Annotated in this window: 51 protein-coding genes and 1 pseudogene (1 of these 52 running past the window's edge); 29 read left to right on the top strand and 23 right to left on the bottom strand. The window is 69.5% G+C overall.

The annotated features are described in order from the left end of the window. The 3 genes from UK23_RS09885 to UK23_RS09895 form a co-directional block, all read left to right on the top strand. Positions 1-720: alpha/beta hydrolase (locus tag UK23_RS09885; RefSeq protein WP_045311118.1), on the top strand; the 720-nt coding region annotated here is incomplete at its 5' end. Positions 721-754: 34 nt separating this feature from the next. After that, a complete protein-coding gene (dinB, locus tag UK23_RS09890) occupies positions 755-1945 on the top strand; it encodes a DNA polymerase IV (RefSeq protein ID WP_045311119.1) in 1191 nt (396 codons plus the stop codon). A 13-nt stretch (positions 1946-1958) separates the two neighbouring features. Beyond that, the gene (locus tag UK23_RS09895; protein ID WP_045311172.1) at positions 1959-2546 is read left to right on the top strand and encodes a histidine phosphatase family protein; all 588 of its coding nucleotides are present in this window, start codon (positions 1959-1961) and stop codon (positions 2544-2546) included. On the opposite strand, the gene UK23_RS09900 is transcribed toward UK23_RS09895, so the two are convergent. Genes UK23_RS09900 through UK23_RS09910 form a run of 3 tightly spaced genes read right to left on the bottom strand, consistent with a single transcriptional unit; the run spans position 2543 to position 5411 of the window. Further along, a complete protein-coding gene (locus UK23_RS09900; RefSeq protein WP_045311120.1) occupies positions 2543-3820 on the bottom strand; it encodes a PEP/pyruvate-binding domain-containing protein in 1278 nt (425 codons plus the stop codon). The genes UK23_RS09895 and UK23_RS09900 overlap by 4 nt on opposite strands. After that, on the bottom strand, positions 3817-4404 hold the full coding sequence (locus UK23_RS09905) for a hypothetical protein (protein WP_045311121.1): 588 nt from the start codon (positions 4402-4404) through the stop codon (positions 3817-3819). Before UK23_RS09905 ends, UK23_RS09900 begins: the two co-directional genes overlap by 4 nt. Continuing rightward, complete coding sequence (locus UK23_RS09910) at positions 4401-5411, bottom strand: TetR/AcrR family transcriptional regulator (RefSeq protein ID WP_045311173.1); 1011 nt, start codon at positions 5409-5411, stop codon at positions 4401-4403. Before UK23_RS09910 ends, UK23_RS09905 begins: the two co-directional genes overlap by 4 nt. Positions 5412-5563: 152 nt before the next feature. On the opposite strand from UK23_RS09910, the gene UK23_RS09915 reads away from it, so the two are divergent. Next, positions 5564-8515 (top strand): TIM-barrel domain-containing protein, encoded by a 2952-nt coding sequence (locus UK23_RS09915; RefSeq protein WP_082114536.1) that lies wholly within the window; start codon positions 5564-5566, stop codon positions 8513-8515. Here the strand turns inward: UK23_RS09915 and UK23_RS09920 are convergent, their stop codons facing one another. After that, positions 8516-9217, bottom strand: a complete 702-nt coding sequence (locus UK23_RS09920; protein WP_045311122.1) for a FadR/GntR family transcriptional regulator — start codon at positions 9215-9217, stop codon at positions 8516-8518. Positions 9218-9361: 144 nt separating this feature from the next. Between UK23_RS09920 and UK23_RS09925 the strand changes: the two genes are divergently transcribed. From UK23_RS09925 to UK23_RS09935, 3 genes are read left to right on the top strand one after another with little or no spacing between them, the layout of a single operon-like run. After that, positions 9362-10900: an SLC13 family permease gene (locus tag UK23_RS09925; protein WP_045311123.1), complete on the top strand. Its 1539-nt coding sequence runs from the start codon at positions 9362-9364 to the stop codon at positions 10898-10900. Between the two features lie 7 nt (positions 10901-10907). Continuing rightward, positions 10908-12314 (top strand): acyl-CoA synthetase, encoded by a 1407-nt coding sequence (locus UK23_RS09930; RefSeq protein WP_045311124.1) that lies wholly within the window; start codon positions 10908-10910, stop codon positions 12312-12314. Further along, positions 12298-13626, top strand: a complete 1329-nt coding sequence (locus tag UK23_RS09935) for a carboxyl transferase domain-containing protein (RefSeq protein WP_045311125.1) — start codon at positions 12298-12300, stop codon at positions 13624-13626. Before UK23_RS09930 ends, UK23_RS09935 begins: the two co-directional genes overlap by 17 nt. Here the strand turns inward: UK23_RS09935 and UK23_RS51370 are convergent. The 7 genes from UK23_RS51370 to UK23_RS09960 form a co-directional block, all read right to left on the bottom strand. Continuing rightward, complete coding sequence (locus UK23_RS51370; RefSeq protein ID WP_156212993.1) at positions 13608-13772, bottom strand: hypothetical protein; 165 nt, start codon at positions 13770-13772, stop codon at positions 13608-13610. The two genes, UK23_RS09935 and UK23_RS51370, sit on opposite strands and share 19 nt — an antisense overlap. A 17-nt stretch (positions 13773-13789) precedes the next feature. After that, positions 13790-14095 (bottom strand): hypothetical protein, encoded by a 306-nt coding sequence (locus tag UK23_RS51375; RefSeq protein WP_156212994.1) that lies wholly within the window; start codon positions 14093-14095, stop codon positions 13790-13792. After that, a complete protein-coding gene (locus UK23_RS09940; RefSeq protein WP_045311126.1) occupies positions 14092-15267 on the bottom strand; it encodes a cation:proton antiporter in 1176 nt (391 codons plus the stop codon). Before UK23_RS09940 ends, UK23_RS51375 begins: the two co-directional genes overlap by 4 nt. A gap of 4 nt (positions 15268-15271) precedes the next feature. Beyond that, positions 15272-15745 (bottom strand): cation:proton antiporter regulatory subunit, encoded by a 474-nt coding sequence (locus UK23_RS09945; RefSeq protein ID WP_045311127.1) that lies wholly within the window; start codon positions 15743-15745, stop codon positions 15272-15274. Positions 15746-15755: 10 nt separating this feature from the next. Continuing rightward, positions 15756-16385, bottom strand: a complete 630-nt coding sequence (locus UK23_RS09950) for a response regulator (protein WP_045311128.1) — start codon at positions 16383-16385, stop codon at positions 15756-15758. Next, the gene (locus UK23_RS09955) at positions 16382-17326 is read right to left on the bottom strand and encodes a sensor histidine kinase (RefSeq protein WP_045311129.1); all 945 of its coding nucleotides are present in this window, start codon (positions 17324-17326) and stop codon (positions 16382-16384) included. Before UK23_RS09955 ends, UK23_RS09950 begins: the two co-directional genes overlap by 4 nt. A gap of 86 nt (positions 17327-17412) precedes the next feature. After that, positions 17413-18000 (bottom strand): XRE family transcriptional regulator, encoded by a 588-nt coding sequence (locus tag UK23_RS09960; protein WP_045311130.1) that lies wholly within the window; start codon positions 17998-18000, stop codon positions 17413-17415. A gap of 68 nt (positions 18001-18068) precedes the next feature. On the opposite strand from UK23_RS09960, the gene UK23_RS09965 reads away from it, so the two are divergent. Further along, positions 18069-18986 (top strand): alpha/beta fold hydrolase, encoded by a 918-nt coding sequence (locus UK23_RS09965; RefSeq protein ID WP_045311131.1) that lies wholly within the window; start codon positions 18069-18071, stop codon positions 18984-18986. On the opposite strand, the gene UK23_RS09970 is transcribed toward UK23_RS09965, so the two are convergent. Genes UK23_RS09970 through UK23_RS10000 form a run of 7 tightly spaced genes read right to left on the bottom strand, consistent with a single transcriptional unit; the run spans position 18976 to position 25904 of the window. After that, entirely contained in the window at positions 18976-20448 is a 1473-nt protein-coding gene (locus UK23_RS09970) for an amidase (protein ID WP_045311132.1), read from the bottom strand. The two genes, UK23_RS09965 and UK23_RS09970, sit on opposite strands and share 11 nt — an antisense overlap. A gap of 4 nt (positions 20449-20452) precedes the next feature. Beyond that, entirely contained in the window at positions 20453-21304 is an 852-nt protein-coding gene (locus UK23_RS48445; protein ID WP_052684523.1) for an alpha/beta fold hydrolase, read from the bottom strand. Position 21305: 1 nt separating this feature from the next. After that, on the bottom strand, positions 21306-22712 hold the full coding sequence (locus UK23_RS09980; RefSeq protein ID WP_045311133.1) for an amidase: 1407 nt from the start codon (positions 22710-22712) through the stop codon (positions 21306-21308). Continuing rightward, positions 22709-23284, bottom strand: a complete 576-nt coding sequence (locus tag UK23_RS48450; protein ID WP_052684524.1) for a TetR/AcrR family transcriptional regulator — start codon at positions 23282-23284, stop codon at positions 22709-22711. Before UK23_RS48450 ends, UK23_RS09980 begins: the two co-directional genes overlap by 4 nt. A gap of 32 nt (positions 23285-23316) precedes the next feature. Then, entirely contained in the window at positions 23317-24243 is a 927-nt protein-coding gene (locus UK23_RS09990; protein ID WP_045311134.1) for a patatin-like phospholipase family protein, read from the bottom strand. 20 nt (positions 24244-24263) lie between these two features. Then, positions 24264-25268 carry a cytochrome P450 gene (locus tag UK23_RS09995; RefSeq protein ID WP_156212995.1) on the bottom strand — a complete coding sequence of 335 codons (1005 nt, stop codon included), beginning with the start codon at positions 25266-25268 and terminating at the stop codon, positions 24264-24266. Positions 25269-25280: 12 nt separating this feature from the next. Continuing rightward, on the bottom strand, positions 25281-25904 hold the full coding sequence (locus UK23_RS10000) for a helix-turn-helix transcriptional regulator (RefSeq protein ID WP_045311135.1): 624 nt from the start codon (positions 25902-25904) through the stop codon (positions 25281-25283). Between the two features lie 212 nt (positions 25905-26116). Between UK23_RS10000 and UK23_RS10005 the strand changes: the two genes are divergently transcribed. Further along, complete coding sequence (locus UK23_RS10005; protein WP_045311136.1) at positions 26117-27718, top strand: ABC-F family ATP-binding cassette domain-containing protein; 1602 nt, start codon at positions 26117-26119, stop codon at positions 27716-27718. Next, positions 27711-29300, top strand: coding sequence for an ABC-F family ATP-binding cassette domain-containing protein (locus tag UK23_RS10010; RefSeq protein ID WP_045311137.1), 1590 nt, complete (start codon positions 27711-27713; stop codon positions 29298-29300). Before UK23_RS10005 ends, UK23_RS10010 begins: the two co-directional genes overlap by 8 nt. Here UK23_RS10010 and UK23_RS48455 read toward each other — a convergent pair whose 3' ends face one another. After that, positions 29301-30053 carry a class I SAM-dependent methyltransferase gene (locus UK23_RS48455; protein ID WP_052684526.1) on the bottom strand — a complete coding sequence of 251 codons (753 nt, stop codon included), beginning with the start codon at positions 30051-30053 and terminating at the stop codon, positions 29301-29303. It lies immediately after the preceding gene. Between the two features lie 185 nt (positions 30054-30238). Here UK23_RS48455 and UK23_RS10020 point away from each other — a divergent pair, with 185 nt between their 5' ends. Further along, entirely contained in the window at positions 30239-31513 is a 1275-nt protein-coding gene (locus UK23_RS10020) for a cytochrome P450 (protein ID WP_231114445.1), read from the top strand. 135 nt (positions 31514-31648) lie between these two features. Beyond that, a complete protein-coding gene (locus tag UK23_RS10025) occupies positions 31649-32575 on the top strand; it encodes a hypothetical protein (RefSeq protein ID WP_045311138.1) in 927 nt (308 codons plus the stop codon). On the opposite strand, the gene UK23_RS10030 is transcribed toward UK23_RS10025, so the two are convergent. Together UK23_RS10030 and UK23_RS10035 are read right to left on the bottom strand one after the other, a co-directional pair. Beyond that, positions 32576-35053 (bottom strand): FtsX-like permease family protein, encoded by a 2478-nt coding sequence (locus UK23_RS10030; protein WP_045311139.1) that lies wholly within the window; start codon positions 35051-35053, stop codon positions 32576-32578. It abuts the gene before it with no gap. A 172-nt stretch (positions 35054-35225) separates the two neighbouring features. Continuing rightward, on the bottom strand, positions 35226-35957 hold the full coding sequence (locus tag UK23_RS10035; protein WP_045311180.1) for an ABC transporter ATP-binding protein: 732 nt from the start codon (positions 35955-35957) through the stop codon (positions 35226-35228). 219 nt (positions 35958-36176) lie between these two features. Between UK23_RS10035 and UK23_RS10040 the strand changes: the two genes are divergently transcribed. From UK23_RS10040 to UK23_RS10095, 12 genes are all read left to right on the top strand, one after another. Beyond that, positions 36177-37553: a serine hydrolase domain-containing protein gene (locus UK23_RS10040; RefSeq protein ID WP_045311140.1), complete on the top strand. Its 1377-nt coding sequence runs from the start codon at positions 36177-36179 to the stop codon at positions 37551-37553. Beyond that, entirely contained in the window at positions 37550-38416 is an 867-nt protein-coding gene (locus tag UK23_RS10045; RefSeq protein ID WP_045311141.1) for a serine hydrolase, read from the top strand. The genes UK23_RS10040 and UK23_RS10045 overlap by 4 nt, the downstream gene beginning before the upstream one ends. Next, entirely contained in the window at positions 38413-39936 is a 1524-nt protein-coding gene (locus UK23_RS10050) for an ABC transporter substrate-binding protein (RefSeq protein ID WP_045311142.1), read from the top strand. The genes UK23_RS10045 and UK23_RS10050 overlap by 4 nt, the downstream gene beginning before the upstream one ends. After that, complete coding sequence (locus UK23_RS10055; RefSeq protein ID WP_045311143.1) at positions 39933-40907, top strand: ABC transporter permease; 975 nt, start codon at positions 39933-39935, stop codon at positions 40905-40907. Before UK23_RS10050 ends, UK23_RS10055 begins: the two co-directional genes overlap by 4 nt. Beyond that, positions 40907-42796, top strand: coding sequence for a dipeptide/oligopeptide/nickel ABC transporter permease/ATP-binding protein (locus tag UK23_RS10060; RefSeq protein WP_045311144.1), 1890 nt, complete (start codon positions 40907-40909; stop codon positions 42794-42796). The genes UK23_RS10055 and UK23_RS10060 overlap by 1 nt, the downstream gene beginning before the upstream one ends. After that, the gene (locus UK23_RS10065) at positions 42789-43529 is read left to right on the top strand and encodes an ABC transporter ATP-binding protein (RefSeq protein WP_045311145.1); all 741 of its coding nucleotides are present in this window, start codon (positions 42789-42791) and stop codon (positions 43527-43529) included. The genes UK23_RS10060 and UK23_RS10065 overlap by 8 nt, the downstream gene beginning before the upstream one ends. Further along, on the top strand, positions 43526-44539 hold the full coding sequence (locus UK23_RS10070) for a dipeptidase (protein WP_196777678.1): 1014 nt from the start codon (positions 43526-43528) through the stop codon (positions 44537-44539). The genes UK23_RS10065 and UK23_RS10070 overlap by 4 nt, the downstream gene beginning before the upstream one ends. Continuing rightward, the gene (locus tag UK23_RS10075) at positions 44536-47778 is read left to right on the top strand and encodes a serine hydrolase (protein ID WP_231114446.1); all 3243 of its coding nucleotides are present in this window, start codon (positions 44536-44538) and stop codon (positions 47776-47778) included. Before UK23_RS10070 ends, UK23_RS10075 begins: the two co-directional genes overlap by 4 nt. Then, positions 47778-48830, top strand: a complete 1053-nt coding sequence (locus UK23_RS10080; RefSeq protein WP_156212996.1) for a M20 family metallopeptidase — start codon at positions 47778-47780, stop codon at positions 48828-48830. Before UK23_RS10075 ends, UK23_RS10080 begins: the two co-directional genes overlap by 1 nt. Next, on the top strand, positions 48827-49576 hold the full coding sequence (locus UK23_RS10085; RefSeq protein ID WP_196777679.1) for a GNAT family N-acetyltransferase: 750 nt from the start codon (positions 48827-48829) through the stop codon (positions 49574-49576). Before UK23_RS10080 ends, UK23_RS10085 begins: the two co-directional genes overlap by 4 nt. Next, on the top strand, positions 49573-50682 hold the full coding sequence (menC, locus tag UK23_RS10090; RefSeq protein WP_045311148.1) for an o-succinylbenzoate synthase: 1110 nt from the start codon (positions 49573-49575) through the stop codon (positions 50680-50682). Before UK23_RS10085 ends, menC begins: the two co-directional genes overlap by 4 nt. A gap of 452 nt (positions 50683-51134) precedes the next feature. Beyond that, positions 51135-52796 carry a PucR family transcriptional regulator gene (locus UK23_RS10095; protein WP_063778054.1) on the top strand — a complete coding sequence of 554 codons (1662 nt, stop codon included), beginning with the start codon at positions 51135-51137 and terminating at the stop codon, positions 52794-52796. On the opposite strand, the pseudogene UK23_RS50090 reads toward UK23_RS10095, so the two are convergent. Further along, positions 52777-53556, bottom strand: a pseudogene (locus UK23_RS50090) (LysR family transcriptional regulator); the annotation flags it as partial. The gene UK23_RS10095 and the pseudogene UK23_RS50090 overlap by 20 nt on opposite strands. Before the next feature lie 124 nt (positions 53557-53680). Between UK23_RS50090 and UK23_RS10105 the strand changes: the two are divergent. After that, positions 53681-54226: a short chain dehydrogenase gene (locus UK23_RS10105; RefSeq protein WP_045311150.1), complete on the top strand. Its 546-nt coding sequence runs from the start codon at positions 53681-53683 to the stop codon at positions 54224-54226. On the opposite strand, the gene UK23_RS10110 is transcribed toward UK23_RS10105, so the two are convergent. Then, a complete protein-coding gene (locus tag UK23_RS10110; RefSeq protein ID WP_045311151.1) occupies positions 54214-54795 on the bottom strand; it encodes a TetR/AcrR family transcriptional regulator in 582 nt (193 codons plus the stop codon). The two genes, UK23_RS10105 and UK23_RS10110, sit on opposite strands and share 13 nt — an antisense overlap. A 96-nt stretch (positions 54796-54891) precedes the next feature. Between UK23_RS10110 and UK23_RS10115 the strand changes: the two genes are divergently transcribed. The 4 genes from UK23_RS10115 to UK23_RS52585 all read left to right on the top strand — a co-directional run. Further along, positions 54892-56409: an MDR family MFS transporter gene (locus tag UK23_RS10115; protein ID WP_045311184.1), complete on the top strand. Its 1518-nt coding sequence runs from the start codon at positions 54892-54894 to the stop codon at positions 56407-56409. Positions 56410-56424: 15 nt separating this feature from the next. Further along, positions 56425-56907 (top strand): universal stress protein, encoded by a 483-nt coding sequence (locus UK23_RS10120; RefSeq protein ID WP_052684527.1) that lies wholly within the window; start codon positions 56425-56427, stop codon positions 56905-56907. Positions 56908-56931: 24 nt separating this feature from the next. Continuing rightward, complete coding sequence (locus UK23_RS10125; protein ID WP_045311152.1) at positions 56932-57477, top strand: AfsR/SARP family transcriptional regulator; 546 nt, start codon at positions 56932-56934, stop codon at positions 57475-57477. A gap of 175 nt (positions 57478-57652) precedes the next feature. Beyond that, positions 57653-57671: the 5' portion of a glycoside hydrolase family 27 protein gene (locus UK23_RS52585; RefSeq protein ID WP_196777680.1), read on the top strand. Its footprint extends 992 nt past the window's final position; only the first 19 of its 1011 coding nucleotides appear in the window; the start codon lies at positions 57653-57655; the stop codon falls past the right edge of the window.

Raw genomic sequence — 57671 nt, forward strand, 5'->3', positions numbered from 1 at the left:
AACCCGGCGCAGGGCCGCACCGAGTTCGTCACCTCGGAGGCCGCCGGCATGCAGGCGATCTTCGACCGCTTCACGCAGTGGTGCGCCGCCACACCTGAGTGCGCGCTCCACGGCTCCGACCCCGCCGCGGTGTTCCGCAAGGCGCAGGAGAACGCCGACCGCATCCCCGGCACGTTGTTCGGCCTCAAGTGGTCCGCCGTCACGGTCACGCGCTACTTCGAACTCGCCGGCCCCGGCGACTTCAGCGGCGTGGCGAAGGGGCTGCTGGACCTGTCCGAGGGCCGCAACCCGGTCGAGTCCGGTCCCGAGGAGGAGTACCCGAAGCGCGTGCCCTACGCGGACCCGATGGTCTGCCAGGACTTCCCGCTGGGTGTCCACACGGTCGAGGAGGCGCGGAAAGACCTGGCGTCCACCCGTGCGGCGGCGCCGGTTCTCGGTTACTCGACCAACGCCAGCAACTACAGCTCGATCTGCCTCGGCGGTCCGTCACCGGCCCCTGGTTCGTCCGCACCGGTGTTTTCACGCAGCGCACACCCCACGATGCTGCTGAGCAACACCTTCGACCCGGCCACTCCGGTCCGCTGGGCTTCGCAGGTCGCAACGCAGCTGGGATCGAAGGCGCTGCACGTCCGCACGGACCGGGTCGGCCACGGTGGCGGGATGGACGATCCGGTGACGTTGCGGAAGGTGCGCGACTACATGGCCCAGGTCAACCGCTAGGGCACTGTTCCGACCGGGTGGATGATGCGAACATGTGTTCGTGAGCACGCCGATCCTGCACGCCGACCTGGACGCGTTCTACGCCTCGGTCGAGCAACGGGACGACCCGACGCTGCGCGGCCGCCCGGTCATCGTGGGCGGCGGCGTGGTGCTGGCCGCGAGCTACGAGGCCAAGGCGTTCGGCATCCGCACGGCGATGGGTGGCGCGAAGGCACGGCGTCTCTGTCCACATGCGATCGTCGTTCCGCCTCGAATGTCCGCCTACTCGGTCGCGAGCAAGGCGGTCTTCGAGGTCTTCCGCGACACCACCCCGCTGGTCGAGGGCATCTCGATCGACGAGGCGTTCCTGGACGTCGGCGGTCTGCACAAGATCGTCGGCGCACCGGAGCTGATCGCCCGCCGCCTGCGTGCACAGGTGCTCGCGGAGGTCGGCCTGCCGATCACCGTCGGCGTGGCGCGCACGAAGTTCCTGGCCAAGGTCGCGAGTGGAGTGGCCAAACCGGACGGACTGCTCGTCGTGCCGGCCGACGGCGAGCTCGAGTTCCTGCACCCGTTGCCGGTGGAACGTCTCTGGGGCGTGGGCAAGGTGACGGCGGCCAAACTGCACAACCTCGGCATCCGCACGGTGGGCGAGGTGGCCGCGCTCGGTGAGACCGACCTGGTCCTGATCCTCGGCAAGGCGGCGGGCCGGCACCTGCACGCGCTGGCGCACAACCGCGACCCGCGACCCGTCCAGGTCGGCCGACGCCGCCGCTCGATCGGCTCGCAACGCGCGCTGGGCCGCCGCGAACGCACACCGGAGGACCTGGACGTCATCCTCGCCTCGTTGATCGACGGCGTGACCCGCCGCCTCCGCGACGCCCACCGCGCCTGCCGAACCGTGGTGCTGCGCCTGCGTTTCGCCGACTTCACCCGCGCGACCCGCTCGCACACGGTGATCCACCCGACGTCCGACACCGCGCTGCTGCTGTCCGCGGCCCGGCAGCTGCTCACCGCCGCGCTGCCGGAGATCGCGGAGCGCGGGATCACGCTGCTGGGCGTGTCCCTCACCAATCTCGGCAACGAGGACACGATCCAGCTGATGTTGCCGTTCGACGACCACACACCTGGCGCGCTGGACGCCACGCTGGACCGGCTGAAGGACCGCTTCGGGTCTTCCTCGGTGACTCGAGCCGCGTTGCTCGGTCACGATCCGGGCATCTCGGTGCCACTGCTGCCCGACTGAATATCCTGGAGTGGTGGCGACGAGGCATCTGTACGTGGTGCGGCACGGCGCGGCGGACGCGTTCGATGAGCTGACCTCGGTGGGACAACGACAGTCCGAACTGCTCGGCGCGCGGCTGGCCGGCCTGCCGATCGACACCGTGTGGCACTCCCCGTTGCCCAGAGCGGCCCGGTCGGCGCAGATCGTGGGCTCGTGTCTGCCCGGGGTCGCCGTGCGCGAGGCGGCCGAGCTCGTCGACCACGTCCCGCACGTGCCGGACGAGATTCCTTCGGCGTGGGCCGGGTTCTTCGACGGCTACGACGCGGAAGAGGCCGCTGCGGGCGCACGCATCGCGGATGCGTTGATCAGCAGGTTCGCTCGTCCCGCCGAGGCCGAGACCCACGAGGTTCTCGTGACCCACGCCTATCCGGTGGCCTGGCTGGTGCGGCACGCGCTCGACGCTCCGCCGGCGCGCTGGCTGGGACTGGACTGCGGCAACGCCGCGTTGACCGTGATCGAACACCGCACCGGCCTGGCGCCCACATTGGTGCTGTACAACGACATGAGCCACCTTCCGGCCGAACTGCGCTGGACGGGGTCCGGGCCCGGAGTCCGGCCTTAACGACTCAGCACGGCGTGGGCGGCGCGGAGGCGTTCGGCCTCTGCTCGTTCGGTGTGGTCGCCTGACACGTCGTCCGCCCAGCCGAGCAGCCGCGCGAGGTGGGCGTCCGCGGTCGTGGTGCTGGGTTGGCTGCCCAGCGCGATCTCGCCGCTCGTGCCGTCGATGGTGATCAAGGTGCCTTCGGCGATGGTGAAACCGGAAACCCCGACCACGGCCGGCTTTCCCATCGACCGCGCCACCACCGCGGCGTGGCTCGCGGGTCCGCCTCGCTCCGTGACGACACCGGCAGCGGCCGCGAGACCGCGCATGTCGTGTGGCGACGTCTCCGGGCGCACGAGGATGACCGGGCCTTCGACGGCCATGCGCACCGCACTGTCCGTTGTGGACGCGACCCGGCCGGTCGCGACACCGGGACACGCGCCCAGTCCCCTGGCCAGCACGTGGTCTGCCGTCATTCGCGGGGTCCGGACCAGGTGTTGCGGTGAGACCCGCAGCAACGCCTCGGTCCGGCTGATCACCTGTTCGCCGGCAAGATCCGTGGCGACGCGCACGGCCGCGGCGCCGGCGTACCCGCCGGACCGGACCTGCAGCAGCCACAGCACACCTGACTCGAAGGTGAACTCGACGTAGCACGCATCGCGGTGGTGTGCCTCGATCCGGCTCAGCGCATCGAGCAGCTCCGCCCACACCGCTGGTTCCCGCTCGGCCAGCTCGTGCAGAGGGTGCGTTCGCGCCCTGCCGGAGACGACGTCCTCGCCCTGGTGTCCGAAGAGGACTTCGCCGAACGGTGTCCTGGCGCCGGTGTTGGGGTCGCGGCTGAACGCGACCCCGGTACCGCTGTGCTCGTCGCGGTCACCGAGCACCATCGCCTGAACGATCACCGCGGTGCCGAGATCGTGCGGAATGTCGTGCAGTTCGCGATAAGTACGCGCTCGCGGCGTGTTCCACGAGGAGAACACGGCTTCCACCGAGGGCATGAGCCGCTTGTCGACGTTGAGGATCGTGTCCATCATGCCGGGCATCGACACGCTCGCCCCGGAGCGGACGGACACCGTCGCACTTCCGAGCCCGGCCTTGGCGGCCGCGACCTCGTCGGAAAGCCCGTCAGGTGGTCGCCCGTCGCGCAGGAAGGCCCGGCACGCTTCGGTCGTGATCACGAAACCAGGCGGCACCGGCAAGCCGAGGCGGTGCAGCACAACGAGTCCGTCCGCCTTGCCGCCCACGGTGTCCGCGGTCTCCTGCGATTCCGCGGCGATCGGCCGGATCCACCTCATCGCGGGATCCCCAGCGTGGCGAGCAGATCTTCGTGCAGCTCGGCCCACACCGCGTGGTACGACCCGATGCCGTCCGCCACGTACTCCAGCTCCCCGGCCGCAGCACGACGAAGGGCATCGGTGAGCCGGACCCGGTAGCGGTCGAACCGGGCCTGAGCTGCGGACAGGTCGGCGCACACGACAACCGCGCGCTCGTGGAAGTCGTTGAAGCGACCGAGAACGCGGCCGTCGTAGGCGATGTCGCTGTGATCGTTGAGGATCCCGTTCGACCGGATCTGCCACGCCGTGCAGAGGTCGAGCAGCTCCGGGTTGAGCACCATGAACTCGTGGAACGCCTTGGTGAGCGCGGGCCGGGCCTGTGCCGACTCCAGTTCGCCGGTGATGCGCTGCGCATCCGCCACGCGCCCCTCGTCCGTCAGGCCCCACCCGCCGAACTCCCCCGGCAGGTGCGTGACGAGTCCGTCCACCGCGAGGTCGATCAGCTCGGACTCCACTTCGGACTCGGTCAGCCCGGCCGCGCCGGCGATGCGGGCGGTACCGGCGAATCCGATGCACCGCAACGTGTGCAGCACCAGCAGGCTCATCGTCCAGCCTTCCGCACCGACGCCACGGCATGCGCGGCACCTCGCCCGTCGGCACGAGCGACGATCACACCGTTCCGGACGCGCACGGCGACTTCGGTCTCGTCACCGGCCTGCGCGAGCCCGAGCGCGCCCTCGTCGAACAGCACGTCCACCGACGGCAACGCACCCGCGGTGAAGACGCGCCGCAGGCAAGCCATCAGATCGGCCACGCGCAGCCGCACGAGACGCCCTGTCTCGGCCGGAGCACCGGCGACGACGACCACGGTCACCCGCTCGCCGGAGCGCGCGGCCCGGACAGCTTCCTCAGCGGCCGCAAGGCGGTTCGCGCCCAGCACCGCGATCACGCCGTCGGCCAGGTCGGGCCGAGCCTCGGCGACCGGCCGGGCCGGTTCGACGAACGCCAGGTGCGGCGGTGCCCAGGTGTCGGTGAGATTCACGCCGGCCAGGTGCTCGCACGCGAGCGCCACGTCGAACGGGTCGCTCGCACCCGGCGCGGCCTCGGCCTGATGCGCCGCTCCGTCCAGCAGCGTCAGCACGAGCGACGCCAGCCGCACCTGCCGCTCCGCAGCGCACGACTCCAGCGCGAGACCGAGCAACAGCGCCTCCAGCCTTGCGGTCTGCGCCAGCACGTCCCGCGCGTGGCCGTCGTCGAACACCCCGGCCAACGAGCGCAGTTGCAGCCGTCCACCCGGCACCGAGTCGCCGGCCAGCGGCAACCGTTCGAGCCACACACGTGCGAACGAGCCCAGTGCCTCTGCCAGGGACGCCGGATCGCCGTGCGGTTCGGCACCGCCGGCGTTCTTGGCCAGGTCGATCAGCACCGCCAGGTAGAGGGCGCGCTTGCTGGGGAAGTTCGAGTAGACCGCGCCACGGGTGAGCTCGGCGCGCTCGGCGATCCGGTCGATCTTGGCGAGCACGTACCCGTGCTCGGAGAACTCGTCTCTCGCCGCTGCCAGCACGGACGCACGCGTGCGCTCCTGCTGCTGGGCCCTGGTCAACCGAACCATGACCACCAACATACTCGGAACATCCAGATGTTCTCAACATCTGAGTTCGCGGCAAATGGCGTCTTGATCGCTCCACAGCCGCGCGCCAAGGTGAGAGACGTTCAGGTATCTGAACAACCTCGGAAGCCGACGGCGTCAGACGAGGAGCACGGATGCGCGTCATAGCCCTGCTGGCTCTGGCCAGCCTGATCGTCCCCGTACCTGCGACGGCCCAGCCCGGTGACACGGTCGTGTCCGGGCAGGCCAGGTTCCAGATCCTCTCCCCCACCCTGATGCGGACTGAGTACGCGGCAGACCGCAGATTTGAGAATGCGCTCAGTTACAACGTTGTAAATCGCACCTTCCCCCGCACGGCCTACAGTCAGCGGGTCCAGGACGGGTGGCTGGTGATCACCACCTCGGCGATGACCCTGCGGTATCGCGTCGGGTCCGGGCCGTTCCGGGCCGACAACCTCGAGCTCAAGGCCAGTGGCACGACCGCGTCCCCGTGGCGGCGGGTGGTCTGTGCGACCGGTCAGCTCTGCGAGGCAGAAGACCAGCAGCGGGAAGGGATGCTGGTCGCTGCCGAGCATCCCGGTCACACCGGGGCCGGCTTCGTCGCCGGGTTCTCCTACCCCAACAACGGGATCACGGCAACCGTCAACGCTCCGAGCGCCGGCCGGCATCGCGTTGTCGTGCGGTACGCCAATGGCGTTGGTGGCGACGGGAAGCACGAGAACCGGACGCTCAGTCTCGGCATCGACGGGCGGGCGCGGCAGATCACCTTGCCCGCGACCGCGGACTGGCGTGACTGGCAGCTCGCCGAGACCGAGGTCGACCTGACCGCGGGCGAACACCGCATCTCACTCGGCAAAACGTTCGCCGACACGGGCAACGTCAACGTGGACAGTCTCGCGCTTGTTGCTCCTGGCCAGCCGTATCCGGGTCAGCGCGCGATCGACGACTGCCGTTTCGGCACCACCTGCGAAGCCGAGAACGGGGTCACCACAGGCGTGCTCGCGGACGAGCACGTCGGCTACGCGGGCACCGGGTTCGTCGCTGAGCTGAAAGGCGGAACGAGCCTCACCCAGCGGGTGAGCAACGTCCCGGCGGCGGGCACCTACACCGTGAATCTGCGCTATGCCAACGGTGTTGGCGGTGATGGCAAGCACGAGCCGCGCACGGTGTTCCTGAACGGCCAGGCGGTCGTGTTGCCGGTGACAGCTGACTGGACGACGTGGTCCACGGCTTCCGCGCAGATCCCGTTGCCCGCCGGCACTTCCGACTTCAGGGTCACGTGTCCGGACGCGGGCTGTCACGTCAACCTCGACACGATCGGGATCAACTCGACGCAGCAGCACCTGGCACTCGGCGGGTACCGGCGCTCGCTCGACGGCTACACCGGCACCAGCGGCGATCCGCGGCTCTATCCAGGACTGCTGTACCGCGACGGCTGGTACCTGCTGGACGACACGAGTTCCGCTTTGTACAACGGAAGCACGCCCACGCCGCGCGCGGATCGTGGTGCTCAGGCGTACCAGGACGGTTATGTGTTCGGGTACGGGCAGAACTACAAGGCGGCGCTGGGTGATCTCGCTTCCCTGACCGGTGGGCCGAAGTTGTTGCCGCGCTGGGCCTACGGCGTCTGGTACTCCGAGTACATCGACCGCACGGCCGCCGAATACCGCGACCGGATCCTGCCGGCGTTCCGGCAGCACGGTGTGCCGCTGGACGTCCTGGTGGTCGACACCGACTTCAAGGCGCGCAACACGTGGAACGGCTGGCAGTTCGACCGGGCCAAGTTCCCCGACCCGCAGGGGTTCCTGGACTGGGCACACGGCGAGGGGCTGCACAGCACGCTCAACATCCACCCGAGCATCCAGGGCAGCGACCCGTCGTTCGCCCAGGCGCAGGCGACCGCGAAGGGCAAGCTGGCCAAGGGGAACTGCTCCGACTGCTACGTGTTCGACTGGGGTGACCCGGACCAGCTGCGCGCGTACGTGGAGCTGCACCGGCCCATGCCGACCGACTTCTGGTGGCTCGACTGGTGTTGTGACGGCTCGGGCTCGTCGTTGCGCGGCGTGACGCCGGACTCGTGGATCAACGAGCAGTACGCGAAGCTCGGCGGGTTCGCGTTCTCGCGCGGTTTCGGGTCACTGCAGGCAGGTGGCTACAGCGGGTCCGGGCCGCTGCAGACCGGGCCGTGGGCGGAGAAGCGCAACACCCTGCACTTCACCGGCGACACGTCGTCGACGTGGGGCGCGCTGAAGGGGACCATCGGCTACACGTCGGCCGAGGCGGTGTCGACCGGGATGTCCGCGATCAGCCACGACATCGGCGGGCACAACGACACCACCGGGCTGCGCGGCTCCGAGACCTACCTCTCCGACGGACAGGTGCGGTACACCGCCAAGCTGCCGGACGACCTGTACGCGCGGTGGGTGCAGCTCGGCGCGTTCCAGCCGATCACGCGCCTGCACAGCAACCACAGCGACCGCCTGCCGTGGCAGTACGGACCGGCCGCGCAGGCGTCCGCGACCAAGTTCCTGAACCTGCGCGAACGCCTTGTGCCGTACATCTACACGTTGGCGGAGCAGGCGAATCGCACCGGCGTGCCGGTCGTGCGTCCCGCTTATCTCGACTACCCGGGCAGTCCTGAGGCCTACTCCACTGTGGACAGCCAGTTCATGGTCGGATCGGACCTGCTGGTCGCGCCGATCACCACGTCCGGTGACGTCGGTTCGACGCGAGTGTGGTTCCCGCCTGGGCAGTGGACCGACTACTTCACCGGCCAGGTCTACCAGGGCAACACCTGGGCGACGGTCAGTGCGGGCTGGGACACGATGCCGGTGTTCATGAGGTCTGGCGGCATGCTCGTCGAGCGCACGCATGACGCGCTGAGCGACCAGCACGCGGACGGTGCGCTGACCGTGCACGTCACGGCCGGGGCTCGCGGTTCGTTCACGCTGTACGAGGACAAGGGCCGCACGCGGATCACCCAGAACAGCGGGACTCTGGTCGTGCACTCGGCGTCCAAACGGGACTGGACGGTCGTGGTGCACAACGCCGACGGGTCCAGCCGGACGATCCAGGCCGGTCAGCGGGTGGTGATCAACCTGCGCTGATCAGTCCTCGGGGACCCAGTCGAGGAGGCGGACCTTGGCCACCGTGCGGACGTGCTTGCGCATCGCGGCCGCCGCCTTCTTCGGGTCGCCGGCGGCGATGGCCTCGTAGATCGCCGTGTGCTGCGCCAGCGACCGGTGCGGTCGGCCGGGCTGGCGCAGCGACTCGTTGCGGCTCTCGGTGATCTGGCCGGCGATGGCCTTCATGAAATCGGCGAGCAGGGAGGAGTGGGCGGCGGCGGTGACGGCGGCGTGGAAGCGGCGGTCCCCCTCCACGCCGAAGCCGCCGTCGACGATCTCCTCGTGCATGAAGTCGAGCGACGCGCGGATCGCGTCGAGCTCGTCCTCGGTGCGGCGTTCGGCGGCCAGCTCGGCGAGCTTGGTCTCCAGGGCCTCGCGCGCTTCCAGGACCTCGGGGAGGCGCTTGCGGCGTTCGACGAGCTGCTCGACCGGTTCGACGTCGAGGGTGTCGCGCACGAGGTAGGTGCCGCCGCCGTGCCGTGCCTCGACCAGGCCCTGGACCTCCAGCACGACGATCGCCTGCTTCACCGACGCGCGGCTCACGCCGAGGCTCGCGGCCAGCTCGCGCTCGGCCGGCAGCTTGTCGCCCGCCTTCAGACCGGCCTCGGTGACGTACGCGCGCAGCCGTTCGAGCACCTGCTCGTACAGGCGGGACTTCACCATCGGCCTCAGTGCCTCGGACATAGGCCGAGGATATCGGGTCAAGTGGCTCAGCCACTAGGCCACCTCTTGACAGCTGGTGGACAGAGGGCGGAAAGTGGCTGAGCCACTTGGCCACTGCTCCACCACTCATCCACCACTGGGATCGCCCAACGACGGGAGCCCTGCATGTCCCCCGAACTGATCTCGATACTCGTGCTGGTCGTGGTGTTCGTCATCGCCACGACCAGGTCGATCAACATGGGTGCGCTCGCCTTCGCCGCCGCCTTCGGGGTCGGCACGCTGGTCGCGGACATGAAGACCGACGACATCTTCAAGGGCTTCCCCGGCTCGCTGTTCGTCGTGCTGGTCGGCGTGACTTTCCTGTTCGCCATCGCCCGCGCCAACGGCACCACCGACTGGCTGGTGCACCTGGCGATCAGGCTGGTAGGCGGCCGGATCGCGTTGATGCCGTGGGTCATGTTCGCCATCACCGGCCTGCTCACGGCGATCGGCGCGGTCAGCCCGGCCGCGGTTGCCATCGTGGCGCCGATCGCGATGGGCTTCGCCGCGAAGTACAAGATCAGCCCACTCCTGATGGGCGTCATGGTGGTGCACGGCGCGCAGGCCGGCGGCTTCTCCCCCATCAGCATCTACGGCACGATCGTGAACGGCATCGTCGCGAAGGAAGGCCTGCCGGGCAACGAGATCGTGCTGTTCCTGGCCAGCGCGGTGGTGAACCTGCTGATCGCCGCGGTGGTGTTCGTGGTGCTCGGCGGCATGAAGCTCGCCCGCCAGCCCGTTCAGGCACAAGCACTCGCTCGTACCGGCAGTGGTCGCGGTGTCGACGTGGCCAGTGGCCACGTGACCAGTGGCGATGTGGCCGGTGGCGTCGGTGGAAGCGGCGGCAGCGGAGCGGGCAGCGGTGGCGGAGTCGGCGGCGGAGTCGGCGGCGGAGTCGGCAGCGGAGTCGGCAGCGGTGGCGGCGGCGGAGTCGGCAGCAGCAGCGGTGGCGGCAGCGGAGCCGGCAGCAGCGGCAGCAGCAGCCGAACCGGCAGCGGCACAGCGACGGCGAGTGGCCGCGCCGAGGTCGGTGACGGCGGCTCGGTAGTGGCCGACGAACGCGTCGCCCTCACCGCGCCACGCATCGCCACCCTCGCCGGACTGGCCGCGCTCGTCGTGGCGGCGCTGGTGTTCGACCTCGACGTCGGCCTCGCCGCGATCACCGTCGCCGTTCTGCTCAGCGTCGTGTGGCCGGAGCAGAGCAAGCAGGCGATCACCCAGATCACCTGGCCGACGGTGCTGCTGATCTGCGGCATCCTCACCTACGTCGCCGTGCTGCAGACCATGGGCACGATCAAGTGGGCGGGCGACTCGGTCGCGGGCGTCGGCGCTCCTCTGCTCGCCGCCCTGCTGATCTGCTACATCGGCGCGATCGTGTCCGCGTTCGCCTCCTCGGTCGGCATCATGGGCGCGCTCATCCCGCTCGCCGTCCCGTTCCTGCTGCGCGGCGACGTCAGTGCGGTCGGCCTGATCGCCGCCCTCGCCGTGTCGGCGACCGTGGTCGACGTCAGCCCGTTCTCCACCAACGGCGCGCTGGTGCTGGCAGGTGCGCAGGACGTCGACCGCGACAAGTTCTTCAAGCAGCTCATGGTCTACGGCGGGATCATGGTCGCGGCGGCACCGCCGTTGGTCTGGCTCGCCCTCGTCGTTCCCGGAATCTGGTGAGCCCGTGATGTTCCCCTTGTCCTCAGACCGCGTCGCCCTCCGCTTCGGCGACCGCACCCTGACCCACGCCGAGCTGGCGAAGTGCGCAGGAACCCTGGCGCACCAGCTCAAAGGGCTACCGAGGGTCGCCATCTGGGCCACTCCGACGATCGAGACCTGCGTCGCCGTGGTCGCCGCGCTCCGAGCCGGAGTGCCTGCCGTTCCGCTCAACCCGAAGGTCGGCGAACGCGAGCTCGCGCACATCGTGGCGGACAGCGCACCGGCCAACGTCCTCGCGGCGCCAGGAGTCCAGCTGCCCGAGGGCCTGCAGTCCGTGCCACGCCGGGACGTCACGCTCGACGGCGGCGAGGTCGAACCGCTTCCGGAACCCGGCCCCGAAGCTCCCGCGTTGATCGTCTACACCTCGGGCACGACCGGATCACCCAAGGGTGTCGTGCTGCCGCGCCGGGCGATAGTGTCCACATTGGACGCTGTCGCGGAGGCCTGGGAGTGGACCGCCCAAGACGTTCTCGTGCACGCATTGCCGTTGTTCCACGTGCACGGCCTGATCCTGGGCGTGCTCGGCCCGTTGCGCCGCGGCGGCTCCCTGCACCACCTGGGCAAGTTCTCGACCACAGCACTCACCGAGGCCCTGACCGATGACGGCACGGTGATGTTCGGCGTGCCAACGATGTACCACCGCATCGCCGAAGAGGTCGGCGATGCGCCGGAGCTGAGCGCGGCACTGCGCGCGGCCCGGCTGCTCGTCTCGGGCTCGGCGGCCTTGCCCGTGCGCGACCACGAACGCATCGCCGCGGCGACCGGCCAACGGGTCGTCGAGCGCTACGGCATGACCGAAACCCTGATGAACACCAGCGTCCGCGCCTCTGCCGACCGCCGCCCCGGCACGGTGGGCGTGCCGCTGCCGGGAGTCGAGGTGCGGCTGGTCGACGACAACGGCCTGGAGCTGGACGAACCCGGCGGAGTCGGCGAGATCCAGGTGCGCGGCCCGAACCTGTTCACCGAGTACCTGAACCGCCCGGACGCCACCGCAGAGGCGTTCGCGGACGGCTGGTTCCGCACCGGCGACGTCGGCACCCGCGACCCCGACGGCTACTACCGGATCGTCGGCCGCAAGGCCACGGACATCATCAAGAGCGGCGGCTACAAGATCGGCGCGGGCGAGATCGAGAACGCCCTGCTGGAGCACCCGTCGGTCGCCGAGGTCGCGGTGACCGGTGAACCGGACGACGACCTGGGCGAACGGATCATCGCCTGGGTGGTCCCGGCCGGTGCCACTCCGGACGCCTCGGATCTCGTCGACCACGTGGCCCGCCTGCTCACCCCGCACAAACGGCCGCGGCTGGTGCGGTTCGTCGAGTCGTTGCCGCGCAACGACATGGGCAAGGTCGTGAAGCGTGCGCTCCGGGCGTGAGCCTGCCCGCGAGCTGATCGCCCGCCTCGCGTCGGAGTTCACCGAACTGCCCGGCGGCGTCACGTCGATCGGCGACGGGCCACTGGACTGGCCCGGCTACGAAGATCAGCTCACCCGTGCCACCGAACGCACGGGCGAGCGCGAGGCCGTCGTCTGCGGAGTCGCGGTGATCGGTGGCACGACGACCGTCGTCGTGGCGTTCGAGTTCGGCTTCCTCGGCGGCTCACTGGGAACCCGCACCGGCACGCTGATCGAACAGGCCTTCTCCCACGCACGTTCGCTGCACCTCCCGGTCGTCTCGCTCGTCATGACCGGCGGCAGCCGCATGCAGGAAGGCACACCGACCTTGCTGCAGCTGCAACGAATCGCCCGCCAGATCGCCCTGACCCGCGAGGCCGGACTCCCGCACATCGCCGTCCTGCGCGACCCCACGACCGGCGGCGGCTGGGCCACCCTCGGTGCGGGCGCCGACGTGGTGCTCGGCCTGCGCGGCGCCCAGGTCGGGTTCGCCGGATCCCGCGTGCGCCCACCGGGCTACTCGGTGACGCAACAGTTCGCCGCCGGCCTGGTCGACCAGCTCGTACCGCCGGACGAACTGCGCCTCAGGCTGGAACGCTGGCTGCAACTCGTCACCACACCGGCAACCGAAGCCGAGGTACCACAGGCGTTGGGCGCATCCACACTCCCAGAAACAGGCTGGGAGGCAGTACAACGAGCCCGTGCACCGGGCCGTCCGCGAGCAGCGGCCTACCTCGGCGCCTACTTCGACTGGCACGAACCGATCAGCGGAGACCGGTGCGGTGGCGTCGATTCCGGCGTGCTGTGCGGGTTCGGGCACCGCAACGGCACGACGGTCGCCTACGCGGCCCAGTGCGGCTCCGCCACCAGACCGGCCGGATTCCGCACGGCGGCAAGACTGGTCCGGCTCGCCGACCGGCTCGGCATCCCGGTGCTCACGCTGGTCGACACACCGGGTGCGGCCAACGACGCCGCCGCCGAGAAGGCAGGTGTCGGCGCCGCCATCGCCGACATGTTCACCGCGGTCGCGTCCGCCCGCGTGCCGGTGACGACGTTGCTGATCGGCGAGGGTGGATCCGGTGGCGCACTGGCGTTCGCGGCGCCCGACCGGCTGTGGGCGACACCGGACAGCTACCTCGCGGTGATCTCACCCGAGCTGGCGGCGGCGATCCTGAAGCGCGACCCGTCGCAGGTGCGGGCCACCGCGGACCAGCTGCGGTTGCGGCCGCAGGACCTGGCCGAGCTGGGAATCGCCCAGCTCGCCCAGGCCACGGATCAGGCGACGGCGATGTAGGCGAACGCCAGCAGCGAGCTCGGGACGCAGAGCGTGACCAGGCCGACCACTCCGTAGAACGGTTCCTTCCTCATCACCATCGCCCCCAGCGCACCGAGGCCGAAGATGAGGGACGCGAGCAGCAACACCAGTACGACGATCGACATGTCGAAGAATCCTCAGGTCAGAGATGCGCGGAAGTCGGGAGCAGCCGCGAAGGAGGCGGTGCCCTGCTCGATCCCGGACCTGAAGAAAGCGTTCCAAGTGGTTGTCCGCCGACGACACCGACCGAAACCCGGTCCGGCCGAGCGAGCGGCCGCTCACAGGCGCACAACGCCCAGCAGGCATCCGGTGACGGCACCGAAAGCACGTGCACGGCGGAGACCGAGGCGCTCAGCCCCGAGCCGGCACCGGAATCGGAGACGTCCTGACGCGCGCTGGAGCCGACGAACACCAGCACCAGCGCGAGCAGAACGCCGGACAGCCTCACCGAACCGCTGCCCGCCTGCGCACGAAGAACTCCCCGACCGGCTCCACATAACGAGCCGCGATCGGCCCGATGATCGCCATCAACAACACGTACGCCGTCGCCAAAGCAGCCAGTTGCTCACTCACGTGCCCAGAAGCGACGGCCAGCCCGGCGATCACGATCGAGAACTCGCCCCTGGCCACCAAAGCCGCACCGGCCCGAGCCCGGCCCATCTTGCCGATCCCCTGCCGCCGGGCCGCCCACCAGCCCGTGGCCACCTTGGTCGCGGTCGTGATCACGGCCAGCAGCACCGCCATCAGCAACACCGGCGGAATCGTCCGGGGATCGGTGTTCAGCCCGAACACCACGAAGAAGATCGCGGCGAACAGGTCGCGTAACGGCTCCAGCAACCGAGTCGCGTTCTCCGCGGTGGAGCCGGAGATCGCGATGCCCAGCAGGAACGCTCCGACGGCCGCGGAAACCTGGAGCTCGGACGCGATGCCGGCGACGAGCAACGCCGAACCGAGCAGCTTGAGCAGGAACACCTCGTGATCGGGGCTGTCCACCACGGCCGAGATCACCCGCCCGTACTTCAACGCCACCACCAGGACCACCGTGATCGCGAGCAAGGAGATCCCGACCGAGGTCAACCCGCCCAGGAAGCTCACCCCCGCCAGCACCGCGGTCAGCACCGGGAGGTAGACCGCCATGGCCAGGTCCTCGAACACCAGCACCGACAGCACGACGGGCGTCTCGCGGTTGCCCAGTCGTCCGAGATCGCCGAGCACCTTCGCCACGATGCCGGACGACGAGATGTAGGTGACACCGGCCATCGCCAGCGCGCCAACGGGTCCCCAGCCGAGCAGCAACGCGACCACAGCACCCGGAGCCGCGTTCAGGACGATGTCCAGCAGCCCGGCCATCCACGACTTGCGCAGGCCGGTGGTCAGTTCGGACGCCGAGTACTCCAGACCCAGCAGCAACAGCAGCAGCACCACGCCGATCTCGCTGGCCAGATGCGTGAACTCGGAGATGCCGTGCAACGGGACGAGCCCGCCGGAGCCGAAAGCCAAGCCTCCCACCAAGTACAGCGGGATCGGCGAGATGCCGAATCTCCAGGCGAGGCGGCCCAGAAGCCCCAGGCCGAAGAAGACCGCACCCAGCTGGATCAGGGCGATCGTGGTGTCGTGCACCGCCTCAGCCGCCCGTCAGGATGTCCGCGGCGGCGTCCAGGCCCTCCGCGGTACCGACGACGACCGCGAGATCGCCGTTCTCGAACAGGAAGTCCGGGCCTGGCGAGGGGTGCGCGTCGCCCGCGCGCAGCACGGCGACGATGGACGCGCCGGTGCGGGTGCGCAGTGCCGTGTCGCCCAAAGTCCGGCTCGCGAACGCCGTGACCGGGAGCTGGCGCGTGGTGATGCCGGTGATGTCGCGGTGCTGCTTCGCGAGTTGCGTGACGAGCTGAGGTGCGCCGAGGAGCCCCGCCAGCGTGCCGGCTTCCTCCGGCGCCAGCGGAATCGAGGCCGCGGTGGCGTCCGGGTCGTCCTGTTTGGACAGGATCAGCTCGAACTTGCCGTCGCGGTAGGAGATCACGCCGATCCGGCGGCCGGAGCGGATGGAGAAGTCCTGCCTGACACCTATGCCGGGCAGGGGCGTCACTTCGACGTTCACTCGTGGGTTCCTAGGGTTCTATCAGGCCGGCGCGGATCGCGTACCGGGTGAGTTCGAGGCGGTCTTTGAGGCCGAGTTTCTGCAGCAGGTTGGCCCGGTGGCGTTCCACCGTCTTCACACTGATCACCAGCAGGTCGGCGATCTCCTTGGACGAGTGGCCCTCCGCGACGAGCTTGAGGATCTCCTCCTCGCGGTCGGTGATCGCGCGGGCGCTGCCGTGGTCCAGGTAGTTGCGGATCAACGAGCTCATGGCGGCGGGATAGAGGAACGGCTCGCCGCGCATCGCCGCCCGGCACGCCTCGACGAGGTCGCGGTCGGCCACGGACTTCAGCACGTACCCGGACGCCCCGGCTTTCAGCGCCTCGAAGAAGTACTGCTCGTTGTCGTACATCGTGAGGATCAGGATGCGCAGATCCGGCATCGACCGGGACAGCTCACGCGCCGCCTGCAACCCGGTCATCCGCGGCATCGCGATGTCCAGGATCGCGAGGTCGGGCTGGTCCGCGCGGGCCTTGGTGATCGCCTCGGCACCGTCACCCGCCTCCGACACCACAGTCAGGCCGGGCTCGTTGTCCAGGATCAGCCGCACGCCGCGACGCACCAACGCGTGGTCGTCGGCCAGCAGAATGCGCACAGTCATCCGCGCGCCTCCACCACAAGCCGGACCTCGGTGCCGCCGCCCGGTGCCGCCCCGACCGTCAGCTCAGCGCCGACCAGCAGTGCGCGTTCCCGCATGCCCCGGATGCCCGCGCCTTCCGCGGATGAGCCGATTCCCCGTCCGTTGTCCCGAATCCGCAGCTCCACAGAGGACTGACGACCGCGCACCGTCAGCTCGATCTCGCCGGCTCCGGCGTGCCGGACGGTGTTCGTGAGGCCTTCCTGGGCCACGCGATAAACGACCAGCTCGGTTTCGGCGTCCAGGGCGGGCAGGTTCTTGTCGAACGAGCGGCGCACGGTGAGCCCTGCCGGTTCGGAGATCTCCGCGATCAGCGCCTTCAACGCGCTGACCAACCCGAGTTCCTCCAGCACACCGGGCCGCAGCCGCCGCGCGATGCGGCGGATCTCGTCCAAAGTGGACCGCGTGGTCTCCTGCACCTGCAGCAGTTCCTCGCGCACCGGGTCCGGTGACTGGTCCGCGACCCTCTTCAGCCCCAGCAACACCGCCGTCAGCGACTGCCCGACCTCGTCGTGCAGCTCCTGCGCCACCCGGCGACGTTCGGCTTCCTGCGCGCTCAAAGCACGAGCCGCGCTGTAGCCCCGTTCGGCCTCCAGCCTGTCGATCATGCTGTTGAACGTCGTGATCAGCTCCGCGATCTCGCCGTGCCCGCGCGCGGTGAGCCGGGGCCCGGGCCTGAGCAGGTCGATGGTCGTCATGGCTCGGGTGAGGCGCCCCAGCGGCGCCAGGCCCACGCGGATCAGGACGGCGTTGGCGATCAGCATCACCACGAGCCCGGCCGCGAGCACCAGCACCTCGCCCAGCAACGCGGGCGTGGACACCGTCGCGGGCCCGAACACCAGCAACGCCGCCGCCACCACCAGGACCAGGGCGTTGAGCAGGAAGATCCGCCCGAACAACGACACGCACTCCACCTCTCCGCGATCACTTCCCGCCACGCCTACGCTGACGGGTGAGCCCGCCACGTGTCCATCCGTGGCAACACCCATCTTCAGGCCGGTCGGTGCGTCTCGCCGTGGACGTGCGTGCGCATCCCCTGCGGGTCGAACAGGATCAGCAGCTCGACCGCGCCGCCGTCCGCGCTGCCCAGCCAGTGCGGCAGCGATGTGTCGAACTCGGCGGCTTCTCCCGGCGGCACGATCAGGTCGAGGTCGTCGAGCACCAGCCGCAGCTGTCCATTCAGGACGTAGAGCCACTCGAACCCGTCGTGCGTCTGCAAAGTCGGTTCGAGCGGTTCCGGAGTCGCCGGGATGAGCATCTTGAACGACTGCACCCCGCCCGGCCGCCGGGACAACGGCACGAACGTCATCCCGAACTTGTGGATCGGCTTCAGGTGGATGCGCGGATCGCCGGTCCGCGGCGCGCCGACCAGGTCGTCCAGCGGCACGTTGTAGGTGCGCGCCAACGGCAGCAGCAACTCCAGAGTCGCCCGCCGCTGGCCACTCTCCAAACGCGACAGAGTGCTTTCCGAGATACCCGTGGTCGTGGCGAGGTCGGCCAGGGTGATGCCGCGATGCCGCCGCAACGTGCGCAGCCGTGCGCCCACCCCGTCGAGGACTTCTTCCGTTTCGCGGTTCACGGGCGGCCATCTTGCCAGAGCGGCAAGTTTTCGTGCCAGAAGCGGCATCATCACACGAAGCTGGGCCCATGAAACGCGTCCTACTGGCACTCCTGCTCGTGATCACCGCCTGCTCGTCCCCGGCCCGGCTCGACGGGTTCCAGCACGAGTACGCCGACGTCGACGGCGTGCGCATGCATTACGTGACAGGCGGAAGCGGCACTCCTGTCGTGCTGGTCCACGGCTGGCCCCAGACCTGGTACGGCTGGTGGCCGATCATGCCCGCGCTCGCCGAGCACCACACCGTCTACGCCGTCGACCTGCCCGGCCTCGGCGACAGCACCGGCACGCCGACGAGCTTCGCCAAAACCACTCTCGCCCGATACGTCCACGCGCTGACCACGAAGCTCGGCCTGCGGAACCCCGCGATCATCGGCCACGACCTGGGCGCCGCGGTCGCGTTCCAGTACGCGAGCCAGTTCCCGCAGGACACCGCCCGCCTCGGCTACCTCGATCTGCCGTTGCCCGGGCCGCAGGTCAGCGCCGCGACGTACCGCAACCTGAGCTGGCACATCGCCTTCCACATGCAGCCGCAGGTTCCAGAAGCCGTGGTGGGCGACGACGTCCGCGAGTACCTGAAGCTCTTCTACCCGCAGGTTTCCTTCAACGGCAGCGCGTTCGGCGGCACGAACACCACGTCCCCGTTCAGCGACGAGGAAATCGACGAGTTCGCGCGGACCTACCGCAAACCCGCTGTGCTCAAAGCAGGATTCGACCTCTACCGGGCCCTCGGCCAGGACGTGACGGACAACGACAACGCCAAGCCCGTCACCGTCCCGACCCTGATCATGGCCGCACAAGGCCAAGCTGATGCGATCCGAGGCACAGCAGCCCCGCGGATGACCAACATCGTGCGCGCGATGGACGTTCCGCACGCAGGACACTGGCTCGCCGAGGAGAACCCGCAGTTCGTCACCGCGGAGCTGCTGCGGTTCCTCAGCGAATGAGAGCCACCCGATCAGCCCACGGCAGGGCTTCTTCCAGCTGCGAAGCGAGCCTCAACAGCAGCGACTCACCGGCCAGCGGCGCCACGAACTGAACACCGAGCGGCAGCCCGTCCGCGGTCCAGTGCAACGGCAACGAGATCGCGGGCCGGCCGGTGATGTTCGCGAGCTGCGTGTACGGCACCCAGCCGAGGTTTTCGGAGATCATGTCGTCCAGGATCGAGGTGTGGCGCAGCAACCGAGCCGTGCGCGTCTTCAGCAGCACGTCGGTCGCCCGCTGCAACGACACCGGCAGGTCGAACGCCCCGACCTTGGGCGGCGGGGTGGCGAGCGAAGGCGTCAGCAGCAGATCGTAGGACTCGAAGAACGTGCTGAGCCGCCGGGTGTGTTCGTGCCGCCGCTGGACGGCGTCCACGTAGTCGACCGGGCTCGTGGCCCGTCCCAGCGCGGCCATCAGCAACGTGTCGCGCTCGAACGCGACGTCCGGTGCCCCGGACGCCCGCTTGGCGTCCGCCACTTTCCACGCCAGGTTCACGAACCAGGTCAGCAGGAAGTCGCGCGCCAGAGCCGCGTCGTCGAACGGCGCCTCTGGCAGCTCCTCGACGTGGTGCCCGAGATCGGTCAACACCTTCACGGCGTTCGACACCGCGGCACGTGCCTCGGCGTGCGGCTCAGGATTGATCGCCGACGGCACCCGCACGCCGATCCGCAGCTTGCCCGGATCGACCCCGACGTTCGACGCGAACGACTCGGCGGGCAGGCCCGGCGTGTACGGCCCGGCGAACTCGCCGCCGCAGATCACGTCGAGCATCGCGGCCGTGTCCCGCACGGTCCGCGACACGACACCCTGCACCGCCGCACCGTGCATCATCTCGGCGGTCTCCGGGCCGAACGGCGTGAGCCCGCGCCCCGGCTTCAACCCGACGAGCCCGCAGCACGCGGCGGGAATCCGCGTCGAGCCGCCACCGTCGTTCGCCCCGGCGCACGGCACGATCCCGGCCGCGACCGCCGCCGCCGATCCGCCCGACGAGCCGCCGGGCGTCCGCGTCAGGTCCCACGGGTTGCGGGCGGGGCCCCACACGACCGACTCGCTGATGGCCTTCGCACCGAACTCCGGCAGGTTCGTCTTGCCGAAGATCACCAGGCCCGCGTCGAGCCACCGCTGGACCACGGTCGAGTGCGCGGCCACGGGATGCCGGGCGAGCGAGCGGGAGCCGTTCGAGGTGGGCAGGCCCGCGTAGTCCTGGCCGAGGTCCTTGATCAGGAACGGCACCCCGGCGAACGGCCCGGTCTCGTCGCCGGACGGTTCGGCCGGAATGTCCCGGACGATCGCGTTGATCCGCGGGTTGACCTCCGCCGCGCGCTCCCGTGCCACGGCCAGCAGCTCGGCCGCGGACACCTCCTTCGCCGCAACGAGCTGCGCCAGCCCGGTGGCGTCGTGTTTCCGGTACTCGTCGAAGTCCATCCGGTCAAGGTAGCTGCTCGACGACCCCGAAGATGGTTTCGCGCACCACGGCCGGAGTCTCCTGTGGAATCAGGTGGCCCGCCTCCTCCACGACGATCATCTTCCCGCGCGGCACAGCGGCCATCAGGTCGGCCGCCCACTGGTTGAACTTCGGCCGCCACTCGGTCATGCCGCGCTCGACCAGCCCCGCCTGCAAGCACACGGTCGGCACGTCCGGCGTGCCGGCGGCTTGCAATCGCCGCAGAACGGGCAGTGCCGCCACGATCTGCCGAGCTTCCCGGCTGCCCGCCTGCATCGCCCGCGCGCTGGCGTAGTCGCGCGTCATGATCGCCAGGTCGGCCGCCGAGATCTCGGGCGAGATGCCGTTGCGGAAGGTCGCCTTCTTGATCAGGCCCTTGCCGCCGAACCGCGCCAGCAACCCCAGCAGCGCGAAGAACCGGGCGGCGATCTTGGCGTTCTTGGACGACATCACCTCGGCGAGCGTCGCGTCGACGAACACCATGCCCGCCACGCGTTCCGGCGCGCGATCCGCGAACAGCCGGATGATCGGGCCGCCCCAGCTGTGCCCGACGAGCACCACCGGTTCCTTCTCCCCCAACGCGTCCAGCAACGCCGTCAGGTCGTCGACGATCCGGTCGAGCGTGCGGTCCTGCGGGTCGACATCACTGCCGCCGTAGCCCGCGCGGTCGTAGGACAAGGTCCGGCAGCGCGCACTGATCTCGCGCTGCGTGTGGATCCACGACGAGCCAGGAGCACTCATTCCCGCCTCGAACACGACCAACGGGCCTTGTTCGCCCGCAACGACTGCCCGCAGCTTCCGCCCGTCCGGCAGCGCGACGATCTTCTCGGTCAGCATCTCATCGATCCCAGCAAGGCGGGTGGAGCTCGGACCACAACGCCGCGCTTTCCAGCTGTGCGGCCAAGGCGAGCAGGTCGGCGTCACGACGGCTGCGACCAACGAGGTGGACTCCACGAGGCAGTCCTTCATCGTCCACATGCGACGGCAGTGAAACAGCCGGCACTCCGGCGAGGTTCACCCACGGCGTGTGGCACGACCAGCGCAACATCCGGTCGGCCTCGTCTCCGTCGTAGTAGCCGACCGGGACCGGCGCACCGTTCGTCGTGGGCGTCAACGCCACGTCGTAGTCGTCCACCGCGGCCAGGAACGTGCTGGCATAGCGCGCAAGCAACGCCTGGGCGGTCACGACATCGCTGGCGGACAACGCATCGCTCATCGTCAGCAGCTGTTTCGAGTACGACGACAGGAGATGCGTCCGGTCCGTCAGCTCCATCGCCTGCACCGCCGCGCCCACCGAGTAGGCGAACCAGTCGACCATCGCCTTCCGCGTCGGTTCGTCCCACCGGGCGGGCAACGGGATCTCCCGCACCTCGTGCCCGAGCTCGACGAGCAGCCGGGCCGTGCGCTGGACGGCCAGCACCGACTGCGGGTCGACGTCCTGGTCGAGCCCGGTGTCGGTCCACATCGCGATCTTCAACGACCTGCGCAGCCCGAGCGCGGCGCTGAAGCTGCTTCCCTGGCTCCAGCCGTAGATGTCGCCGGGAGCCGGACGAGCCATCACGTCGAGCACCAGCGCCGCGTCCTCGACCGTGCGCGCGAGCGGCCCTTCCGTTGAGGCCACGAAGAAAGAGCTCGCAGGCGCCGAACTGACCAGGCCGCGACTCGGCTTCACGCCGACGAGGTGACAGGTCGCGGCAGGCGTGCGGATCGAGCCCGCGCCGTCACTGCCATGTGCGACCGGCAGGAGTCCGGCCGCGACCGCCGTCGCCGCACCACCGCTCGATCCGCTGGAATAGCGATCGGTCCCGTACGGCGTCACGGAAGGCCGTGGGATGACGTCGTTCTCGGTGAAGCAGGTGGATCCGAACTCCGGTGTGTTCGTCTTGCCGAGCACCACCGCGCCCGCCTGGCGCAGCAGCCCGACGGTCCAGGAGTCCTCGTCCGGCACGAACTCCGCCATCGCCGCCGACCCGAACGTCGTCCGAATGCCCGCGGTGGCGGCCAAATCCTTGATGCCCAAGGGCAAACCCAGCAACGGGGACTGCTCGCCGGCAGCCAGCCGCGCGTCCGCGCGATCAGCTTCTTCGAGCGCCTGATCAGCCGTGACGGTGATGAACGCGCCGAGCTCGGCGTCCAGCCGGTCGATGCGCGCCAGGTAGTGCTCGGTCAACTCGCGCGAACTGACCTCCTTGGCGCGCAACGAACGCAGCTGTTGCGCGGCGGTCAGCGAGTGGAGGTCGCTCATGACGTCACCGTCGTTCCCGTCAGCGTCCGGTAGACCGACTGCGTCACCACGTCCAGCTCGTCCGGCGTCATCGGCTGCCCGCCGAACATCCTGCGGTGCATCAGCGGTCCTTCCAGCAGGTTGCCGACCAGCGCCAGCTCCGGCACCTCACCGATCTCGCCGCGCCGCACCGCCCTGGCGATCGCGTCGACCAACGGCTGGGAGCGCCGCACCACCAGCGCGCGGAACGTCCGCCCGGCCTCGTCGTCCCGGCGCAGGTCGGAGAGAAAACCGATCAACCCCTCGTTCCACGGCTGGTCCCAGGCCCCGGCCAGGTCCTCGACGAACGCCCTGAGGTCGCCGAGCAGAGCCCCGGTGTCGAAGTCCGGCACGGGCGGCAGGAACTCGTTCAGCACGTCCGCCACCAGCCGCACCTTGCTCGGCCACCGCCGGTAGACGTCCGTCCGGTGAGCCTGTGCCTGCGCCGCGACCTGGGTCAGCGTCAACGCGTCGTAGCCGTTCGTGGTCAGCAGCGACCACGCCGTCGTGAGCAAACGCTGTTCGAGATCGGGATCCCGCGGACGACCCGCCACCGTCGCCTCCAGTTTCGCAACAGGTTGTTGCGTTAACCTAGCACGACCGCGGCTTCCAGCGCGTTCATCGCCGCCTGGAGGCCCGTGTCGACCACCGCGCGCAACACCTCGGGGCGTCGTTCGGTGCGGCCGACCTGCAGGCTGCCGAGCGGCGGCCGGATCTGCAGGCACGCGGGATGCGTCGCCAGCAGCTCCTCCTCCTCGTCCCGGAGTTCCTTGCGGTTCAGCCAGGTGTGCACGACTCCGGGCGCATGGCGGGCGAACCAGCGCGACAGCACCAGCCGTTCGCCACGGGTGGGCCCCACCGGAAGATCGTCCTCCCGCGTGGTGCGCAGCGCGACGATGTGCGTGGCCTGCTGGGCGAGCGCCGACCGCACACACACCATCTCGCTCAAGCCTGCGTCGACGTAGGGATGCCCGTCGATGATCACGGGCGGCCCGGCGAGCAGCGGCATCGCGGTGGACGCCCGCAACGCGGTCTGCAGGCTCCCGACGTCGTGGATCTTCGAGTGCAGATCTGTCGCCTCGCCGGTGAGCGCGTCCGTGGCGATCGGGTGGAACGGGACGGGGTTGTCCAGGATGTCCTGGAACCCCATCGGCCAGACCTGCGTGTAGATGGTGTGCACGAGGTGTTTCGTGTCCACGACGGGCTGGCGGCTGAAGGCGCGCAACGGGTTGATGGTCGTCCGCATGACTCTCGGATCCCACCAGGCGTCCACGGTCTTCTCGGCCCGCCCGCACAGCAGCCAGGCAGCGTTGAGAGACCCCGCCGAGCTGCCGTAGACGGCGTCGAACAACGGCAGCAGCCTGAGCCGTTCGATCGCCACGGCCATCCCGCTCGAGTACGCGCCGCGCGAGCTCCCGCCCTCGATCAGCAGCACCAGGCGTGCGTCATCGCCACGCTGACCTGGCGTGCTTCCCTGTCGCCTGCGCTCACGCAGCAACTCCAGAACGGACACCTTCCACCTTCTCCTTCCGCTCAGGCGTGGAGCTTCAACTCCAGCACGTCGATCCCCACCGGAGTCCTCCGGGTCTCCAGGTCCGCGATCTGCCACTCCCTCTCCAACAAGACGGAGAGCGCGATCCTTACCTGCAGCCGAGCCAGGTGAGCGCCCGGGCAGAAGTGGATCCCGTGCCCGAACGACAGGTGCGGGTTGACGGTCCGGCCCGCGTCGAACGTGTCCGGGTCGGCGAACACCTCCGGATCGCGGTTGGCCGCGGAGATCATCGCGATCACCCGTTGCCCTGGCCGCAGCTCGACGCCGCCGAGCGTGGTGGGCCTGGTGACGAACCGGTCCGTACCGCCCGTCGGGGGCAGGTACCGGAGCACCTCCTCGATCGCCAGCGGGAGATCAGCGGGCAACGGCTGGGAGACGAGGCACAGCATCGCGTTCACCAGCAGCGTCTTGGTGGTCTCGTGGCCGTTGATCAGCAGCAGCGTGCAGAGGTTGACCAGCTCGTCGTCGATCATGCCCTGCGCCTGGAAGAAGGCACGCAGCTCCCGCACCGCCAGCCGGAAGTCGGTGTCGTCGGCGGCGAACGTGCCGAAGAACGACGTGATCGCCTCGGTCCAGCGCACGAAGTCCGGCGACACCGGCACGCCCAGCAGACCCGCGATCGTGTGCAGGGTCAACGGATACGCCACCTCGCGGACCAGGTCGAGGCTCGACCCCGTGATCAACGCTTCCGCGCGGGCCTTGATCTCCGGTTCGAGTGCGGCCACCGCCCGCGGGGTGAAGAGCCTGCCGAATTTGCGCCTCAACGCCTGATGCTGAGGCGGGTCGGTGGCCAAGAGACTGCGCAGCAACGGGTTGTCGCGGTGCGGGATCGGCTGGGTGCTGTGCCGCAGTTCGTCGGACGAGAACGTCGAGTGGTCGGTGAGCACTCTGTCCACTTCGGAGTACCGGGTGACCAGCCAGGCACCGAACGACGTGAACCGCACCGGCCCCACCTCGGGGGCGCGAAAGATCTCTTCGAGCAACACCACCCCAGCGTGCTACGCCGCCGCCGTCGTCGCTTGGAAGAAACGGACACACGACATCCCGACCGCCCGCCGGAACTCCGCGAGCATGTGCGGCTGGTCGTAGAACCCGCTGCGGAGAGCGATCTCCGCCCAGTCCGGCGTGCCGGCCCGCGCCAGGTCCATCGCGCGGTGCAACCGCACCACCCGCGCGTAGGCCTTGGGACTCAACCCGACCGCGACCTGGAACCGCCGCCTCAGCTGCCGCGGCGACAACCCGACGACGTGATCGGACATCGGCGCTCCAGGATCCGCGTGAATCGCCCGGAGCACCTGACGAACCGCGGAGTCGCCGGCTCTGGCAGTGCCGCTCAACGCCCGCAACCCGTCGTCAAGACCCGAACCGGGAAGCCGCATGCCCGAAAGCGGCACCTCGTCGGCGGCGATCCCCAGCACGTCCGCACAAACACCGGGCTTCAGCCGCACACCCGTCAGCGGTTGCGTGAGCGTCCCCGTCCGCGCCACCGTCTCCGGACCGCTCAGCCACAACGTGCCGTCCGCGAACACCAGCAGGTCGGCCGACGGCTGCGGCAACTCCGGCGGCAGCTCACCGCTGCGCCGCCACACCGTGCTCACCCGGTCGGTGAAGTCGCTGGTCACGGGGCTGAGTCAACCCCGCCCGGCCCGGTCGGCGCTACTCAATTGCCCGCGGCTGCTACCGTGGAGATCAACGCCTCGAAGAGGAGAACGACGTGCTGCTGGTGGGTGAAGACGACATCTCAGGGTGAGCCCTGGATGTGAAAGGCCATCGATCGCGATGGCCGTTTCGTCGTCCCCATTTTCCCACGCACAGCGCATCCCGAGGTTTCACCGTGTCAATCGTTCTTTCCAACCTGTCTTTCGCCTGGCCGGACGACACCCCGGTGTTCGACGGTCTGTCCGCGACCGTGCCGGACGGCCGCACCGGCCTGGTGGCCCCCAACGGCGCCGGCAAGTCCACACTGCTCAAGCTCGTGGCGGGCGCGCTCGAGCCCGCGGACGGCAGCGTGACCGTCGAGGGCGTTCTCGGCTACCTGCCCCAGGACCTGCCGCTGACCGCCGGCCTGACCGTGGCCGAAGTGCTCGGCGTCGCGAACGTCCTCAGGGCGATCGCGGCCGTCGAGGCCGGTGACGTCGACGAGGAGCACTTCACCGTCATCGGCACCGACTGGGACCTCGAAGAACGCACCCGAGCCCAGCTGGACCGGCTCGGCCTCGACACCATCGAGCTCGACCGGAGACTGGACACGGTGAGCGGCGGCCAGATCATCTCGCTCGGCCTCGCCGCGCAGTTGCTCAAGCAGCCGGACGTGCTGTTGCTCGACGAGCCCACGAACAACCTCGACCTGGAAGCACGGCACCGGCTCTACGACGTGCTGGACGACTGGCGCGGCTGCCTGCTGGTCGTGAGCCACGACCGGGCGCTGCTCGACCGGATGGACCGGATCGCCGAACTGGACGGTGGCGAGATCCGGTTCTACGGCGGCAACTTCAGCGAGTACGAGGAAGCCGTCGCGGCCGAGCGCGAGGTGGCGGAGAAGAACATCCGCAGCGCCGAGCAGGAGGTCAAGCGCGAGAAGCGGGAGATGCAGCAGGCGCGCGAACGGGCGGCGCGGCGGGCCAGCAACGCCCAGAAGAACCTCTCCAGCGCCGGCCTGCCGAAGATCTTCGCGGGCAACATGAAGCGCAACGCCGAGGTGTCCGCCGCGAAGGCCGACGGCACGCACGCGAACCGGCTCAGCGCCGCCAAGACCCGGCTCGACCAGGCCGAACGGGCGTTGAAGGACGACCAGAAGATCAGCTTGGAGCTGCCGCAGACCGCTGTTCCCGCCGGCCGGAACCTGTTCGGGGGCACCGGCATCCGGGTGCGCGAGCTGTTCGACGGCGTGGACCTGGCCATCCGCGGCCCGGAACGCATCGCCCTGGCCGCTCCGAACGGCGCGGGCAAGTCGACGCTGCTGCGGGTGATCCACGGATCGCTGGCACCCGACACCGGCGAGGTGAAACGAGCGGACGGACGGGTCGCGTACCTGTCACAGCGGCTGGACCTGCTCGACGACAGCCGCACGGTCGCGGAGAACCTGGCCGCGGCTGCCCCGGCCATGCCACCGGCCGAGCGGATGAACCTGTTGGCGCGCTTCCTCTTCCGGGGCGCGCGGGCACATCTGCCGGTCGGCGTGCTGTCCGGCGGTGAACGGCTGCGGGCCACGCTGGCGTGCATCCTGTTCGCCGAACCCGCGCCGCAACTGCTGTTGCTCGACGAACCGACGAACAACCTCGACCTCGTCAGCGCGGGACAGCTGGAGAGCGCGCTCAACGCGTACCAGGGCGCGTTCGTCGTCGTCAGCCACGACGAACGGTTCCTGAGCGAGGTGAGGATCGACCGCTGGCTCCGGCTGGAGAACGGCAAGCTGCTGGAGGGCCGGCATGCCTGAGGCAGCACTGGTCGCGAACGAGCTGGTGCGGGTCTTCAGCACCCGGCGGGTGCTCGACGGGGTGTCGCTCACGGCGGCACCCGGCCGGCGGATCGGGTTGATCGGCGAGAACGGCGCGGGCAAGTCGACGCTGCTGCGGTTGCTCGCGGGCATCGACCAGCCCGACGGCGGCACCGTGCAACGGCCGTCGGACCTGGGTTTCCTGCACCAGGAGATGCCGTTCGCCGAGTCCGCCACGGTCGCTGACGTGATCGACGACGCGCTGGCCGAGTCGCGGGAGGACCTCGCCGAACTGGAGCGGCTCGCGACCCTGCTCGCGACCGAGGACGTCGAGGCGGCGTACGCGGAACGGCTCGAGCTGGCGCACCGGCACGAAGCCTGGGACGCGGACCGCCGGGCCGAGATCGTCCTCGCCGGACTCGGGCTCGGTGACGTGGCACGGCACCGCACGCTCGACCGGCTCTCCGGCGGTCAACGCCGTCGGCTCGCGGTGGCGGCGTTGGTCGTCCGCAGGCCGAGCGCGTTGCTGCTCGACGAGCCGACGAACCACCTCGACGACGAAGCGGCCGAGTTCCTCGCGGAGCAGCTCAGAGGCCTGCCGGGCAGCGTCGTGCTGGCCAGCCACGACAGGGCGTTCCTGGACGAGGTCTGCACGGACCTGATCGACCTCGACCCCGCGGTGGACGGCCCGGTGCGGTTCGGTGGCACCTACCGCGAGTACGTGCGGCACAAGCGCGCGGACCGGGCTCGCTGGGAACGCCAGTACCTCGAAGAACAAGAGGAATTGGAAGGGCTCCACCAGGCGCTCGGCGTCACCGCGCACCGGGTCGCGCCGAACCGGATGAAGCGCGACAGCGAGAAGATGGGCTACGGCGTGCGAGCGAACCGCGTGCAGAGCCAGATCTCCCGCCGCGTCCGCAACGCCACCCGCCGCCTCGAAGACCTCGAACGCCGCCGGGTGCCCGCTCCCCCGCGCCCGCTGACCTTCGAGCCGGATGCGCTGACCTCGTTGCCCGCCAACGAACTCCTGCTGTCATTGAGCCACGTGCGGGTTCCAGGAAGACTGCAGCTCGAGAACCTGGAGGTCCACGACGGCGCGCGGCTGCTCGTGACCGGTCCGAACGGCGCGGGCAAGTCGACCTTGCTGCTCGTCATGGCAGGTCAGCTGCAGACCGAGGGCATCAGGAGGCATCCCGATCTGCGCGTCGGCCTGCTGACGCAGGACACCGAGTTCGCCAACCCGCGCCTCACCCCGCGCGGCACCTACGGCCGGGCACTGGGAGCCGAACGCGTGGAGCAGGTGCCACTGGAGTCGCTGGGACTGCTGCACAAGCGGGACCTGGGCAAACCCGTCGGCGCGCTGTCGGTGGGCCAGCGCCGCCGGCTCGCGCTCGCGCTGCTGGTGGCCGATCCACCGCACCTGTTGCTGCTCGACGAGCCCACCAACCACCTGTCGCCGACGCTGTGCGACGAACTGGAGGACGCGCTCGGCACCGGACCAGGCGCGATCGTGCTGGCCAGCCACGACAGGTGGCTGCGGCAACGCTGGCAGGGCACGCGACTGACCCTCCACAGCGGATAGTCACCGTCGAGGCGCGGACCCGTGGGCCAGAACCCGGCGCCGCAGGTCGAAGCCCTTCAGCACGCGCCGTGCTTCGTCCTGCATCGACTGCATCGCGAGGTCGTCGCCGGCGTCCACGGTGAGCGACTCGTTCCAGAACCGCTTCTCCCTCAGGCGCCACTCCTCCTTGTCGAGGACCTCGACCTCGGTGAACCCGGCCTCGGGCAGCTGCGCGGCGAGGTCCACCTGCCGCATCCGCTCGGGCAGCCGTTCGTCATCCGGGTCGAGGGCCTCCCAAGTGGTGATGACCACGCGTCCGCCAGGGCGCAGCACGCGCAGGCACTCCCGCAGCGCGTCGAGCTTCGGGTCCGCGAACTGGTAGGCGTCGATGACCATCACCGCGTCGACCGAGGCCGAGCCGAGCCCGATGTCGGTCAGCCGACCGACCTGGAAGCCGGCCTCGACCGCCAGCTCGACAGCGCGCTGCTTCGCTTGCTCGATCGCGACGGCGGAGAAGTCCACGCCGATCAGCCCGCACCCGGTGCGCCGGACGATCTCCAGGCCGTATCCGCCGCGGCCGCACGCCAGGTCCAGCAGCACCTGCCCTGGTCGCGGGTCGAGGAGTGCCACGACCTCGTCCAGGCCAGGGCCGCTGAGCAGGCTCGTGGACTGCAGGTCGGGCGGAAGGGAGAGCATGCGCCGTACCAGCTCGTCGGCCACGGGCGACTCGACCCGGTCGGCGTACCAGCGGTCGAAGTCCTCAGCACTCGTCACCCGCCGACCCTCGACATCTGGACCAAAGTATGACGGCGCGTTAGGCCCTGGGATGACGCGAGCACGCGGCCACGTCGTTATTGTCCGTTCCGGTGGGGACCAGCAGGAACTGACCCCCTTTCCGCCGAAGGGACAGCCGCCTCATGAGGGACGTCATGCAGTCAGCGACAGGGGTCCGCTCGCGCGTGACCGGATGGATGGGGCGACGCTTTCTCGCGTACCTGAGCAAGACCGGGTTCGACCTCGAGTCGTCGTGGTTCGTCCCGTCACGAGTGCTGGCACCGCTGCGGCGCAACGGGCTGAACCCGGTGCCGGAACTGGCGCGGATGCAGGCGCACGGGCCGATCACGCGGTTGCCGCTGCCGGTGACGGTGTGGCTGGTGACCGGCTACGAGGCGGCCAAGCAGGTGCTGGTGGACAGCGAGTCGTTCAGCAACGACTTCGGCCATTTCCGGGAGATGGGCCTGTTCGCGGACGAGGCGCCGGGCGGGCTGGGGTTCAGCGACCCGCCGGAGCACACCCGGCTGCGCAAGGTGCTGACGCCCGAGTTCACCATGCGCAGGCTGTCGCGCCTGGTGCCGCGGATCGAGGCGATCGTCGCCGACCAGCTCGACCTGATGTCCATGAAGGACGGCCCTGTCGACCTGGTCGAGGACTTCGCCATGCCGGTGCCGGCGCTCACGATCTGCGAGCTGCTGGGCGTGCCCGCGAGTGAGCGCGAGGAGTTCCAGCGGCGCAGTGTTGCCCGGTTCGACCTCGGTGGTGCCGCGACGGCGTCGTTGTCCGCGGTGTCCGAGTCGGTCGTCTACTTCCGCGAGCTGGTGCGGGCGCAGCGCCAGGCTCCGAACGACGGGCTGCTCGGCGAGCTGATCCGCAAGCACGGTGACGAGCTGGACGACGACGAGCTGGCCGGGTTGGCCGACGGGCTGCTCACCGGCGGTTTCGAGACGACGGCCAGCATGATCTCGCTCGGCACTCTCGCGATGCTGCGCGACCCCGACCTGTTCGCCCGCGTCCGCGATGACGACGAGGCGATCGGCGGAGTGGTCGACGAGCTGCTGCGGCACCAGTCCGTGGTGCAGGTGGCGTTCCTCCGCGTCGCGCGCAAGGACATCGAGATCGCCGGCACTCGGGTGCGCGCGGGGGACATCATGGCGTGCTCGCTGTCGCAGGCGAACCGCGATCCGGGCGTCTACTCCTCGCCGGACGACATCTGCCCGACCCGGTCCGCTGGGCAGCACCTCGCGTTCGGCTACGGCGCGCACCGCTGCATCGGCGCCGAGCTGGCCAAGATGGAGCTGCGGATCGCCTACCCCGCGTTGGTGCGCCGGTTCCCCGAATTGCTGCTGGCGGCCGATCCCGCCTCGCTGTCGTTCCGCAAGCTCTCGATCGTCTACGGGCTGCACTCGCTGCCCGTCCACCTCGGCAACCACACCAGCCCGATCCGGCCGAGTCTTTAACGGAGTGGCGTGGGGGATGGCCTGATACACCCAACTTTGCGCGGTCGGGGTTGAGGGATCATCCCTCATGCCTTCGTGTTCTCGTTCGAAGAGTCTTTACCTACCAACGCAGTCAGCGAACGGAAGGTAAGGACCATGATCCGTCAGGCCATCATCGCCGCCGCCACCCTCTCGACCCTCGCGCTCCCCGCCGTCGCCCTCGCCGACCCGATCATCGGCCAGCCGGTGCCCTGCACGAAGGTCACCGACCTGGTGGGCCCCGACTTCTCCGTGAAGCAGTGCGGGGTCAGCGACGTCGACCAGTTCCGCGCGGGTCTGGAGAACAACGGTGGCGCCTACTGCGGTCCGACGTCGCTCTACAACGTGCTGCATTACTGGGCGCACGAGAAGAACGCGCCAGTCGGCTGGCTCACCACGAAGGTCAAGGACCTCGACCCGCAGGACCAGGCCGACTACAACGTGATCACCAACTCGGTGGGGCGGATCGGCGTGGACGCCAAGTACACCAGCAAGGGCACGAACCTGGGCAACCTGCGCGCCGCCTGGAACATCGCGACCAAGCCCGCCCGTGACGCCGGCTGGAGCACCGCGACCTCCGGAATCGACACCAACATCTCCGCGGACTTCGCTGGTGACCTGGCGCGCAAGCTCGCCCGCGGCCCTGTGCAGATGGTGTACGGGCGCTACTCGGACGGCCCGGCGGACAGCCTGCAGCGCGGCGGCGGCCACATCGTGACCGTGGTGTCCGTCGACGGTTCCTTCGACGGCACCACGGTGCAGGTCCGCTACATGGACCCCGGTCGCGCCTCCGACCACGGCATCGGCGACTACCTCAAGACCCAGTCCGACTACGCGACGGTCAATGCCACGTTGACGAAGAAGACCGTGGTCGAGTGGATCCCGACGAAGAACAACCCGGAGAACGACCTCGGTGACATCGCCATCCCGGGCACCTTCCGCACGGTGACGCGCTGGCAGCTCACCACGCCCGGCTCGACCGCGACCACCACGCAGCTGGTGGAGGGCTTCAGCTGGTTCGACATGGCGCCGCCGGTCGGCTGATCACTCCCGCGTCCCGATCGCGTCGATCGGCTTGGCGCGCAACGACAACCTCGTCGCCACACTGATCGACACGATCCCGAGCAGAGCCGCTCCCGCCAGGACCGCCCCGTAGACCCAGGGCGGGCCGGCGGGTAGCGGCGTTCCGGTGGAGCCGATCGCCAGCAGGGTCAGGGGCAACGCGGCGACGAGCGTGCCGAAGATCGCGGCGAGACCGACGGTCAGCAGTGCTTCCGTCCGCATCATCTGCCTGACCTGGCGGCTCTTGGTGCCGACGAGGCGCAGCAGGGCGAACTCGCGACGCCTCGCCGCCGTGGACATCACCAGCGTGTTGGACACCGAGATCGCCACGTAGCCGAGGATCACGCCGACTGCCACCAGGTTCAGCAGGAACTGGGTCCGCTCGTCACCCCGGTCCTGGGCGGTGACGTTGCTTGCGACCGTCAGTCCCGGATAGCGGCTGACCAGTTCGCCGGGCGCGGTTCCGTTGATCAGGACCGCGCTGTCCATGCCCGCCCTGGTGTGGGCGCGGGCGTCCTGCGCGTTCAGGACGTGGTCGCCGAACGCCAGCTCGTGCTCGTAGATCGCGACGACCTTGAGCTTCGCGGGTTGTCCGTCGGCGTACCAGAACTCGGCGGTGTCGCCGACCTTCTTGTTGTTCCAGAACGCATGCGTGTCGCTCAACGCCACTGTGCCGGGCGTGAGGTCCGTCAGGCTTCCTTCGGTCACGCCGAGGTCGACGGTGCCGGCGGCTTGCGGGTCGATGCCGTTGGCCGGACCGCTGTTCACCTCGACGCTGTCGCCGGATTTGCTGGCCGTGATGACCTGCGTGCGGACCAGTGACGTCGCCGCGGTGACGCCAGGGGTCTTCCGCGCGGTTTCGGCCACTTCTTCCGGCACTCCGGTCACGCCGCTGATCACGTGGTCTGCGGTGATCGACTTCGTGGCTTCCTGCTGCACCGCCGCGCCGAACGTGGTCTGGCTGTAGAAGTTCACGACGGCGAACCCGATGGCGAGCATCAGCGGCGTGACCGCCGCGGCCAGCCTGCGCGAGTTCTTCGTGACGCTCGCAGCCGCCAGATATCCGCTCGTCCCGGGGAGTTTCGGCGCGATCATCCGGACCGCCTTGCCGATGACGCGCGGCCCGGTCAGGGTCAAGCCGATGATCAGCACCAGCGCGGCCATCACCGACATCGCCGCCCCGATCTGACCGGGGATGAACAACGGAAGCGTGGTCGCCGCCGTGCCGATCGCCATCAGCACGTACCCGATGGTCAGGCGGACGCGGCCGACGTCCTTGCGCTGCACCGCGGCCTCCCCCAGCGCCTCGACGGGGTTGATGCTCGACGGCCTGCGAGCCGCGCTCCAGGCCGCCAGCCGTGCCGCGCCGAGGCCGATCAGCAGAGCGGCGACAAGCGGGATCGGGCTGATCGAGAGCTCGAAGTCCTGCGGAACCACGCCGATGTTCGCGAACGCGTTGCGCAGGCCGTGGCTGACCGCGATGCCTCCGACGCTGCCGAGGGTGCCTGCGACCGCCGAGACGACGAGCGTTTCGAGGCCGATCATCTTGCGGATCTGGCGCGGGGTGGCGCCGACGGCGCGCAGCAGGGCGAACTCGCGGCGACGTTGCTCGACGGTCAGCGCCAGGGTGCTGGCCACGACGAAGATCGCGACCAGGACCGCGTAGCCGCCGAACGAGCCCGCGATGAGCGCGAGGATCGCCTTGGTCTGGCTGACATCGTCGAACTCGGCGGCACTGCGGTCGGCACCGGTCGAGACGGTGACGTGGTCGTTCTTGAGGACGTCCTCGATGCGGTCGCCGACGTTGCCCATGACTCCGATGGCGCTGACCTGGTCAGGACTTCCGGCGAGCTCGGTCGCCTTGGCCGCGCTGAAGAACAGGGCGGCCTGGCGGTCTCCTCGTCCATCCGCAACGCCGCTGACGCGGTACGACACCGGAACCGACCGGGTCATGACGCGGACTTCATCGCCGGGTGCCACGCCTGCCCGCGCCGCCAGCCCGGAGTCCAGCACGACCTCGTTGTCCGCCGCCGGAGCTTTTCCTGCCTTGAGCGTGAACGGTGCCAGCACCGCCGACTCCCAGTTGTGGCCGAGTGAAGGCTTCTCCGCCAGCGCCTGACCATCGCTCCCGACCACCACGGCCGGGAAAGTCAGCTCGGCCACCGCGGCCTTCACACCCGGCACCGAGGCGATCTTGGCAACCAGCGCGGCCGGAATGGCCGGCTGCTCGGCGGCGTGCTCGAACGCGAGCACGTCACCACCTGGCGGACGCACCGTCCGATCGCCGGTGACGACCACGTCAGCGGCCGCGTAACGCTGGGTCGGCACGCCGCCGCGAAACCCCGACTCCATGAGGATCCCGCAGGCCGCCACCAGGGCCGTGCCGCACAGGACCGCGATGAACGCACCCACGAACCCGCTGGTGCGGGCCTTGACCGTCTGCCACGCAAGAGTCAGCACGACTCACCACTCCCCACGAATGCGCCCATGCGCCCGGCCACCGTTCCAAGCAACCCGCCCAACAGGCCGGCCAGCGCCCCCACTAACCCGCCTGCACGCCCCAGCACCACGCTCACCGTTCCCCCGCCACGTCTCCGCTCCCCAAATCCGCCTGCACACCCCTGCACCGCGCTCACCACTCCCCCAGATGCGTCATGCGCTCGGCGACCTTCTCCGGCGTCGGCGCGTGCAGCTCCCCAGCCAGCCGCCCGTCCGCGAGGAACAACACGCTGTGCGCAGCAGACGCAGCCACCGGGTCGTGCGTCACCATCAGCACGGTCTGACCCATGTCGTCCACAATGGACCGAAGCAGCGTCAGCACCTGCGATGCCGTCCGCGAGTCCAACGCCCCGGTCGGTTCGTCGGCGAGCACCACCTCGGGCCGTGCCACCAGCGCCCGAGCGATCGCGACCCGCTGCTGCTGACCACCCGAGAGTTCGGCCGGGTGCCGGTCGAGCCGCCCGTCCAGCCCCACCCGGCTGACCACTTCCCGCAGCCACGCGGAGTCCGCCCGGCGCCCGGCCAGGCGGAGCGGCAGCGTGATGTTCTGCAGCACGGTCAGCGACGGCAGCAGGTTGTAGGCCTGGAAGACGAACCCGATCCGGTCCCGGCGCACCTCGGTCAACCGGGCTTCCTTCAAGGCACCGAGGTCGGTCTCGCCGAGCAGCACGCGGCCGGAAGTCGGCCTGTCCATGCCCGACGCGCAGTGCAGGAAGGTGCTCTTGCCCGAGCCGGACGGTCCCATCACGGCGGTGAAGGTGCCTCGACGGATGCCGACGGTCACCCCGTCCAATGCCGTCACGGCGCCGCCGCCCGACCCGTACACCTTGCGCACCGCCTGCAGCGACAGCGCGTCTGTCCTCATCACGTTGGTCAACACGACCGAAAACCTAAGAAGTAGGACCCCTGACCAGCGATCACGCAGGCTGCCCAGCAAGGGGTGGAGCCTGCTCTACCACCGAACGGATTCGTCGGCGCGGACGAATCCGGGCAGCCAGATTCGTCGCGTGCGACGAGGTGACGCGAGCAGGCCGTACCTAGCGTTGGCGGTGACCGGAGTCACGTCGACGTGGATGAGGCGCGGATGTCCAAGCTGAGCGAGATCAACGACTGGCTGCAGGAGAACCTCCCCAGGCTGGTGGCCCAGTACGAGGTGCCGGGCGCCACCGTGGCCGTCACCGCGGGCGACGAGGTGGTCGAGGCCGCCGCGGGTGTGCTGAACAAGAACACCGGGGTCGAGACGACGACCGACTCGCTGTTCCAGATCGGGTCGATCACCAAGGTGTGGACGACGACGCTCGCCATGCAGCTCGTCGACGAGGGGTTGCTCGACGTCGACGAGCCGGTGCGGAGCTACCTGCCCGAGTTCCGCATCGGCGACGAGGAGGCCGCGCGGAAGATCACCGTGCGGCAGCTGATGTGCCACACGTCCGGGTTCGAGGGTGATCTGTTCACCGACACCGGCCGTGGTGACGACTGCGTGGAGAAGTACGTCGGCACGCTGCAGGACACCCCGCAGCTGTTCGCGCCGGGTGAGATGTTCAGCTACAACAACGCCGGCTACGTGGTGCTCGGCCGGGTCGTCGAAACGCTTCGAGGCAAGCCCTACGACGAGTGCCTGCGCGACCACCTCTTCGCGCCGCTCGGCCTCACCCACGCCGCGACCAGCGCGTACGACGCGATCATGTTCCGCGCGGCGGTCGGCCACCTCACGCCCGACGAAGCCCAAGGGCCTCAGGTCGCGCCGGTGTGGGCGCTGGTGCGGTCGAACGCCCCGGCGGGCTCGATGCTGTCGATGTCGGCGAGCGACCTGCTCAAGTTCGCCCGGATGCACATGAGCAAGCAGACCGAGGTGCTGTCACCGGCCGCGATCGAGGCCATGCAACAGGTTCAGGTGCAGGTGCCGGACCTCGCGCTGATGGGTGACGCGTGGGGTCTCGGCTGGGAGCTGTTCCACTATCCACAAGCGACGGTCATCGGCCACGACGGTGGCACGATCGGCCAGAACGCCTTCCTGCGCCTGGTTCCCGAGCACGGCGTCGCGGTCGCGTTGCTGACCAACGGCGGCAAGACCGTCGACCTGTACGAGGAGATCTTCCGGCACGTGCTCAAAGAGCTGGCAGGCGTCGACATGCCCGGCATGCCGGTACCGGCCGAGGAACCGGAGCCGGTCGACGGCAGCAGGTTCACCGGCGTTTACGTGTCGTCGGTCGGCGAGCGGGTCGTGACACAGGACGAGGACGGCCGCATCTGGATGGAGGTCATCCCCAAGGGGATCATGGCCGAGCTCAGCCCCGAGTCCGCCGGCAAGACCGAGCTGGTGCCGTGGCGCAACGACACTCTCGTTGCCGCGGAACGGGTTCACGGCATCCACATGCCGCACGCGTTCGTCGGCGACGACGGCAACGGCCGCGCGCTTTTCCTGCACACGGGCCGCGCGGACCGGCGGGTGGCCCCGTGATCGCGGACGTCTTCGCCGAAGCAGGCGCGGAAGGGTTCGTCCACGCCCGCGAAATCGGGACGGACAACGAGTTCTGCCACCACGCCGACGACCCGGTGGTGCTGGCTTCGGTGTTCAAGATCCCGGTGGCCGTCGCCTACGCCGAAGAAGTCGCCGCGGGACGGCTGGTCGAGACCGAGCGGACCAAGGTCACCTCCCAGTACCGCATCGGCGGCATCGGCACCGCGGGCTGCGCGGACGACGTCGAGATGAGCTGGCGCGACCTCGCGTTGTTCATGATGACCATGAGTGACAACGCGGCGACCGACGTGATCTTCCACCGCATCGGGCAGGAAGCGGTCGACAAGGTGCTCAAGAACCTCGATCTGCACCGCACCCGGATCATGGGCTGCTGCGAGGACCTCTTCGCCTCGATGTCGGCCGACCTGGCGATGACTCCGCTGGAGGCCGAGGAAGCGCTCGGCAACCCCACGTGGGAGCTGATCGAGAAACTGGCCATTGTGGACCCCGAGCGCACGACTTCCTCGACACCGAGGGAGATCACCACGCTGCTGGAGGCCATCTGGACCGACCGCGCGGCCGCTCCCGAGGCGTGCGAACAGGTTCGCCGGATCATGGCCCAGCAGATCTGGCCGCACCGGCTCAGCTCGGGGTTCCCAGCGGACGTCCAGGTCGCGGCCAAGACCGGCACGCTGCCGAGCGTCCGCAACGAGGCAGGCGTCGTCACCTACCCCGACGGCCGCAGCTACGCCGTCGCCGTGTTCACCCGCGCGAAGGCCCTCGACCTGCGGCAACCCGCCGTGGACGCGGTGATCGGCCGCGCCGGGCGCCTCGCCGTCGACCACCTCCGGAGCACGTCATGAAGCGCACAGCCCTGGCCGTGGCGGCGGTCCTCGTGGTGTCGGGCTGCGGGGCGTCCGGGAGTTCCGGGTCCAAGGCGCTCGCCGACGGCAGGACGTTCACGATGTCGGTCGGCGCCGACCCCGGCACGCTCGACCCCGCGCTCACGGTGCTGACGGTCGCCCGCGCGATCGGCCGGTTCCTCTACGGCCGCCTCGTCGAGCGCACGGCGAACGGTGACATCGTCGCCGGCCTCGCGGAGAAGTGGGACGCCGACGCCACGAAGGCCACTTTCACGCTGCGCCAAGGCATCACGTGTGCGGACGGTGCACCGCTCACCGCCGGGGACGTCGCCGCGAACATCAACTTCACCGCCGACCCGAAGAACAAGTCCCCGCTGGTCGGCTTGATGGTCATGCCGGGCACCACGGCGACGGCGGACGAGGCCACGCGCACGGTCACCGTCACGAGCGGCGCACCGGACGCGTTCCTGCTCACCAACGTCGGCTCGCTGCCGATCGTGTGCGCCAAGGGCATGAGCGACCGCGCGTTGCTCACCAAGGGCGAGCAGGGCACCGGCTTGTTCACGATCTCCGAGATCGCGCCGAACGACCACTACACCCTGACGCGCCGCAAGGACCTGCCGGCCGAGCAGGGCATGCCGGACGAGGTCGTCGTCAAGGTCGTCCCGAACGAGACGACCGCGGTGAACCTGTTGCTGTCCGGGCAGATCACCGCGGCCACCATCGCGGGCCCCGACCAGGAACGTCTGCTGGCGCAGAAGGTCGAGCACGTCGACCTCGCCGTGCCGCTGGGACTGCTCGGCTTCAACCAGTCCGACGGCTTGCCCGCGCAGGACCCGGCGGTGCGCCGCGCGCTCGTGCAGGCACTCGACCTCGCGCAGGTCGGCAAAGTGCTGACCAGCGGCAAGGGCAGGCCGTCGAAGAGCGTCGTGACGGTCGAACCGCGGCCCTGCACCGGCGACAACGTCGGTTCGAACCTCCCACCGCACGACAAGGCCGCCGCCGAGCAGGCGCTCACCGCCGCAGGCTGGACCAAGAACGGGAAACCGTTGCAGATCAGGCTGCTGCAGCCGACCGTCCTCGGTCCGACGTTCACCGCGGCCGCCGAGCTGATCCAGCAGGCGTGGCAGGCCATCGGAGTGCAGGTGACCATCCAGCCGGTCGACGCGGCAGGGCTCAACCAGGCGTTGTTCGGCACGGGCGCGTGGGACGTGTCGATGGCGCCGGTGACGCTCGCGCTGCCCAGCCAGCTGGTGTCGTTCGCGTCCGGCCCGGTGCCGCCGCAAGGTGTGAACTTCGGGCACGTCCGCAACGCGGAGTTCGAGGAGCAGTCCAAGCTGGCCGCGACGATGCCCGGCTCGACCGGCTGCGAGCACTGGAACAAGGCAGAGGCCGCGCTGGTCAAGTCCGTCGATCTGCTGCCGTACGTCGACTCCGTGGTGCCGACTTTCGTGAAGGGTGCGAAGTTCACCCTGAGCGACGGCATCGACCCGGCGTCGATCCGGATGCTCGCGTCATGACCCAGGTCGCGCACGAGGTGACGGGCAGCTCCTGGCTGCCCTTCGCCCGGCGGCGGGCCGTGCGGTTCCTGACCTCGCTGTGGGTGCTGGTGACCGCGGCGTTCCTGATGATCCACCTGATCCCCGGCGACCCCGTGCGCGAGGCGCTGGGGATGACGGCCTCGCCCGACGTCGTCAATGCGCGCCGGGAAGCGTTGGGGCTCAACGACTCTCTGGTGACGCAGTACTGGCACTACCTCGGCGGCCTGTTCTCCGGTGACTTCGGCACCTCGCTCGTGTCCGGCACACCCGTCGCGGACCTGATCGGCGACCGGCTGCCCGCGACCGTGCAGCTCGCGGTGACCGCGTTCCTCGTCGTGGTCGTCGTGGCCGTGCCGGTCGGTGTCGTGATGGCGGTGCTCACCAGGGGCGGCCGTCGTCGTGGCGCCGAGCTCGGGTTCACGTCCACGAGTGTGGTGCTGGCGGCGATTCCGGAGTTCCTGCTGGCAGTGGGTCTGGTCAGCCTCTTCGGGGTGGCGCTCGGACTGTTGCCGGTGGCCGGGCGGGACGCTCCCGGCTCCTCGGTCCTGCCGGTGCTGGCGCTGGCGATCGGACCGGCGGCGGTGCTGGCCAGGATCGTCCGGGTCGAGCTGCTTTCCGTGCTGGGAAACGACTTCGTGCGCACCGCACGAGCGAAACGGTTGCCCGCAAGGCTTGTGTACGTACGGCATGCACTGCCGAACGCGCTGACCGCGACTCTGACGCTCGGCGCGATGATGCTCGCGAGCCTGGTCGCAGGGACCGTGCTGGTGGAGAACGTGTTCGCGTGGCCAGGGCTGGGTTCCACGATCGTCGGGTCGATCCAGCAGAAGGACTACCCGGCCGTGCAGGGGATCGTGCTGGTCTACGGCACGGGCGTGTTGCTCGTGAACCTCGCTGTCGACGTGGTGCTGGCACTGCTCGATCCGCGTTCGACGATCAGGGAGGCCTGATGCGTGCTCTTCGCACTCCAGTAGGCCTGGCGTCGGGTGTTTTGCTGGTGCTGCTGGCGGCTTTGGCCGTCTTCGCCCCGCTGCTGTGGGGCTCGCAAGCCGGCGCGATCGACACCGACGCGCTCCAGCAGGGCTCGTCCGCCGACCACCTGCTCGGCACGGACGCGCTGGGCCGCGACATCTTCTACCGGGTGCTGGTCGCGACCCGGCTCACGCTCGGGCTCGCCCTGCTGGCCACGCTCGTCGGCGTCACCGCGGGCCTGGTGCTGGGCTCGCTGCCGTCGGTGTTGCCGCGCTGGGCGGGCAGGATCGTGACGTCCGCGGTGAACATCGCCGTCGCGTTCCCGGGGCTGCTGCTGGCGTTGTTCTTCGCGGTGATCTTCGGAACCGGGACCATCGGCGCGGTGCTGGCCATCGCGTTCGCGATCACGCCGTCGTTCGCCCGGCTCACCCAGACCCTCACGGCCTCCATCAGCGGCCGTGACTTCATCGCGGCGGCACGGGTGTGCGGGGTGGGGCGGTTCCGGTTGCTGCTGCGGCACATCCTGCCGAACATCGCCGAACCGCTCGTGATCAACGCGACCCTCGCCGCCGGGAGCGCGCTGACCGCGTTCGCCGGGCTGTCTTTCCTGGGCATCGGCGTGCAGGCGCCTTCGTACGACTGGGGACGGCTGCTCGGCGAGGGCCTGAACCGGATCTACATCTCCCCCGCGCCCGCGCTGGGTCCGGCGGTGGCGGTGGTGCTGGCCGGGCTGGCGTTCAACCTGTTCGGTGAGGCCGCGGCGTCCGCCGCAGGTCATCGGCAGTCTGTCCGGAAAGCGCCCAAGCCGGTGTCCACAGTGGAGTCACCGAGCGGCGAAGGCTTGCTGAACGTGCGGAACCTGCGGGTGTCCTTCCCCGGCGCCGGCGGGTGGATCACGCCGGTGCGCGGGGTGTCGTTCACGGTCGGGCAGGGCGAGATGATCGGGGTGGTCGGCGAGTCCGGCTCGGGCAAGAGCTTGACCGCGCTGGCCGTGTCCCGGCTGGTGGAGCACCCCGGCGTCGTCACGGCTGACCGGCTGGAGTTCGCCGGGAAGCCGTTGCGGGAGACGTCGCAGCGGGAGCTGGGCACGTCGCTCGCGATGGTGTTCCAGGACCCGATGACGTCCTTCAACCCGACGCGCCGGATCGGCCGGCAGCTCGCCGAGGTGTCCGAGGTGCACCAGGGGATGTCGCGCAAGGCGGCATCGGCACGGGTGGTCGACCGGCTGAAAGCCGTGCGGATTCCGTCCGCGGAAAGGCGTGCCCGGCAGTACCCGCACGAGTTCTCCGGCGGCATGCGGCAGCGGGCCATGATCGCGATGGGCCTGATGGGCGAGCCGCGGCTGGTGATCGCCGACGAGCCGACCACCGCGCTGGACGTCACCGTGCAGCGGGAGGTGCTGCGGTTGCTCGCACGCGTCCAGGAGGAGCGGTCGGCGGCGGTGTTGCTGATCAGCCATGACATCACCGTGGTCGCGCAGACCTGCGACCGGGTGCTGGTGATGTACGCCGGGCGGATCGTCGAGGAGTTGCCGACCGCGGAGCTGTTCACGTCGGCGCGGCACCCGTACACGACAGCGTTGCTGGCCGCGGTGCCCGACCTGGAGACGGATCGGGACGCCCCGCTGGCGGTGATTCCCGGACGGCCGCCGGAGCCCGCGGAGATCGGGGTGGGCTGCCCGTTCGCGCCGCGGTGTCCGCTCGCTGATCAGAGGTGCCGGGAGGTGGAACCGGAGCTGGAACAGGTCGGGGTCGGGCATCAGGTCGCTTGCTGGCGGCTCGCGGATGGCATGCCGAGCCTGGAGGAAGCGACGGTCGTGGGAGGCCCCGCGATGGCCGGCCGAAACGGGGAGGCGTCTGGTGAGTGAACTCAGGTTCGACTCGGTCAGTCTCCAGTACGGCTCTCTCCGTGCGGTCGACGACGTCAGCCTGACCGTGCCATCGGGCCAGGTCGTCGGGCTGGTCGGCGAGTCGGGGTCGGGCAAGTCCAGCCTCGCCGCCGCGGCCGTCGGCCTCGTCCCGCCCACCGCCGGCCGCATCCTGCTGGACGGCGCCGACATCCACCGGCTGCGCCACCGCAAGCTGCAGATGGTCTTCCAGGACCCGTACTCGTCGCTCGACCCGCGCATGAGCATCGGCGAGTCGATCGCCGAAGCCATGCCGCGAGGCACCGACAAGCGCGCCGAGGTCGCCCGGCTGCTCGAACTCGTCAACCTCGATCCCAGCCGCGCCACCTCACTGCCGGCACGCCTGTCAGGCGGTCAACGGCAGCGGGTCGCGCTCGCCAGAGCACTCGCCGGCCGGCCGGAGGTGATCATCGCCGACGAGATCACGTCCGCGCTGGACGTCTCGGTGCAGGGCGCGGTGCTGAACCTCGTACGCGATCTGCAACGGCAGCTGGGCCTGTCGATGCTGTTCATCTCGCACAACCTCGCCGTGGTCCGGTACGTGAGCGACCGCATCGCGGTGATGCGCTCGGGCAGGATCGTGGAGGAGGGCACGGCCGAGCGGGTGCTCACGGACCCGCAACACAGCTACACACGCGAACTGCTAGCTGCTGCTCCGTCGCGGCACACCAGCCTGTGGGAGGACGCTTCGTGATCATCGCGGACACGCACAACGACCTGCTGGACGCGATCGTCCACCGGCCCGTCGAACGATGGGTTCCGCACTTCCGCGACCAATGGCTACCCCAGTTGCACACAGGCGGGGTGAACCTGCAGGTGCTGCCGGTGTTCATCGACGACGTCTTCCGGCCCGAAGGTGCTCTCCGCCAAACGCTGCGCATGATCGAGGTCGCGCACCGCATCGCCGAGGGCAACCCGGACACCGTCGAACTCTGTTTCGACGGTGCGGACATCGACGCGGCACTCGAATCGAACCGCATCGCTTTGGTACTGGCGCTGGAAAGCGCGCCTGGCATCGGCGAGGACGTCGAACTGCTGGAAACCCTGTACCGGCTGGGCGTCCGGATCGCCTCGCTCGCGCACTTCGGCCGCACCGCGCTGGCCGACGGCAGCGGTGAGGACGCGACCGGCAGCAGGCTGACGCGGGCAGGAGTCGCCGCGTTCGCCGAGATGGAGCGCCTCGGCATGATCTTCGACGTCAGCCACCTCAGCGCGGCGGGCGTCGAGCACGTGCTGGAGATGGCCACACGTCCGGTCATGGCAACACATTCGTCGGCGAGGGCGGTGCGCGACCACCACCGCAACCTGACCGACGAGCAGCTCAGAGGCATCGCTGACAACGGCGGCGTCGTGTGCGTGAACTTCTTCGCGCCGTTCCTGCACGAGTCCGACTTCCGCATCGAGCGGTTGATCGACCACATCGAGCACATCGCGGGGGTCATGGGCATCCGGCACGTCGGTCTCGGCCCGGACTTCGTCAAGGAGGTCCTGGAGGACACCACACCGCCGTGCTGCGAGGCCCAGTTCATCGAGGGCGTGCCCACCGACAAGTTCATCCCGGGGCTGGAGGGCCCGGCAGGGTTGCCGCTGGTCATCGATGCGCTTCGCCGGCGTGGGTGGCCAGAAGACGACATCGCCCTGGTCATGGGGCAGAACGTGCTCGACCTGTTCCGCACCGAACTCAAGAGGGGGACCACGAAGTGACCACCACTGTGACCACCATCGAGGACCTGTACGGCCACACGCTGCCCGAGCAGCCCGCGCTCTCGCCGGACGGCACCGAGATCGTCTACGTCCTGCGCACCACCGACCGCGAGGCCGACCAGGACCTGCGGGCGCTGTGGCGGGTGGCTGACGGCAAGGCGAAGCAGCTGACCAGGGGCAAGTCCGACCAGTCTCCGGTGTGGTCGCCGGACGGGAGCCGCATCGCGTTCCTGCGCGCCCAGGACGGCCCGCCGCAGATCTGGCTGCTGCCGGCCGACGGCGGCGAGCCCGAGCAGGTGACGTCGCTGCCGCTCGGCGCGGGCCAGCCGGTGTGGAGCGTGGACGGCACGCGGCTCGCGTTCTCCGCGCCGGTCGACATCGCGGACGCCAAGGCGCCGATCGCCGCTTCGAGGCTCGACTACAAGGCCGACGGTTCTGGCTATCTGCGCAGCGTTCGCGCTCACCTGCACGTGCTGGACCTGGAGAGCCGCGAGGTCCGGCAGATCACCGAGGGCGACTGGTTCGCCGGCACGCCCGCGTGGTCGCCTGACGGCAAGCAGCTCGCCTTCACGGGTGCACGCGACCAGGACGCCGACCTCACGTTCCGCGTGCCTGTGCACGTCGTTGACGTCGCTGGGCATGCGGAACCGAGGCTCGTCGGGCTCGCCACCGGCCAGGCAGCAACTGTCGCGTGGACCGGAGAAGGCCTGCTCGTCACCGGACGCACCACCGCGGATTCCGGACACCTCAGCGTGCTGCTCCTGTCCCTCGACGGCGAGGTGCGCAACCTGTCAGAACCGTTGGACCGCAACGTCATGCCGGGCATGTCGGGGTATCCCGGCGGTATTCCGGTGCTGACGGACGGCAAGGTCCTGTTCTGCGCACGCGACCGCGGCTGCACGCAGCTCTACTCGGTCGATCTCGAAAACGGAGCGCCTCAGCTCGTTCTCGGCGGAGATTCCCGGGTCGTGGCAGGGCTTTCCGTCGCCTCGGGCAAGGCAGCGGTCGTCCTCTGCACGCCCACGTCGTACGGCGAGGTCGCCACCATCGATCTGAGCACCGGCGACGCGACTGTCCACACTGAACACAACAAGACCGAATTGTTCGTGCGAGAAGAGCGCGAGTTCACCATCTCGGACGGCACGGTCGTGCACGGCTGGCTGGTCCGCGACCCGTCCGCCACCGGCCCGCAACCTCTCCTGCTCGACATCCACGGCGGCCCGCACAACGCGTGGAACGGCACCGCCGACCCGGTCCACCTCTACCACCAGGTCCTGGCACAGCAGGGCTGGACGGTCCTGCTGCTCAACCCGCGCGGCAGCGACGGTTACGGAGAAGCCTTCTACCGGGCCGCTCTCGGCGCGTGGGGCAAGGCCGACGCGCAGGACTTCCTGGAGCCGATCGACCAGCTCGTCGCGGAAGGTCTCGCCGACCCGGACAGGCTGGCCGTCACGGGCTACAGCTACGGCGGCTACATGACCTGCTACCTGACCAGCCGCGACAACAGGTTCGCCGCGGCCGTCGCCGGTGGTGTGGTCAGCGACCTGAGCAGCATGGCCGGCACGTCCGACGGCGGCCACTACCTGACCGAGCTCGAACTGGGCGGCCCCGGCCACCACATCGCCGAGCTCTCCCCGCTCACGCTGGTCAACGAGGTCAGCACGCCCACGTTGATCTACCAGGGCGCGCACGACGACAGGTGCCCGGTCGGCCAGGCCGAGCAGTGGTTCACCGCGCTGCGCCAGAACGGCGTGCCCAGCAAGCTCGTGCTCTACCCGGACGAGTCGCACCTGTTCATCCTCAGCGGCAAGCCCTCGCACCGCGAGGACTTCAACCGCCGCGTCGTCGACTGGGTCCGCGAGCACGCCGAGAACCGCCGACCGCTCGACCCGAAGCACTGGCAGCGCAGGCTTTCCGCCCTCGCGAAGAAGCACGGCGTGCCCGGTGCCGCGCTCGGCATCCTGCGCGACAACGAGATCATCCAAGCCCACCACGGCGTCCTGAGCACGGCGACCGGCGTGCAGGTCGACGACGACACCGTGTTCCAGATCGGCTCGATCAGCAAGGTGTGGACGACCACGGTCGTGATGCAGCTCGTCGACGAGGGGCTGCTCGACCTCGACGCGCCGATCGCTGACGTCCTGCCGGAGCTGAAGCTCGCGGATCCCGTGGCGGCCCAGAAGGTGACCATGCGGCACCTGCTCACGCACACCAGCGGCATCGACGGCGACATCTTCACCGACACCGGCCGCGGCGACGACTGCCTGGAGCGCTACACCGAACTGCTCGCGGAAGCCGCCCAGAACACCCCGCTCGGAGCCACGTTCTCCTACTCCAACTCGGGTTTCGCGCTGGCCGGCCGGGTCGTCGAGAAGATCACCGGCAAGGTGTGGGACACGGCCCTGCGCGAAAGGCTCCTGGCACCGCTCGGCCTCACCCGCACCGGCACCCTGCCGGAGGAGGCGCTCCTGCACCGCGCCGCCGTCGGCCATCCGACCCACGAAGGCAGGACCGAACCGGCGTCGGTGTGGATGCTGCCGCGCTCGGTCGGGCCGGCCGGCACGATCTTCGCGACGACCGCGGACGTGCTGGCGTTCGCGCGGATGCACCTCGACGGAGGCCTGGCCCAGGACGGCGCGCGAGTGCTGTCGGAAGCGTCCACGCACGCCATGACGGAGAAGCAGACCGATGTGCCCGACCCGAACTCGAAGGCCGACTCCTGGGGCCTCGGCTGGATCCGGTTCGACTGGGACGGACAGCGGCTGATCGGCCACGACGGCAACACCATCGGGCAGTCGTCGTTCCTGCGCGTGCTGCCGGAGCAGCGGCTCGCGGTCACGCTGCTGACCAACGGCGGCTACCCGAGCGAGCTGGCAACAGAGCTGTTCCGGGAGATCTTCGCGGAGCTCGGGGGGATCGAGATGCCACCCCCGGTGCGGCCGGCCGCTGAACCTCCGGCCGTGGACATCGCGCGGCACGTGGGCCGGTATGAGCGTGCGTCGTTCCGGATCGACGTCACCGAGGGCGAACGAGGACTGCGGGCGAAGACGACGGTCACCGGGTCGCTGGCCGGACTCGTGCCGGACCCGCCGGAGGTCGACCTCGTGCCGCTCGGCGACTCCCAGTTCGTCTGCCGGTACGAGGAGGAGGGCAGCTGGGCCTCGGTCGTGTTCTACAGCCTGCCCACGGGTGAGCAGTACATCCACTCGGGTCTGCGCGCAACGCCGAAGGTGTCCTGATGAACCTCCTCGACGACATCGAGCGGCTCGTGACCTGCGAGTCGCCCTCCACTGATCTCGCGGCGGTCGCTCGCAGCGCGGACGTCACCGCTTCGGTGGGCGCCGCGCTGCTCGGCTCGCAGCCGGAACGGATCGGCACGCATCTGCGGTGGCGCTTGGGTTCCGGCCCGCGTCGCGTGCTGCTGCTCGGCCATCACGACACGGTGTGGCCGATCGGAACGTTGGCACGGATTCCGTTCTCGGTGCAGGACGGCGTGCTGCGCGGACCCGGTTGCTTCGACATGAAGGCCGGCCTGGCGATGATCTTCCACGCCGTGGCCGCGCTGGATTCTCCGGACGGGGTAACGGTTCTCGTGACCAGCGACGAGGAGATCGGCTCGCCGTCGTCGCGCGGGTTGATCGAGGCGGAAGCTGTGGAGCACCAGGCCGTACTCGTCACCGAGGGTTCGGCGGACGGTGGCGCTTTGAAGACCGAACGCAAAGGCACCTCCATGTACGAGGTGACATTGCACGGTCGCGCCGCTCACGCCGGTCTCGAACCCGAACGCGGCGTGAACGCGACTGTTGAGGCGGCGCACCAGATTCTGGCGGTGTCGGGGCTGGCTGATCCAGGTGCCGGCACCACCGTCGTGCCGACTGTGCTTTCGGCTGGCACCACGACGAACACCGTTCCCGCGCAAGGGAAGTTCATGGTCGACGTGCGCGTGCGAAATCTCGCCGAGCAGCTGCGGGTGGACGAGGCCATGCGGGCTTTGGAGCCGGTGCTCGACGGGGCGAAGGTCGAGGTGACCGGCGGACCCAACCGTGCGCCGCTGGAGCTCTCGATGTCCTCGGGGTTGTTCTCCCTGGCCACACGTCTGCTTCCGGGGATCACGCAGGCCTCCGTCGGTGGCGCGTCGGACGGCAACTTCACCGCTGGAGTCGGGATTGCGACGCTCGACGGGCTCGGCGCCGTCGGTGGTGGCGCGCACGCCGACAGCGAGCACGTGCTGGTGTCCGAGCTGGTGCCGCGCACCGAACTGCTCGCGGCGCTGGTGAAGGAGCTGACATGACCGTCAGACAGCTCACCGAGCACAAAGAACTTCTTGCCGCGCAACGGTTGTACGAGTCGATCTGGCGGTCGTCCGCTCCCCCGGTCACGGCGGAGCTGATGCGGGCGCTGATCAAGTCCGGGAACTACGTGTCCGGCGCGTTCGACGGCGAGGACCTCATCGGTGCGTGCGCGGGCTTCTGCTCTCCACCCGCGGAAAGCACCCTGCACAGCCACATCGCCGGAGTAGCGCCCGGCATGCGCGGCCGCAACGTCGGCCACGCGTTGAAGCTGGACCAGCGGGGGTGGGCACTGGCCCGCGGGATCAAGACGATCACCTGGACGTTCGACCCGCTGATCCGCCGCAACGCGCACTTCAACCTGGCCAAGCTCGGCGCGGACGCCACCGAGTACCTGACCGACCTGTACGGCCACATGTCCGACGACATCAACGGCGGTGGTGACACCGACAGGCTCCTCGTCACGTGGGACCTGATCGCCGCTGAGCCTCGTCCGGCCACGGCCGCAGGTGTGGTCGCGCTGGGGATCTCTCCGGACGGCACGCCGGTGGTGGGCACTTCGGGTGGTCAGACCGTGCTGGTCGCGGTACCAGCGGACATCGAAACGCTTCGAGCCACGAACCCGGCCGCGGCGAACGAATGGCGGCACGCCGTGCGGGACGTGCTCGGCGGCCTGCTCGCCTCCGGTGCCCGCGTGACCGGGTTCGACAAGTCGGGTTGGTACGTAGTGGAGAGGAACGAGTCGTGAAGCTGTCCGGAGTCGAGCTCCGCTGGGTCGAGATGCCGTTGAAGTCGCCGTTCCGGACCTCGTTCGGCACCCAGACCACGCGCTCGTTGCTGCTGCTGCGCGCCGTCACCTCCGACGGCGAGGGCTGGGGCGAGTGCGTCGCGATGGCCGACCCGGTGTACTCGTCGGAGTACCTCGAAGGCTGCGCGGACGTGCTGCGCCGCTTCCTGGTCCCGGCTCTCACCGGGCCGATCGACGGGGTGTCGGTCGCGGGGCGCGTGGCCAGGTTCCGCGGGCACCGGATGGCCAAGGGCGCGTTGGAGATGGCAGTGCTCGACGCCGAACTGCGCGCGCGAGGTGTGTCATTCGGCCGTGAGCTGGGTGCGACCCGCGATCGGGTGCCGTGCGGCGTATCGGTCGGGATCATGAACTCGATCCCCGAGCTGCTCGACGCGGTCACCGGCTACGTCGAGGAGGGTTACGTCCGGATCAAGCTGAAGATCGAGCCCGGCTGGGACGTCGAAGCGGTTCAATCAGTGCGCGAACGGTTCCCTGACGTCCTGCTCCAGGTGGACGCCAACACCGCCTACACCCTGGCCGACGCCCGGCACCTCGCGCGGCTCGACCCGTTCGACCTGCTGCTGATCGAACAGCCCCTGGACGAGGAGGACGTCCTGGCCCACGCCTCGCTGGCCCAGGTGGTGAAGACGCCGATCTGCCTGGACGAGTCGATCACCTCGGCCCGCTCGGCCGCCGACGCGATCAAGCTCGGCGCGTGCCAGATCGTCAACATCAAGCCTGGCCGCGTCGGTGGCTACCTGGAAGCACGCCGGATCCACGACGTATGCGCGGCCCACGGCATCGCGGTGTGGTGCGGCGGCATGCTCGAAACGGGCATCGGCCGCGCGGCGAACGTGGCCCTGGCCGCATTGCCCGGCTGCACCCTGCCCGGCGACACCTCGGCGTCGGACCGCTACTACGCCATGGACATCACCGAGCCGTTCGTGCTGGACGACGGCCACCTGACCGTGCCGACCGGGCCGGGACTGGGTGTGACGCCGCTGCCGGACGCGCTGGAATCGGTGACCGTGAAGACGGAGTGGATCCCGGTGACGACGGTCCTCTGACGGCAGGGGTCCAGCGTCCTCACCCGCCGCTGGACCCCACCTTCGACAGCCTCGGCCCGCGTCTGCTCAACCGCCGACAACGGCCCCGGCCCACCTCCCCAGGAACGCAGCGACGTCGGCACCAGCCCACACCCGCCGCAACGCCGCCCCGGCCCACACCCTCAACCCCCGCCGCCACAGCCCCGGCCCACACCCGCCACATCCCGGTGACGAGAATCCAGCCCACGCGCCTTCAACGCCCGCCCCGCTCCGCAGCCACCCGACGACAACCAGCCCGGCCCCACACCCGCCACAGCCCCGTGACCCCATCCGGCCCAGACCCCAGGGCCACAGCTCCAGCCCCGGCCCACACCCGCCACAGCCCCGTGACCCCAATCCGGCCCATACCCCCGCGGCCACAGCCCCGGCTCCGGCCACTGGATTCCTCTGTAGACGGTTGGCATGGTGTCCACATGAGTCCTAGAACAGGCCTCGCCCGCGTCCTCGACGATCTCGGCACCACCCTGATCGACCTGGTCCGCGGCGACCCGGCCCGCGCCGTCGACATCGGCGGCGTGGTCATCCACGATCCGCACGACGACCAGGTGCTGCCGCAATCAGCCCTCGTGCTGGGCGTCGGCGTGCAAGACCCATCAGAAATCCTCGACCTCCTGGGCAAACTCGGCGCGGCCGCACTCGTCGTCCGCGGCCCCGTCGACGTGACCGAGCAGGTCGCCGAAGCCGTCGACAGATCGGGCGTGGCGTTGCTCGGGCTGGCACCGGGCGCGTCGTGGACCCAGCTCGCCGCCATGCTCCGCTCGCTGCTGGCCGAGGGTGAGGTGGACCCGTCCGAGACGCTCGGCGGTGTGCCGGCCGGGGACCTGTTCGCGCTGGCCAACGCCGTCGCGTCGTTGATCGGTGCGCCGGTGACGATCGAGGACCGGAGCTCGCGCGTGCTCGCGTTCTCGGGGCGCCAGGACGAGGCCGACTCGTCGCGGGTGGAGACGATCCTCGGGCGGCAGGTGCCCGCGCACTACTCGCAGCTGCTGGAGTCGCGCGGCGTGTTCCAGCAGCTCTACCGCAGCGACCAGCCCGTCTACATCGAGGGCCTGCCTGCGCACGACGGCTCGGTGTGCCTGCCGCGGGTCGCGGTGGCGGTGCGGGCGGGTGACGAGTTCCTCGGCTCGATCTGGGCCGCGGTGCGCGAGCCGTTGCCCGCTGACCGGTCGCAGGCATTCTGCGACGCGGCCAAGCTGGTGGCGTTGCACATGATGCGCCAACGAGCGGGCGCCGATGTCGAACGCCGGTTGCGCGCGGATCTGGTCAGCACCGCCGTGGAAGGCGGGGCGGGCGCGGCGGAAGCGGTGAGACGGCTCGGGCTCTCGGACCAGTCCTGCGTGGTGCTCGCCCTGGCCTTGGCCCACTCGCACGGTGACGACCCCGCGAGCCACGCCCGGCTGCTGGCCGAACGGCAGCAGATCGCCGACGCGCTAGCGATGCACCTGACCGCAGTGCATCCACGCGCCGCGGCGGCGTTGATCGGTGACGTGGCCTACGCGATTCTCCCCGCGGAGTCGGAAGATCGCGCGCTGCGGATCGCCACGGACTTCCACAACCGCATCGGCAACCACGTGCTCGTGGGCGTCGGCCAGGTCGCGGATGGCCTGGAGCTGTCCCGTTCCCGCGCCGGAGCCGACCTCGTCCTGCGCGTGCTGCGCGCAGGGAGGGCGTCCTTCCCGATCGCACGAGTGTCCGATGTGCACGGTGAAGGACTGCTGCTGGAACTGTCCGACCTCATCGCCGAACGCGGCGACACGCTGACCGGGCCGGTCGCACGGCTGATCGGCTACGACCGCACGCACAGCAGCAACCTGGTCGAGACGCTGGCAGCCTGGTTGGACGCGTTCGGCGACGTGGCTGCTGCATCGGCCGCGGTTTTCGTGCACCCCAACACGTTCCGGTACCGCCTCAGAAGACTGTCCGAGGTCGGCGAGATCGACCTCAGCGATCCGAACGCACGGTTCGCGGCGATGCTGCAACTGCGGCTGTGGCGGCCAGGTGCCGCTGAGCCAGCGCCACGAACGCCGCCGTCGACGGATGCGCCGGCGCCGAGGGCCACGCCAGGTGCACGGTGATCGGCTCGGCGTCGGTCAGCGGCAGGTAGACGACCTCGGGATGCGGGTTGTGGTGACCGGTCCCGGCGGCCGTGACCCCGACGGTCGCTCCGGTCGCGATCGACGTCAGCCACTCGACCACGCCGGGCACGTCCAGCGTCCGCGGCCGAGCGCCGACCGGCCAGAGATCAGCGGTGGTCGTGCCTGCCGTCTCACACACGGACACGACCTCCGACGCCAGATCACCCAGCGTCAAAGCATCTCGCGAAGCCAATGGGTGATCCACCGCGACCGCCGCGAGACGTGGTTCCTCGATCAACGCCACGTGGTCGACGCCGGGCTGCGACGGCTGAGTGCGCAGCACCGCGACATCGGCCTCGCCCCGCCGCAACGCCGCCTCGGGGTCGTCCGACCGACGGATGCGCACGAGCACATCGGGATGCGCAGCCCGCCACTCCCGCAGGAACGGAATGGTGAAACGACCCAAAGCCGCCCACGCGAAGGTCAACCGCAGCGGCTGTGGCTGCACCGCCTCGGCCAGCGCGGTGTCGAGCGATGCCAAGATCCGGTGGCTGTGCTCCCACAGCCGCTGGCCCGTGTCGGTCAACGCCACGTGCCGGGTCGTGCGGTCGACGAGCCGCACGCCCAGACGCCGTTCCAACTGCTCCAAAGTGCGCGAGAGAGCTGGCTGCGTGACGTGCAACGACTGCGCGGCCGCGGTGATCGATCGGTGGTCGCCGATCGCGGCCAACGCACGCAGATGCCGTAGCTCGACATTCATAACCACGGATCATAAGTGCTGCACGAACGGCATTTCACACACCGCACAAGCGGGCCTAGCGTCAAAGCCATGAGGATTCTGCTCGTAGGAGCCACCGGCACGCTGGGCACCGCGGTGCACCGCGGTGCACCAGGAGCTCGCCGCACGCAAGCACGACGTCGTCACCGTCTCCCGCACCGGCGGCGACCTGCAGTACGACATCACCGACCCGGCCCAAGTAGCCGAGATGTTCCAGACCGTCGGCCAGGTAGACGCGGTCGCGAGCGCTGCCGGCCACGTCCCCTACAAGCCGGTCGCAGAGCTGACCGCGGACGACTACCAGGCCGCGTTCACCGGCAAGGTGCTGTCACAGGTCATGCTCGTGAAGGAAGGCCTCACCCACGTGACCGGGTCCTTCACGCTCATCACGGGCGTACTCGCACGCGAACCCATCGTCACCGGTGCTGCTGCCTCACTGGCCAACGGCGCAGTGGAAGCCTTCGTCAAAGCCGCCGCCATCGAGATCGCCCCGCAGCGGATCAACGCCATCAGCCCAACGGTGTTCACCGAGTCGCTCGACGTCTACGGCGACTTCTTCCCCGGCATGAAGCCGGTCCCGCTCGCCGACGTCGTCCAGGCGTACGTCCGATCGATCGAGGGACGCCAGACCGGCCAGATCTACGTGCCCTGAACCCGAACCCGGCCCAGCAGCCGATCGACCAGCACGGGCAACTGCTGCTCCCCCGCACCTTCGAGCCACAACGCGATCCCGGTGCGCACAGTCGCGAGGAACGTCGCAGCCATCAACCGGGCCACTTCCTCGTCCGGTTCACGCACCACGAGCACGGCGGTCAGGTCACGTTCAAGCGCGACCTGGTCGCCTGCTTGGCGTGCGAGCAGTGACGGATGCCGGCGCAGCAGCCGCAGCTGGGCCATCCACTCGACGTCCGGGACGGGCCAGGTGCGGTACAGCTCCGCCGTCGCCGCGCGCAGAGCCGTCCACGCCTCCTCACCAGCGGGCCGTGTCGAGACCAGCGCGACCAACTCCTGGATGCGCGAGCGATCAGCGTCGAGAACCGCGTCCTCCTTGCCCGCGAAGTAGTTGGAGAACGTGCGGCGGGACACCCCTGCCTCGTCCGCGATGTCCTCGACCGTCACCCCGTCCAGGCCGTGCTCCATCGCCAGCCGCAACGCCGCCCCTGCCAGCGACCGCCTGGTCACCGCCTTCTTGTGCGCGCGGAGCGTGGTGAGGGTCTCCATGCGCCCCAGCGTAGACGGTGTACGTTGCTCATTGAGCAAATTTGCACGTCGTGCAAGAATTAGAGGGTGGCGGATGTGAAGAACCAGACCCAGGCGATGGGCCACCGGCAGGTGCTCGAGTCGCTGTCGGGGTTGCTGCTCGCGTTGTTCGTGGCGATGGTCAGCTCGACGGTGGTGTCCACCGCGCTGCCCCGCATCATCGGCTCGCTGAACGGCACGCAGACGCAGTACACGTGGGTGGTCACGGCGACCCTGCTCACGGCGACCGCGACCACGCCGATCTGGGGCAGGCTCGCTGACCTGTTCAACAAGAAGACGCTGGTCCAGGCCGCGATCGTGATCTTCGTGATCGGCTCGCTGCTCAGCGGTTTCGCCCAGGACACCGGCCAGCTGATCGCCGCCCGCGCGTTCCAGGGCCTCGGCGTCGGCGGCCTGCAGGCACTCGTGCAGGTCGTGATCGCCGCGATCATCCCGCCCCGCGAACGCGGCCGGTACAACGGTTACCTCGGCGCGGTCATGGCCGTCGCGACAGTCGGCGGCCCGCTGCTCGGCGGCCTGATCGTCGACGTGTCGTGGCTCGGCTGGCGCTGGTGCTTCTGGGTCGCCGTGCCGATCGCCGCGATCGCGTTCGTCGTCCTGCAGGCCACCCTCAAGCTCGAAACGGTTCGACGCGAGAACGTCCGCATCGACTACCTCGGCGCGGCCCTGATCGCCGCCGGTGTGAGCACACTGCTGATCTGGGTCTCGTTCGTCGGCAACTCGTTCGACTGGCTGTCGTGGCAGACCGGGGCCATGGTCGCGGCCGGGCTCGTGCTGCTCGGCGCGGCGATCGCGGTGGAGCTGAAGGTCGACGAACCCGTTGTGCCACTGCACATCGTCGTCCAGCGCACCCCCGCGCTGGCGATCATCGCGTCACTCGCCGTCGGCATGGCCATGTTCGGCGGCGCGGTGTTCCTCGGCCAGTACTTCCAGATCGGCCGCGGCTACACCCCGACCGAGGCGGGCCTGCTGACCATCCCGCTGATGGCCGGCGTGCTGGTGTCGTCCACCGTCTCCGGTCGCATGATCAGCCGCTCCGGAAAGGTCAAGCCGTACATCGTGGCCGGCACGATCACCCTCGTGCTCGGCTTCCTCGGCCTCGGTTTCGTCGACCACGCCACGGCGTTGTGGATCGTCGGCATCGCGATGGCCGTCGTGGGCATCGGCGTCGGCATGACGATGCAGAACCTGGTGCTGGCCGTCCAGAACAGCGTGCCCCTGAGCGAACTCGGCGCCGCCAGCGCGTCCGTGACGTTCTTCAGGTCTTTGGGCGGCACGATCGGCGTGTCCGTCCTCGGCGCCGTGCTGGCCAACCGCGTCACCGCCGACCTGTCCACCGCGCTGCACGTCCCGGCGGGCCAGTCGACCGGCGACACCAGCGCGTTGAACCTCAAGGCGCTGCCGCCACAGGTGCAGACCATCGTGCACACCGTCTACGGCGACGCGACCGCGCACATCTTCCTGATCTCCGCGGCCGTCGGCGTGATCGGCGTGATCGCCGCGCTGCTGCTCAAGCCGATCACCCTGCGCACCACGATCGACCTGGAGAAGAAGGAATCAGCGGCCGTGCGCTGATCAGGAGGGGGAACCATGGACACCGGCGTCACCGCGTTCGAATCCACAATGGACTCGTTCGGCCCTCACCCCGAACCGTCCGCCCGCACCATCCTCGTGGGCGTCGACGGCTCCGACACGGCGATGCGCGCCGCGGCCTTCGCGTTCGGCTCGGCGCGCCGCCAGGGAGCACGGCTGGTCGTCACGTTCGTGGCGAGCCACTCCTCACTGGCGGCGCTCACCCCGGCCGTGGCGTCGGTGTTCGAGCACGAGGCGACGGCGAAGCTGTACGCGGAGCTGCGCAAGCAGATCCAGGACGCGGCCGAGGAACTCGACGTGCCGGTGACGTTCCTGAAGACGTTCGGCGATCCGTTCACGACACTGCGGGACGCCGCCGACCGCTGCCAGGCGGACATGGTGGTGGTCGGTGCGTCGCAACAGGCGGGACACCGGATCGCGGGCTCGGTCGCCACCAAGCTGATCAGGTCGGGACACTGGCCGGTGCTCGTCGTCCCCTGACCGTCGAGGCAATACGCTCCTGACGTGTTGCGTCTGCTGGGAGAGGTGTCGGCGGGAGAGGCCGATCTGGGGTCGCCGAAGCAGCGGTGCCTGCTGGCCGCGCTCGCCGTGGACGCCGGCCGGGTCGTGCCCGTGGACAGGCTGATCGACCGGATCTGGGGTGACGCCGCGCCGCGCAGGGACACCGTCCACAGTTACATCTCCCGGCTGCGGCAGGCCGTGGGCGGGCCCGGCCTCGTGATCGAACGCCGCCCGGCCGGGTACGTCCTGGCCGGGCCGGTCGACCTCCACCTGTCCCGGGAGCTGCGCGCTCGAGGCCGGTTCCACGAGGCACTGGAGCTGTGGCGCGGCGAGCCGTTGACCGGGTTGCCCGGCGAGTGGGCCGAGGACGAACGCGGACGGCTGACGCTGGAACGGCTGTCGTTGCTGCACGACCTCGTGGACACCCGGCTGCGGGCGGGCGAGGGCGCCCAGCTGGCGGCGGAGCTGTCGTCGCGGGCGGCCGAACATCCACTCGACGCTGAACGAATGGGCAAACTCCTCGCCACGCTGCCGTCACACCTCGGATGACCTGAGCCCCTTCTCGGCAAGTTGTACCGGAACAAGCCGCGTAGCGCTGTTATAGGTCGGAGCGCTGCTACGGTATGCGCGGGCGCAGGGATTACTAAACTTAATTTAGTATTTATTCTTGACTGCCGTTGAAGGCCCACGCATGCTGTGGCCCTCGACGACGAGAGGTACGGGTATGCCGAGAACCCTGCTGA

The sequence above is a fragment of the Lentzea aerocolonigenes genome, from assembly GCF_000955955.1.
Taxonomy (GTDB): domain Bacteria; phylum Actinomycetota; class Actinomycetes; order Mycobacteriales; family Pseudonocardiaceae; genus Lentzea; species Lentzea aerocolonigenes_A.

Excerpts from the sequence above, each read along its gene's own strand:
- UK23_RS09925 (WP_045311123.1), top strand. The coding sequence starts at position 9,362 with ATGTCCCCCGAACTGATCTCGATACTCGTGCTGGTCGTGGTGTTCGTC.
- UK23_RS09900 (WP_045311120.1), bottom strand. The coding sequence starts at position 3,820 with ATGAGGTGGATCCGGCCGATCGCCGCGGAATCGCAGGAGACCGCGGAC.
- UK23_RS10085 (WP_196777679.1), top strand. The coding sequence starts at position 48,827 with ATGACCGTCAGACAGCTCACCGAGCACAAAGAACTTCTTGCCGCGCAA.
- UK23_RS10120 (WP_052684527.1), top strand. The coding sequence starts at position 56,425 with ATGGACACCGGCGTCACCGCGTTCGAATCCACAATGGACTCGTTCGGC.
- UK23_RS09980 (WP_045311133.1), bottom strand. The coding sequence starts at position 22,712 with ATGAGCGACCTCCACTCGCTGACCGCCGCGCAACAGCTGCGTTCGTTG.
- UK23_RS09965 (WP_045311131.1), top strand. The coding sequence starts at position 18,069 with ATGAAACGCGTCCTACTGGCACTCCTGCTCGTGATCACCGCCTGCTCG.
- UK23_RS09920 (WP_045311122.1), bottom strand. The coding sequence starts at position 9,217 with ATGTCCGAGGCACTGAGGCCGATGGTGAAGTCCCGCCTGTACGAGCAG.
- UK23_RS10095 (WP_063778054.1), top strand. The coding sequence starts at position 51,135 with ATGAGTCCTAGAACAGGCCTCGCCCGCGTCCTCGACGATCTCGGCACC.
- UK23_RS09970 (WP_045311132.1), bottom strand. The coding sequence starts at position 20,448 with ATGGACTTCGACGAGTACCGGAAACACGACGCCACCGGGCTGGCGCAG.
- UK23_RS51370 (WP_156212993.1), bottom strand. The coding sequence starts at position 13,772 with ATGTCGATCGTCGTACTGGTGTTGCTGCTCGCGTCCCTCATCTTCGGC.
- UK23_RS10050 (WP_045311142.1), top strand. The coding sequence starts at position 38,413 with ATGAAGCGCACAGCCCTGGCCGTGGCGGCGGTCCTCGTGGTGTCGGGC.
- UK23_RS10115 (WP_045311184.1), top strand. The coding sequence starts at position 54,892 with ATGGGCCACCGGCAGGTGCTCGAGTCGCTGTCGGGGTTGCTGCTCGCG.
- UK23_RS09950 (WP_045311128.1), bottom strand. The coding sequence starts at position 16,385 with ATGACTGTGCGCATTCTGCTGGCCGACGACCACGCGTTGGTGCGTCGC.
- UK23_RS09905 (WP_045311121.1), bottom strand. The coding sequence starts at position 4,404 with ATGAGCCTGCTGGTGCTGCACACGTTGCGGTGCATCGGATTCGCCGGT.
- UK23_RS09930 (WP_045311124.1), top strand. The coding sequence starts at position 10,908 with ATGTTCCCCTTGTCCTCAGACCGCGTCGCCCTCCGCTTCGGCGACCGC.
- UK23_RS10055 (WP_045311143.1), top strand. The coding sequence starts at position 39,933 with ATGACCCAGGTCGCGCACGAGGTGACGGGCAGCTCCTGGCTGCCCTTC.
- UK23_RS10025 (WP_045311138.1), top strand. The coding sequence starts at position 31,649 with ATGATCCGTCAGGCCATCATCGCCGCCGCCACCCTCTCGACCCTCGCG.
- UK23_RS10010 (WP_045311137.1), top strand. The coding sequence starts at position 27,711 with ATGCCTGAGGCAGCACTGGTCGCGAACGAGCTGGTGCGGGTCTTCAGC.
- UK23_RS10080 (WP_156212996.1), top strand. The coding sequence starts at position 47,778 with ATGAACCTCCTCGACGACATCGAGCGGCTCGTGACCTGCGAGTCGCCC.
- UK23_RS10110 (WP_045311151.1), bottom strand. The coding sequence starts at position 54,795 with ATGGAGACCCTCACCACGCTCCGCGCGCACAAGAAGGCGGTGACCAGG.
- UK23_RS09910 (WP_045311173.1), bottom strand. The coding sequence starts at position 5,411 with ATGGTTCGGTTGACCAGGGCCCAGCAGCAGGAGCGCACGCGTGCGTCC.
- UK23_RS09915 (WP_082114536.1), top strand. The coding sequence starts at position 5,564 with ATGCGCGTCATAGCCCTGCTGGCTCTGGCCAGCCTGATCGTCCCCGTA.
- UK23_RS10040 (WP_045311140.1), top strand. The coding sequence starts at position 36,177 with ATGTCCAAGCTGAGCGAGATCAACGACTGGCTGCAGGAGAACCTCCCC.
- UK23_RS48445 (WP_052684523.1), bottom strand. The coding sequence starts at position 21,304 with ATGCTGACCGAGAAGATCGTCGCGCTGCCGGACGGGCGGAAGCTGCGG.
- UK23_RS10060 (WP_045311144.1), top strand. The coding sequence starts at position 40,907 with ATGCGTGCTCTTCGCACTCCAGTAGGCCTGGCGTCGGGTGTTTTGCTG.
- UK23_RS10035 (WP_045311180.1), bottom strand. The coding sequence starts at position 35,957 with ATGAGGACAGACGCGCTGTCGCTGCAGGCGGTGCGCAAGGTGTACGGG.